General features: G+C 61.2%; 51 protein-coding genes (2 of these 51 only partly in view). 30 read left to right on the top strand and 21 right to left on the bottom strand.

The annotated features are described in order from the left end of the window. The 7 genes from atpD to PSH86_RS30375 all read left to right on the top strand — a co-directional run. Positions 1-529, top strand: the end of a protein-coding gene (gene atpD, locus PSH86_RS30405) for a F0F1 ATP synthase subunit beta (RefSeq protein ID WP_003187186.1). 848 nt of this gene lie to the left of the window's left edge; only the last 529 of its 1377 coding nucleotides appear in the window; its start codon lies off the left edge, out of view; the stop codon is at positions 527-529. Positions 530-574: 45 nt separating this feature from the next. Then, a complete protein-coding gene (locus PSH86_RS30400; RefSeq protein ID WP_058438442.1) occupies positions 575-1000 on the top strand; it encodes a F0F1 ATP synthase subunit epsilon in 426 nt (141 codons plus the stop codon). Between the two features lie 116 nt (positions 1001-1116). Continuing rightward, on the top strand, positions 1117-2484 hold the full coding sequence (gene glmU, locus PSH86_RS30395; RefSeq protein ID WP_109752825.1) for a bifunctional UDP-N-acetylglucosamine diphosphorylase/glucosamine-1-phosphate N-acetyltransferase GlmU: 1368 nt from the start codon (positions 1117-1119) through the stop codon (positions 2482-2484). A 206-nt stretch (positions 2485-2690) separates the two neighbouring features. Next, positions 2691-3467, top strand: coding sequence for a DeoR/GlpR family DNA-binding transcription regulator (locus PSH86_RS30390; RefSeq protein ID WP_106274775.1), 777 nt, complete (start codon positions 2691-2693; stop codon positions 3465-3467). Between the two features lies 1 nt (position 3468). Beyond that, the gene (gene glmS, locus PSH86_RS30385; protein WP_109752824.1) at positions 3469-5301 is read left to right on the top strand and encodes a glutamine--fructose-6-phosphate transaminase (isomerizing); all 1833 of its coding nucleotides are present in this window, start codon (positions 3469-3471) and stop codon (positions 5299-5301) included. 320 nt (positions 5302-5621) lie between these two features. Further along, a complete protein-coding gene (locus PSH86_RS30380; RefSeq protein ID WP_109752823.1) occupies positions 5622-6083 on the top strand; it encodes a helix-turn-helix domain-containing protein in 462 nt (153 codons plus the stop codon). After that, on the top strand, positions 6076-7332 hold the full coding sequence (locus tag PSH86_RS30375) for a type II toxin-antitoxin system HipA family toxin (protein ID WP_305486946.1): 1257 nt from the start codon (positions 6076-6078) through the stop codon (positions 7330-7332). Before PSH86_RS30380 ends, PSH86_RS30375 begins: the two co-directional genes overlap by 8 nt. 3 nt (positions 7333-7335) lie before the next feature. Here the strand turns inward: PSH86_RS30375 and PSH86_RS30370 are convergent, their stop codons facing one another. Together PSH86_RS30370 and PSH86_RS30365 are read right to left on the bottom strand one after the other, a co-directional pair. Further along, complete coding sequence (locus PSH86_RS30370) at positions 7336-8043, bottom strand: NUDIX hydrolase (RefSeq protein WP_116833801.1); 708 nt, start codon at positions 8041-8043, stop codon at positions 7336-7338. Next, positions 8033-8590: an adenylyltransferase/cytidyltransferase family protein gene (locus PSH86_RS30365; protein WP_116833800.1), complete on the bottom strand. Its 558-nt coding sequence runs from the start codon at positions 8588-8590 to the stop codon at positions 8033-8035. Before PSH86_RS30365 ends, PSH86_RS30370 begins: the two co-directional genes overlap by 11 nt. Positions 8591-8773: 183 nt before the next feature. Between PSH86_RS30365 and PSH86_RS30360 the strand changes: the two genes are divergently transcribed. From PSH86_RS30360 to nadE, 3 genes are read left to right on the top strand one after another with little or no spacing between them, the layout of a single operon-like run. After that, the gene (locus PSH86_RS30360) at positions 8774-9421 is read left to right on the top strand and encodes a nicotinamidase (RefSeq protein ID WP_116833799.1); all 648 of its coding nucleotides are present in this window, start codon (positions 8774-8776) and stop codon (positions 9419-9421) included. Positions 9422-9430: 9 nt separating this feature from the next. Beyond that, entirely contained in the window at positions 9431-10660 is a 1230-nt protein-coding gene (gene pncB / locus PSH86_RS30355; RefSeq protein WP_109752818.1) for a nicotinate phosphoribosyltransferase, read from the top strand. A 1-nt stretch (position 10661) separates the two neighbouring features. Then, positions 10662-11501, top strand: a complete 840-nt coding sequence (gene nadE / locus PSH86_RS30350) for an ammonia-dependent NAD(+) synthetase (RefSeq protein ID WP_116833797.1) — start codon at positions 10662-10664, stop codon at positions 11499-11501. A gap of 3 nt (positions 11502-11504) precedes the next feature. Here the strand turns inward: nadE and PSH86_RS30345 are convergent, their stop codons facing one another. After that, positions 11505-13394, bottom strand: a complete 1890-nt coding sequence (locus PSH86_RS30345) for a methyl-accepting chemotaxis protein (protein WP_305486938.1) — start codon at positions 13392-13394, stop codon at positions 11505-11507. Between the two features lie 193 nt (positions 13395-13587). On the opposite strand from PSH86_RS30345, the gene nudK reads away from it, so the two are divergent. Continuing rightward, positions 13588-14184 (top strand): GDP-mannose pyrophosphatase NudK, encoded by a 597-nt coding sequence (gene nudK, locus PSH86_RS30340; protein WP_109752815.1) that lies wholly within the window; start codon positions 13588-13590, stop codon positions 14182-14184. A gap of 62 nt (positions 14185-14246) precedes the next feature. Here the strand turns inward: nudK and PSH86_RS30335 are convergent, their stop codons facing one another. Continuing rightward, positions 14247-16460, bottom strand: a complete 2214-nt coding sequence (locus tag PSH86_RS30335) for an LTA synthase family protein (RefSeq protein WP_305486934.1) — start codon at positions 16458-16460, stop codon at positions 14247-14249. Between the two features lie 346 nt (positions 16461-16806). Between PSH86_RS30335 and PSH86_RS30330 the strand changes: the two genes are divergently transcribed. Together PSH86_RS30330 and PSH86_RS30325 are read left to right on the top strand one after the other, a co-directional pair. After that, the gene (locus PSH86_RS30330; RefSeq protein WP_109752813.1) at positions 16807-17709 is read left to right on the top strand and encodes a LysR family transcriptional regulator; all 903 of its coding nucleotides are present in this window, start codon (positions 16807-16809) and stop codon (positions 17707-17709) included. A gap of 125 nt (positions 17710-17834) precedes the next feature. After that, positions 17835-18461, top strand: coding sequence for a glutathione S-transferase family protein (locus PSH86_RS30325; RefSeq protein WP_163856045.1), 627 nt, complete (start codon positions 17835-17837; stop codon positions 18459-18461). A 195-nt stretch (positions 18462-18656) separates the two neighbouring features. Here the strand turns inward: PSH86_RS30325 and PSH86_RS30320 are convergent, their stop codons facing one another. From PSH86_RS30320 to PSH86_RS30285, 8 genes are read right to left on the bottom strand one after another with little or no spacing between them, the layout of a single operon-like run. Next, positions 18657-19787, bottom strand: a complete 1131-nt coding sequence (locus tag PSH86_RS30320) for a glycosyltransferase family 4 protein (protein WP_109752811.1) — start codon at positions 19785-19787, stop codon at positions 18657-18659. Beyond that, complete coding sequence (locus tag PSH86_RS30315; protein ID WP_305486930.1) at positions 19788-20918, bottom strand: glycosyltransferase family 1 protein; 1131 nt, start codon at positions 20916-20918, stop codon at positions 19788-19790. Then, entirely contained in the window at positions 20909-22276 is a 1368-nt protein-coding gene (locus PSH86_RS30310; protein ID WP_305486927.1) for a glycosyltransferase family 1 protein, read from the bottom strand. Before PSH86_RS30310 ends, PSH86_RS30315 begins: the two co-directional genes overlap by 10 nt. Further along, positions 22273-23538 (bottom strand): ABC transporter ATP-binding protein, encoded by a 1266-nt coding sequence (locus tag PSH86_RS30305; RefSeq protein WP_109752808.1) that lies wholly within the window; start codon positions 23536-23538, stop codon positions 22273-22275. Before PSH86_RS30305 ends, PSH86_RS30310 begins: the two co-directional genes overlap by 4 nt. Beyond that, complete coding sequence (locus PSH86_RS30300; RefSeq protein ID WP_109752807.1) at positions 23538-24335, bottom strand: ABC transporter permease; 798 nt, start codon at positions 24333-24335, stop codon at positions 23538-23540. Before PSH86_RS30300 ends, PSH86_RS30305 begins: the two co-directional genes overlap by 1 nt. Continuing rightward, positions 24335-25777, bottom strand: coding sequence for a mannose-1-phosphate guanylyltransferase/mannose-6-phosphate isomerase (locus PSH86_RS30295; RefSeq protein ID WP_305486922.1), 1443 nt, complete (start codon positions 25775-25777; stop codon positions 24335-24337). The genes PSH86_RS30300 and PSH86_RS30295 overlap by 1 nt, the downstream gene beginning before the upstream one ends. 3 nt (positions 25778-25780) lie before the next feature. Then, complete coding sequence (gmd, locus tag PSH86_RS30290; protein WP_109752805.1) at positions 25781-26749, bottom strand: GDP-mannose 4,6-dehydratase; 969 nt, start codon at positions 26747-26749, stop codon at positions 25781-25783. Beyond that, entirely contained in the window at positions 26746-27660 is a 915-nt protein-coding gene (locus PSH86_RS30285; RefSeq protein ID WP_305486918.1) for a GDP-mannose 4,6-dehydratase, read from the bottom strand. The genes gmd and PSH86_RS30285 overlap by 4 nt, the downstream gene beginning before the upstream one ends. Positions 27661-28086: 426 nt before the next feature. Here PSH86_RS30285 and PSH86_RS30280 point away from each other — a divergent pair, with 426 nt between their 5' ends. From PSH86_RS30280 to PSH86_RS30250, 7 genes are all read left to right on the top strand, one after another. Next, positions 28087-29697, top strand: a complete 1611-nt coding sequence (locus tag PSH86_RS30280; RefSeq protein WP_305486915.1) for a glycosyltransferase — start codon at positions 28087-28089, stop codon at positions 29695-29697. After that, a complete protein-coding gene (locus PSH86_RS30275) occupies positions 29691-30983 on the top strand; it encodes a glycosyltransferase (RefSeq protein ID WP_305486914.1) in 1293 nt (430 codons plus the stop codon). Before PSH86_RS30280 ends, PSH86_RS30275 begins: the two co-directional genes overlap by 7 nt. Continuing rightward, complete coding sequence (locus tag PSH86_RS30270; RefSeq protein ID WP_305486912.1) at positions 30980-31852, top strand: bifunctional 2-polyprenyl-6-hydroxyphenol methylase/3-demethylubiquinol 3-O-methyltransferase UbiG; 873 nt, start codon at positions 30980-30982, stop codon at positions 31850-31852. Before PSH86_RS30275 ends, PSH86_RS30270 begins: the two co-directional genes overlap by 4 nt. Then, a complete protein-coding gene (locus PSH86_RS30265) occupies positions 31849-33003 on the top strand; it encodes an acyltransferase (protein WP_116833787.1) in 1155 nt (384 codons plus the stop codon). The genes PSH86_RS30270 and PSH86_RS30265 overlap by 4 nt, the downstream gene beginning before the upstream one ends. After that, a complete protein-coding gene (locus tag PSH86_RS30260) occupies positions 32997-33821 on the top strand; it encodes a class I SAM-dependent methyltransferase (RefSeq protein WP_232201314.1) in 825 nt (274 codons plus the stop codon). The genes PSH86_RS30265 and PSH86_RS30260 overlap by 7 nt, the downstream gene beginning before the upstream one ends. A gap of 175 nt (positions 33822-33996) precedes the next feature. Further along, positions 33997-35190, top strand: coding sequence for a DUF3142 domain-containing protein (locus PSH86_RS30255; RefSeq protein WP_305486908.1), 1194 nt, complete (start codon positions 33997-33999; stop codon positions 35188-35190). Beyond that, positions 35177-37327: a hypothetical protein gene (locus tag PSH86_RS30250; protein WP_305486905.1), complete on the top strand. Its 2151-nt coding sequence runs from the start codon at positions 35177-35179 to the stop codon at positions 37325-37327. The genes PSH86_RS30255 and PSH86_RS30250 overlap by 14 nt, the downstream gene beginning before the upstream one ends. 182 nt (positions 37328-37509) lie before the next feature. Here PSH86_RS30250 and lpdA read toward each other — a convergent pair whose 3' ends face one another. Then, entirely contained in the window at positions 37510-38910 is a 1401-nt protein-coding gene (gene lpdA, locus PSH86_RS30245) for a dihydrolipoyl dehydrogenase (RefSeq protein ID WP_305486902.1), read from the bottom strand. A 219-nt stretch (positions 38911-39129) separates the two neighbouring features. Here lpdA and PSH86_RS30240 point away from each other — a divergent pair, with 219 nt between their 5' ends. The 5 genes from PSH86_RS30240 to cfaB all read left to right on the top strand — a co-directional run bounded on the left by PSH86_RS30240 (position 39130) and on the right by cfaB (position 46465). Then, complete coding sequence (locus PSH86_RS30240; RefSeq protein WP_305486899.1) at positions 39130-41091, top strand: protease modulator HflK; 1962 nt, start codon at positions 39130-39132, stop codon at positions 41089-41091. After that, positions 41088-42128, top strand: coding sequence for a protease modulator HflC (gene hflC, locus PSH86_RS30235; protein ID WP_232201309.1), 1041 nt, complete (start codon positions 41088-41090; stop codon positions 42126-42128). The genes PSH86_RS30240 and hflC overlap by 4 nt, the downstream gene beginning before the upstream one ends. Further along, on the top strand, positions 42125-43177 hold the full coding sequence (gene hflK / locus PSH86_RS30230) for a protease modulator HflK (RefSeq protein WP_134926526.1): 1053 nt from the start codon (positions 42125-42127) through the stop codon (positions 43175-43177). The genes hflC and hflK overlap by 4 nt, the downstream gene beginning before the upstream one ends. Further along, positions 43174-45093, top strand: coding sequence for a heavy metal translocating P-type ATPase (locus PSH86_RS30225; RefSeq protein WP_305486892.1), 1920 nt, complete (start codon positions 43174-43176; stop codon positions 45091-45093). Before hflK ends, PSH86_RS30225 begins: the two co-directional genes overlap by 4 nt. A 184-nt stretch (positions 45094-45277) precedes the next feature. Beyond that, positions 45278-46465 carry a C17 cyclopropane fatty acid synthase CfaB gene (gene cfaB / locus PSH86_RS30220; protein ID WP_109752790.1) on the top strand — a complete coding sequence of 396 codons (1188 nt, stop codon included), beginning with the start codon at positions 45278-45280 and terminating at the stop codon, positions 46463-46465. On the opposite strand, the gene cls is transcribed toward cfaB, so the two are convergent. Continuing rightward, positions 46462-47901 (bottom strand): cardiolipin synthase, encoded by a 1440-nt coding sequence (gene cls, locus PSH86_RS30215; protein ID WP_305486889.1) that lies wholly within the window; start codon positions 47899-47901, stop codon positions 46462-46464. The genes cfaB and cls overlap by 4 nt on opposite strands. 141 nt (positions 47902-48042) lie before the next feature. Here cls and PSH86_RS30210 point away from each other — a divergent pair, with 141 nt between their 5' ends. Then, positions 48043-48564, top strand: coding sequence for a DUF3617 domain-containing protein (locus tag PSH86_RS30210; RefSeq protein WP_176688894.1), 522 nt, complete (start codon positions 48043-48045; stop codon positions 48562-48564). A 65-nt stretch (positions 48565-48629) separates the two neighbouring features. Here the strand turns inward: PSH86_RS30210 and PSH86_RS30205 are convergent, their stop codons facing one another. The 5 genes from PSH86_RS30205 to PSH86_RS30185 all read right to left on the bottom strand — a co-directional run bounded on the left by PSH86_RS30205 (position 48630) and on the right by PSH86_RS30185 (position 52453). Then, positions 48630-49505 (bottom strand): metal ABC transporter substrate-binding protein, encoded by an 876-nt coding sequence (locus PSH86_RS30205; protein WP_305486886.1) that lies wholly within the window; start codon positions 49503-49505, stop codon positions 48630-48632. An 11-nt stretch (positions 49506-49516) separates the two neighbouring features. Further along, on the bottom strand, positions 49517-50383 hold the full coding sequence (locus PSH86_RS30200; protein WP_109752787.1) for a metal ABC transporter permease: 867 nt from the start codon (positions 50381-50383) through the stop codon (positions 49517-49519). Continuing rightward, positions 50383-51051 (bottom strand): metal ABC transporter ATP-binding protein, encoded by a 669-nt coding sequence (locus PSH86_RS30195; RefSeq protein ID WP_163856072.1) that lies wholly within the window; start codon positions 51049-51051, stop codon positions 50383-50385. The genes PSH86_RS30200 and PSH86_RS30195 overlap by 1 nt, the downstream gene beginning before the upstream one ends. Next, positions 51048-51944 carry a GTP cyclohydrolase FolE2 gene (folE2, locus tag PSH86_RS30190; RefSeq protein ID WP_305486880.1) on the bottom strand — a complete coding sequence of 299 codons (897 nt, stop codon included), beginning with the start codon at positions 51942-51944 and terminating at the stop codon, positions 51048-51050. Before folE2 ends, PSH86_RS30195 begins: the two co-directional genes overlap by 4 nt. Positions 51945-52060: 116 nt before the next feature. After that, positions 52061-52453, bottom strand: a complete 393-nt coding sequence (locus tag PSH86_RS30185) for a glutamine synthetase (RefSeq protein WP_163856076.1) — start codon at positions 52451-52453, stop codon at positions 52061-52063. A gap of 143 nt (positions 52454-52596) precedes the next feature. Between PSH86_RS30185 and zigA the strand changes: the two genes are divergently transcribed. Both zigA and PSH86_RS30175 read left to right on the top strand, forming a co-directional pair. Further along, positions 52597-53805, top strand: coding sequence for a zinc metallochaperone GTPase ZigA (gene zigA / locus PSH86_RS30180; RefSeq protein WP_163856078.1), 1209 nt, complete (start codon positions 52597-52599; stop codon positions 53803-53805). Beyond that, positions 53805-54455 (top strand): DUF1826 domain-containing protein, encoded by a 651-nt coding sequence (locus PSH86_RS30175; RefSeq protein ID WP_109752962.1) that lies wholly within the window; start codon positions 53805-53807, stop codon positions 54453-54455. Before zigA ends, PSH86_RS30175 begins: the two co-directional genes overlap by 1 nt. Here PSH86_RS30175 and PSH86_RS30170 read toward each other — a convergent pair. Next, a complete protein-coding gene (locus PSH86_RS30170) occupies positions 54452-54805 on the bottom strand; it encodes an NADH:ubiquinone oxidoreductase (RefSeq protein WP_109752782.1) in 354 nt (117 codons plus the stop codon). The two genes, PSH86_RS30175 and PSH86_RS30170, sit on opposite strands and share 4 nt — an antisense overlap. 27 nt (positions 54806-54832) lie before the next feature. Between PSH86_RS30170 and PSH86_RS30165 the strand changes: the two genes are divergently transcribed. After that, a complete protein-coding gene (locus PSH86_RS30165; RefSeq protein ID WP_305486874.1) occupies positions 54833-55798 on the top strand; it encodes a GTP-binding protein in 966 nt (321 codons plus the stop codon). 12 nt (positions 55799-55810) lie between these two features. Here PSH86_RS30165 and PSH86_RS30160 read toward each other — a convergent pair whose 3' ends face one another. Continuing rightward, a complete protein-coding gene (locus tag PSH86_RS30160) occupies positions 55811-56233 on the bottom strand; it encodes a DUF3301 domain-containing protein (RefSeq protein WP_116833775.1) in 423 nt (140 codons plus the stop codon). A 119-nt stretch (positions 56234-56352) separates the two neighbouring features. Here PSH86_RS30160 and pdxY point away from each other — a divergent pair, with 119 nt between their 5' ends. Further along, a protein-coding gene (gene pdxY / locus PSH86_RS30155) for a pyridoxal kinase PdxY (protein ID WP_134926504.1) crosses the window boundary here: on the top strand, positions 56353-56987 show its 5' portion. 238 nt of this gene lie beyond the right edge of the window; the window shows 635 of its 873 coding nt (coding positions 1-635); its start codon is at positions 56353-56355; the stop codon falls past the right edge of the window.

Below are 56987 nucleotides of genomic sequence, written 5' to 3'. Positions count from 1 at the left end.
GACCAAGCAAGGCTCGATCACCTCGATCCAAGCGGTATACGTACCAGCGGACGACTTGACCGACCCGTCGCCAGCGACCACCTTCGCCCACTTGGACGCCACCGTCGTTCTGTCCCGTGACATCGCTTCCCTGGGTATCTACCCAGCGGTTGACCCACTGGACTCGACTTCGCGCCAGCTGGACCCGAACGTGATCGGCCAGGAGCACTACGACACCGCTCGCGGCGTTCAGTACGTGCTGCAGCGTTACAAGGAACTGAAGGACATCATCGCGATCCTGGGTATGGACGAGCTCTCGGAAGCCGACAAGCAGTTGGTAAACCGTGCTCGTAAGATCCAGCGCTTCTTGTCGCAGCCGTTCTTCGTGGCTGAAGTCTTCACCGGTGCCTCGGGTAAATACGTTTCCCTGAAAGACACCATTGCTGGCTTCAAAGGCATCCTCAACGGTGACTACGACCACCTGCCAGAACAAGCGTTCTACATGGTCGGCGGCATCGAAGAAGCGATCGAGAAAGCCAAGAAACTGTAATCCCGGCGCCCGGCAACGGGCGCTAATTTAGGTTGAGGCAATCAGATGGCTATGACAGTCCATTGCGATATCGTCAGTGCGGAAGGGGAAATCTTCTCCGGTCTGGTCGAGATGGTGGTTGCGCATGGTGAGCTAGGTGATCTTGGTATCGCTCTGGGTCACGCACCGCTGATCACTAATCTGAAACCGGGTCCGATCCGCTTGATCAAGCAGGGCGGGGAAACGGAGGTGTTCTATATCTCCGGTGGTTTCCTCGAGGTTCAGCCGAACATGGTCAAGGTCCTTGCCGACACCGTGCAACGTGCTGCCGACCTGGACGAAGCCTCCGCTCAGGAAGCCGTCAAGGCTGCCGAGAAGGCCCTGAACGAAAAAGGCGCAGACTTCGACTACGGTTCTGCTGCTGCACGTCTGGCCGAGGCCGCAGCCCAGCTGCGCACCGTCCAGCAGATCCGCAAGAAGTTCGGCGGCTAAGCCGTCTGCTTTCTGTGCGATTGATTAAAAAGGGTAGCCTCGGCTACCCTTTTTTCTTTTTCCCGACACTCATCATCTGGTCGCAGCCGCTGACCACCCAGGATTGGTAGCCAGTCATGTCTCTCGAAATCGTTATCCTCGCGGCCGGTCAAGGCACCCGCATGCGTTCGGCGCTGCCCAAGGTATTGCACCCGGTAGCCGGCAATTCCATGCTCGGCCATGTTATCCACAGCGCGCGGCAACTTGATCCACAGCGCATCCACGTGGTGATCGGCCATGGTGCCGACGCGGTACGCGAACGCCTGGCGGCGGATGACCTGAATTTCGTCCTGCAGGACAAACAACTCGGTACCGGCCATGCCGTGGCCCAGGCCGTGCCGTTCATCACGGCCGATACGGTGCTGATTCTCTACGGCGATGTGCCGCTGATCGAAGTCGAGACCTTGCAGCGCCTGCTCAAGCATGTCGCGCCACAGCAGCTGGGCCTGCTGACTGTCGAGTTGGATGACCCCACCGGTTACGGCCGCATTGTGCGTAACGCCGACGGCCAGGTGACGGCGATTGTCGAGCAAAAGGACGCCAACGAAGCCCAGCGCGCGATCACCGAGGGCAATACCGGGATTCTTGCCGTGCCGGCCGAGCGCCTGGGTGACTGGATGAGTCGTCTGTCGAACAACAACGCCCAGGGCGAGTACTACCTGACCGATGTGATCGCCATGGCCGTTGCTGACGGCCTGGTCGTCGCCACCGAGCAGCCGCTGGACGCCATGGAAGTGCAGGGCGCCAACGATCGCCGGCAACTGGCCGAGCTGGAGCGCCACTATCAATTGCGCGCCGCCCGCCGGCTGATGGCCCAAGGAGTGACCCTGCGCGATCCGTCCCGCTTCGATGTGCGCGGTGACGTCAGCGTGGGTCGCGACGTGGTCATCGATATCAACGTCATCCTCGAAGGCAAGGTTGTCATCGAAGACGATGTGGTGATCGGCCCGAACTGTGTGATCAAGGACAGCACCTTGCGCAAAGGCGTGGTGATCAAGGCCAACAGTCATATCGACGGTGCGATCATGGGCGAAGGCAGCGACGCCGGCCCGTTTGCCCGCCTGCGGCCAGGCTCTGTGCTGGAGGCCCGTGCCCATGTGGGTAACTTCGTCGAACTCAAGAATGCTCACCTGGGCGAAGGCGCCAAGGCCGGGCACCTGACCTACCTCGGTGACGCTGAAGTCGGCGCCCGCACCAACATTGGCGCCGGCACCATCACCTGCAATTACGATGGCGCCAACAAGTGGAAAACCGTATTGGGCGAAGACGTATTCATCGGCTCGAACAACTCCTTGGTCGCGCCTGTGGATATCTCCAGCGGTGCGACCACGGCGGCCGGTTCGACCATCACGCAGAATGTGGATAACGCTCAATTGGCGGTTGGACGCGCTCGCCAGCGCAATATCGATGGTTGGAAGCGACCAGAAAAAATCAAGAAACCCTGAAGTTATCCACATTCCCCTGTGGGAGCGAGGCTGCTCGCGAAGCGGTGGGGCAGAAGAGCAGTATTGGCTGACTCACCGCTTCGCGAGCAGGCTCGCTCCCACATTTCATTAGGGGATTTCTGAATTTTTCTTGTTGCGCCTTGACGATATCGCTCCAATAGGTTTTGATTGCTTACGTTATCTTTCGAATCGAAACTTATCCCGCCATGTCGAAACGCAACACGCCACAACGCCGGCACAACATCCTTGCCTTGCTCCAGGAGCAGGGTGAGGTCAGTGTGGATGAACTGGCCAAGCGCTTCGAAACCTCGGAAGTTACGATTCGCAAGGACCTCGCCGCCCTGGAAACCAACGGCCTGCTGCTGCGGCGCTACGGTGGCGCGGTGCCAATGCCGCAGGAATTGGTGGCCGATAACGGGCAGACCGTCTCCAAGTACAAACTCGCCATTGCCCGGGCCGCTGTGAAGCGGATTCGCGAACATGCGCGCATCATCATCGACAGCGGCAGCACTACGGCGGCCATGATTCCTCAACTCGGCCAACAGCCAGGCTTGGTGGTGATGACCAATTCCCTGCATGTCGCCAATGCCTTGAGCGAATTGGAGCATGAGCCGGTGCTGTTGATGACCGGCGGCACTTGGGACCCTCACTCCGAGTCGTTCCAGGGCCAAGTGGCCGAGCAGGTCCTGCGTTCCTACGATTTCGACCAGCTGTTCATCGGCGCCGACGGCATCGATCTGGTTCGAGGTACCACCACCTTCAACGAACTGCTGGGCCTGAGCCGCGTGATGGCTGAGGTGGCCCGCGAAGTGATCGTGATGGTGGAGGCCGACAAGATCGGCCGCAAGATTCCCAACCTGGAGCTGCCGTGGAGCAGCGTCCATACCCTTATTACCGATGATCGCCTGCCCGTAGAGGCCCGCGATCAGATTCAGGCCCGCGGCATCACCTTGATCTGCGCGCCTGTCAGCCAGGAGAAATAGCATGTGTGGAATTGTCGGCGCCGTTGCTGAACGCAACATCACTGCAATCTTGCTCGAGGGCCTCAAGCGCCTGGAATACCGCGGCTACGACAGCGCCGGTGTAGCGGTGTTCACCAACGACGAGAAGCTCGAGCGCATGCGTCGCCCAGGCAAGGTCAGCGAGCTGGAACAGGCCCTGGAGGCCGAACCGCTGATCGGTCGCCTTGGCGTTGCCCACACTCGCTGGGCCACCCATGGCGCGCCATGCGAGCGTAACGCTCACCCGCACTTTTCCGGCGACCTGGCGGTGGTGCACAACGGCATCATCGAAAACCACGAAGCTTTGCGTGAACAGCTCAAGGCGCTCGGCTATGTGTTCAGCTCGGACACCGACACTGAAGTCATCGCTCACTTGCTCAATCACAAGCTCAAGGATCTGGTGGACCTGACTGTGGCCCTCAAGGCCACCGTCAAGGAACTGCACGGTGCCTATGGCCTGGCGGTCATCAGCGCGAAACAACCCGATCGCCTGGTGGCGGCCCGCAGCGGCAGCCCTTTGGTTATCGGCCTGGGCCTGGGGGAAAACTTCCTGGCCTCCGATCAGTTGGCGCTGCGCCAGGTCACCGATCGCTTCATGTACCTGGAAGAAGGCGACATCGCCGAAATACGCCGCGACAGCGTGCAGATCTGGGATCTGGCCGGCAAAAGCGTGGAACGTGAGACCGTCCAATACCGCGACGGTGCCGAAGCTGCCGACAAAGGCGAGTTCCGCCACTTCATGCTCAAGGAAATCCACGAACAACCGGCTGTGGTGCAACGCACCCTGGAAGGCCGCATGAGCCAGAGCCAGGTCCTGGTCCAGGCATTCGGTCCACAGGCGGCGGAGTTGTTCGCCAAGGTCCGCAACGTGCAGATCGTGGCCTGCGGCACCAGTTATCACGCCGGTATGGTTGCCCGTTACTGGTTGGAAGAACTGGCGGGTATCCCGTGCCAGGTCGAAGTCGCCAGCGAGTTCCGCTATCGCAAAGTGGTGGTGCAGCCCGATTCGCTGTTCGTCACCATTTCCCAGTCCGGCGAAACCGCCGACACCCTGGCCGCCCTGCGCAATGCCAAGGAACTGGGGTTCCTCGCCAGCCTGGCGATCTGCAACGTCGGCATCAGCTCGCTGGTGCGCGAGTCCGACCTGACCCTGCTGACCCAGGCCGGTCGTGAAATCGGTGTGGCGTCGACCAAGGCGTTCACCACGCAACTGGTGGGCCTGCTGTTGCTGACCCTGTCCCTGGGCCAGGTTCGCGGCACCCTGGGTGAAGGCGTCGAGGCCAAGCTGGTGGAAGAACTGCGTCGCCTGCCTGCCCGCCTGGGCGAAGCCTTGGCCATGGACAGCACCGTGGAAAAAATCGCCGAGCTGTTCGCCGAGAAGAACCACACCCTGTTCCTCGGCCGTGGCGCGCAATTCCCGGTGGCGATGGAAGGGGCCTTGAAGCTCAAGGAAATCTCCTACATTCACGCCGAGGCCTACCCGGCCGGCGAGCTCAAGCACGGTCCGCTGGCGCTTGTGGATAACGACATGCCCGTCGTCACCGTCGCGCCGAATAACGAGCTGCTGGAAAAGCTCAAGTCCAACCTGCAGGAAGTCCGCGCCCGCGGCGGCCAGTTGATTGTCTTTGCTGACGAAAAGGCCGGCATGACCAATGGCGAAGGTACCCACGTGGTGCACATGCCACACATCCACGACATCCTGTCGCCAATCCTCTACACCATCCCGCTGCAACTGCTGTCGTACTACGTCGCTGTGCTCAAGGGCACGGATGTGGACCAGCCGCGGAATTTGGCGAAGTCTGTGACGGTGGAGTGAGTCGTCCCTGCTGATTCCAAGTAATAAGTCCTTTCGGGTTTAGCGCTGCTAAACCCGATCATCAAACCAGACACTCCGTACTGTCGAGCCTGGGGTAACCACGCCGCTGCGTGTTACTCCTGCCGTCGCCTTAGCCGTCAGGCCAGTAACGTCTGGGCTGATCCATTCGATTTAGCAAGCATAGTCTCTATACAAAGTATTTTTTTATTTAGCGCGATTTTTTGAAGAAATACTTTCATAAGTTGCCCTTCAGAGCAGATGTTGGGGAGATGTATGCTAGTATTTTTTCAAATTCCTGCAGAAATTGAAAAAATACAGCCATGCCTAAAAAAACCGCACCCCTCATGCCGTCAGCCGAGCGGCTCCTGCGCCAGTTTGGTGAACGCATTGAGCTGGCTCGTAAGCGCCGTAAGATAACGGCGGCGCAAATGGCGGCGCGGGCAGGCATGAGCGCCCCCACGTTGAGAGCGCTGGAGAGTGGCAGCCCCGCTGTGACCATCGGCGCCTACGTTTCAGTGCTAGTAGCCTTGGGGTTGGAGAAGGACCTCGAATTGCTCGCACGCACAGATGAGTTAGGCCGTGATCTGCAAGATGCTGAGTTGAAAGGGCGCTCTGCGGTCGAGCACATCAAGCCAAAAGTACGGCTGCCCAGTGAGTTTCATTGGAACAACCTGGTCAGCGTTTCAGCGAAAGAGAATATTTCTACATCGCCAGCCGCTGACAGTCGGAGCCAGACAAGCTCTGAACTGGCCAAGAAACTTTTAGGGGACGACGATGCCTGAAAGGATTTTCGTCTACGCAGACTGGGATGAAACAGCACCGGTACTGCTTGGGACCCTTCATTCCCGCAGATTGGCAGGATCCGAGCGTATGGAATTTGAATACGCGCGGGCTGTTCTTCAAACCATCCACACTCAAATCGCCATCGACCCTCGGATTCAGCCTTACGAAGGACGGCAATATCCAGCGAGAAATTGCTTTGGGTGCGTATCGGACTCCTCACCTGATCGATGGGGGCGACTGCTGATGGATCGTCGCTTGGAGCGGGATAAAAGAGCAGGAGTTGTACCGCAGGACGCACGGCTATTTGACTCGGACTACCTCATCGGTGTCCACGACGTCTACCGGGTAGGGGGACTGCGTTTCAAAGTCGAGGAAGAGGGAGAGTTCCTTGATGACCATGTGGAGCAAGCCGCCCCACCCATGGCCCGCATGCGTGAGCTTGAAGAGGCTTCGCGCCGATTTGAAGCTGGAGAGGATCGGGGGGCTCAGGGTCAGGACTGGATTCGAATGCTTATTGCTCCAGGTGGCTCCCTGGGTGGAGCGAGGCCCAAGGCAAGCGTAGTAGATGACGATCACGCTCTCTGGATAGGAAAGTTCCCCAGTAATAGAGATACCCACGACGTAGGCGCTTGGGAGATGGTCGTCAACACATTGGCCCAAGGCTGTGAGCTGCATGTTGCTGAGGGAAGAGCGCAACGATACGCAAGTGATCACCACTGTTTCATGGTTAAGCGCTTTGACAGAACAGCAGAGGGTGGGCGGCTTCACTTTGCTTCAGCGATGACCCTGACGGAGCACCAGGATGGTGATGGGCATGAGACAGGGGCGAGTTATCTGGAGATTGCAGAGGTATTGATAAGGGCGGGTGCCGCTCCCGAAGCAGATCTTCGCGAGCTTTGGCGAAGAATAGTCTTCAACATGCTGGTTTCGAATACTGACGATCATCTACGAAACCATGGCTTCCTATTAGTGCCAGGGCGCGGTTGGCGTCTTTCGCCTGCATATGACATGAACCCTGTCCCTGGCGACACTGGCTTGAGGCTCAACGTTTCAGAGGCAGATAACGCCATAGACCTTGATTTGGCAATGAGCGTGGCCGGCTACTTCCGCGTGTCTGCTGACGATGCCAGACAAACCATCGAGCGATTCCAGGGGGTCGTCAGAAAATGGCCCAGGGTCGCGCGCTATCTGGGAATTTCCTCTAATGAGCAGGAGCGGATGGCGCCAGCATTTGCGCTTGCCCGCTAAGCGCTACTCCAGAAAACACCGATCAAACAGATATACGCTACCCGGTCTGAGATTTTCCACCGTGCGTTGCGGGCGGCCGCCTTCGCCGCTTTTCTTGCGACCGGTTTCCTGCAGGTAACCGGCCTCGGTCATCTTCAGCAAACGCTGGCGCATGCTGGTCTTGAGCACCGGGCGGTCGAGCACCACGGAGAAAATATTCACCGCTTCCGGCGCGCTGAATTCCGGGCCCAGGAACATCAGCGGCAGGCTGCTGTAGAGGGCTTTGGACAACAATCGCTCCTGGACCGCCGCCACCAGGCTGTTGTGATCGAAAGGAAGTTTGATCGAGGCGTCAGCGACGTCCTTGAGGGGGAAAAACCCCTGGTGTTCGGCGAGCTGGACCGCATCGCTGACAATCGCCAGGTAGAACGTCGAGGACGACCAGCAGCGTGGATCGCGGAATGCGTCGCCGACGGTGCCCACCTGTTCGATCCAGGCCAGCGGCATGCCGACCTTGTTTGAATGACGCAGGCGCTCCACGGCGTCGTTCAGTGTGAGGTCTTCGACACCACCATTGACCACGATCCCGGGCAGGGCCCAATGACCGGTGAACGGCTCGGCTTCCCGTCGGTTCAGGAGGATTTCCAGCGCCTGGGTCTCCCGGCAGAAGCGCAGCACACAGAGGTCGATGGTGTGCAGATAATCGCGCGCGGGGGCTGTGTTAGTGGGCATGTCGATTTCCGTGGGTAGCGTAAAGGTCATAGTTTAACGGGTTCATGCCGGGTGCCATCCAGTCGATGGGAAGCGGCTTGCCCAAGGCCAGTCGTTCGCGAACCCCTGTGCTGCGCACGTGGATCTTTTCCTCCACGCAAAGGATGGAAAAACGCTCCAGCAATTCCTGGCCGCGATAGAAGGTCGGCAGCTGATCCGCGACATCCCGACCCACCACCAACGCGATCCGCTTGCCGTCCAGGGCCAGGCTGTCGGCGAGGTGGGCGAGCAGGGTGTAGCTGTAGATTGCGCCTTCAACGCCACGGGCCACGACCTGTTCCACCCGGCTTGCCCGCACTTCGGCGCGGCACAGCGGCTGAACCTTCTCGACGATCGATTCCAGCCAGCTCAGGCGCACCTCATAGTCAACCATTTGCTTGCCGTAGGGATGCCGCAAGCTGGGGACCACCAGCACGCGTCTGGCCTGGCATGAGGCCTCGATCATCACCTGGGCGTGACCGGCGTGAGGAGGGTTGAAGGCACCGCCATAAAGGGCTATCTCGAACATGGCTTATCCTCTATTGGTACATTACATGTACTCTATCAGTAAAATCTTTCTGGTGAAAATCAACTGTTAGCTAAGCCATATGCACTGAATTAGAGAAGGATAAGCAGAAATATTTTCTGCGAGTGGCTTGTTATGAAAGTACACCTTATGTACTCTCGTGACCATGAAGAGGAGAAACCCAGCATGAACAGCCTGACCCGGAAAACCGCTTCCTTCGATGTCGATGCGCAAAAGAGCTTCACGCCGCTATGCCCCGATGAGCTTCCAGTGCCGGGTGGTGATCAGATTGCCGGTGAGCTGAATTTCATCGCGTCCCTGGCCAGCCTCCGTATCGGCAGCAAGGACGCCCATACGCCCCTGGCCCCATGGGTGGTCGCCGATCACGCACAAATGTTCGTGCCCACCGGGCTCGAGCACGCCGACATCACCTGGGTCAGCCACTGTGTCCCTGGTACCGAAGGTTTCGCCTTGCTGGATCAACTGCCGACCCCCTACGACTACGACTATTTCGTCTGGAAGGGTGTCGAGCCGGATTTGCACCCGTACGGCGCCTGCTACCACGACCTGCACGGCAAGCTGTCCACCGGGGTGATCGAGTACCTCAAAAGTCTGGGTGTGGAGCAGGTCATTGTCGGTGGGCTGGCGCTGGATTTCTGCGTCAAGACCACCGCGCTGCAACTGGCCGCCGCCGGCTTCGAAGTGATCATTCACCTTCCGGCCTGCCGGGCCATCAGTGAGGAGGGGGCTCTTCAAGCCATTCACGACATGCAGCAAGCAGGCATTTCGGTTGCCGCGACTCGCGAAGAAACCATCCGCCTGGCAAACGCATAAGGACGAACCATGGACAGTGCATACGATTCAAGCAACGGCGTCATCCAGAGCCTTCTGGATACCGACTACTACACCTTCACCATGATGCAGGCGGTCTTGCACCAGCACCCGAATGTCGAGGTGGAATACCAGTTCATCGTGCGTTCCAAAGAGCGGCTCGGTCACCTGATCCCGGACATTCGTGTGGAGCTGGAGAAGCTCGCCGGGCTGCAGCTGCGCGAGGGGGAGCAGCGGTTTCTGTTCAACAAGCGTTTCCGTGAGTACCTGACACCGGACTTCGAACAGTTTCTCGGCCTGTTTCGCTTCAATTTGCGCTACATACATGTTTCGGAAGTCGACGGCCAACTGCACATCCGCGTCCGTGGGCCGATGCTGCACTGCATCATGTTCGAGCAACCGGTGTTGGCAATGGTCAGCGAACTGCGCAACCGCGAGAAATACCCCGAAGTCGAGTTGGCCGACGTCACCCGCAAGCTGTACCAGAAGTTCGAATGGCTGGAGAAAAATGCCAGTCGTGAAGAGCTCGCCGAGTTTCGCGTTTCAGACTTCTCCACCCGGCGGCGCCTGTCGTTCAGGGCCCAGCGTGAAGTGGTGAATGTGATGCGCAGCGATTTTCCTGGGGTCTTTGTCGGCACCAGTAACGCTCACTTGGCCTACGAGTTCGATCTGCCCCTGATCGGCACCATGGCTCACCAATGGTTGATGGTGCACCAGCAACTGGGGCGGTTACGCGAGAGCCAGAACGCAGCGTTGGAAAACTGGGTGCACGAGTATCGCGGCCGGCTCGGTATCGCCCTGACGGACTGCATCAGCACTGACTTCTTCCTCAAGGATTTCGACCTGTACTTCGCCAAGCTTTATGACGGCCTGCGCCAGGATTCCGGTGACCCGATCGTCTGGGCTGACAAGGTGCTGGGGCGCTACCAGGAACTGGGCATCGATCCACGTACCAAGGACCTGATGTTCTCCGATGGCCTCAATTTCGAAAAGTGCCTGCCGATCCTGCGTCATGTTCGCGGCAAGGCCAAATTCGGTTTTGGCATGGGCACCAGCCTGGCCTGCGATGTTGACGGTGTCGAACCGCTGAGCATCGTCATGAAACTGGTGCGGGTCCACGGCGAGCCGGTGGTGAAGTTCTCCGACGATCCGATCAAGAACGTCTGCGAGGATGCCTCGTTTCTGCGGTACGCCGCCCAAGTGTTCAACGTTGCCCTGATCAATCCACAGTTGGGAGCCTGATATGACTACGCTTGCGCAAGACCGCATTGCCCGGGAACTGGGTATCGACCGCCAACTCACCCGGGGCGACGAAGCAACCGAGATTGCCCGCCGCATCGAATTCATAAAGCAGATATTGCGCGAGTCGGGTTGCAAGTCCCTGGTCCTGGGTATCAGTGGCGGCGTCGATTCGCTCACCGCCGGCCGTCTATGCCAGCTCGCGGTGGAGCAACTGCGGGGTGAAGACTACGCGGCGCGATTTATCGCCGTCCGGCTGCCGTACAAGGCCCAGGCGGACGAACAAGACGCCCAGGCTTCCCTGGACTTCATCCGCCCGGACTCGATCACCACCAGCAACATCGCTGCGTGTGTCGACGGGCTGATGGGCAGTATCGAAATCGATGGCTTGCAGCCTTCGGCCGAGCTCACCGACTTTGCCAAAGGCAACGCCAAGGCCCGGGCACGGATGCTGGCGCAATACGCTATTGCCAATCTGAGCAACGGGTTGGTGGTTGGCACCGATCATGGGGCAGAGGCGGTGATGGGGTTTTTCACCAAGTTCGGCGACGGCGCGTGCGACCTGGCACCGTTGTCCGGGCTGACGAAGACTCAGGTGAGAGGGTTGGCCGACGCGATGGGTGCCCCCGCGTACCTGGTGCGCAAGGCGCCGACCGCGGACTTGGAAGACCTGGCACCCGGCAAGTTGGATGAAGTGGCGTATGGCTGCAGCTACGAGGAAATCGATGCGTATCTGATGGGTGAAGAGGTACCGCCTCAGGCGCGACAGATCATCGAACGTGCCTATCTCAAAACGGCCCACAAACGAGCATTGCCACGGGTCCCGCCAACCCGATTCCAATGATGTTCAGATTCTGAAGGTGTTGACCATTTGTTGCAGGCGGCGCGACTTGTTTTCCAGTTCGGTGCAGGCCCGCAAGGTGGATTGCAAATTGCCGACCATTTCCTGGTTCAGGTCATTGATGTGGCTGATGTCGCGATCCAGATTGTCCACCACTGAGGTCTGTTCTTCGGTGGCGGTGGCGACGGACAAGTTGATCTCGTCGATCTCGCCGATGCCCAGCAGCACGCGATTGAGTCGCTCGCCCGCGAGCTTGGCGGCACTGACGTTGTCGTCGCTGTGACGCTGGCTTTCGAGCATGGCGCTCACGGCGCTGCCAGCACCTGCTTGCAGCTCCTCGATCATGCTGTGGATTTCCTGAGCTGATTGTTGGGTGCGATGGGCGAGCGTACGTACTTCGTCCGAGACCACCGCAAAACCGCGTCCGGCATCCCCGGCGCGGGCGGCCTCGATGGCGGCGTTAAGGGCCAGCAAGTTGGTCTGGTCGGAGATGCCTTTGATGACGTCGAGGATACGTCCGATCTTCAGCGTTTTTTCATTAAGGCTTTCGATGTCCCGGCGGGTATTGACCACTTGCGACGAGAGCTGCGACATGGCGCTGATATTGCGCTGCACCACAGACTGGCCTTCCTGGGTCTGATCCCGGGTATCCGAGGCGCGGCTTGACGCATGGGCGGCGCTGCGGGCGATTTCCTGGGCCGCGGCCCCCAGCTCATTGATTGCCGTGGCGACGTTATGGGTCAGGGCCGATTGAGTGTCAGAGCTTTTCAGGGAGGCGTTTGACGCCTGGCTGACCTGTGCCGCCAATTGGGTGAGCTGGATACTGGACGCCAGGACTTCCCGGATCGATTGCTGGATACGTTCGACGAAGCGATTGAACCCTCCCGCCATCATGCCGAACTCATCCAGGGACAGGCTGTGCAGGCGCTGGGTCAGGTCGCCTTCTCCATCGGCGATGGATTGCATGGCCAAGCCCATGCTGCGCAATGGTCGCATCAGGGCGTTGATCAACAGGCCTAGCAAACCGACCGTGACCAGCATGGCGATCAATGTGGCGACCAGCGCCGAGGTGCGGAATTCGTGGAGTGCGGCGTAGGCTTTGTCTTTATCCACCGAAAGACCGATGGACCAGTGCAGCGAGGGTAGGCCATTGATCGGCGTAAACGTGACAATCCGTGTTCGGCCGTTTTCCTGCACTTCATTCAAGGCGTTGTTGATGCTCGGCGGGCCTTCGGGGAACGCTTGTGTGAGAGTCTTGGTCACCAGTGTGTTGTCCGGGTGCACCAGGATCTTGCCGTCGTCGCTGACCAGGAAGGCATAGCCTATGCCGTTGAGGTCCACGGCATTGATGATTTTCGCGAGCTGCTCCAGGCTCAGGCTCGCACCCAGCACACCGACGGCCTTGCCATTGACCTTGATCGGAGCTGCCTGGGTCATGATCAGATAATCAATACCGGCACCGATGTAGGGTTCGGTCAGCACCGGTTCAAGGGTCCGCGCCGCGTCTTTGTACCAGGCGCGCTGGCGAACGTCGTACCCGTCGGGCATTACCCGGTCGGGATGAATAAAGAAACGACTGTCTTCAAGGCCGGCGTAGCTGGCGATGAAGGTCTTTGTAATGATGTCCTGGGAGAGAATCGCGCCAATGGTCTGCGGGGTGGGATTGGCGGCGATGGTTTGGGCGGCACCTTCGATCAATAGGATCCGACCGGCCAGCCAGCTGTCGAGGTTCGCGCCTAGCAACTGGCCGGTGGCTTGTAAGTTGCGGTGCAGTGCTTCGCGGGTGCTGGCTTGCTGGCGATGGTCGTTGAACAACGAGAAAGACAGGAATACCGCCATCACGATGACGCAGGCACCCAGAAGAATCTTGTGCCCGAATTTCAGATTGATGCCCATGAGGAATTCTCGTCTGGTTTGTTTTTTTATGGATGGAACCCCCGCAGGCTCAGGGCTGGTCGAAGATTTAATGAGCGGGCAGATTTTGTCGAACTAGAAAAAACGATGGGTCATCGTGAGTTTTTTTGTGGGTATGAAAGAGGTGCGAATGGAGTTTTCAAAGTGGACCTCGGGTCCCGAACGGAGTGGGCAAATGACACAGGCAACCAGCACCAAAGATCGCGTACGCATCAAGCACGTCGAAGTCCTCTCGGACAATTGGTACGTGCTGCGCAAGACCACCTATGACTACCTCGGTCGCAACGGCCAATGGCGCGAGCTGACGCGCGAGACCTACGACCGTGGCAACGGCGCCACCATCCTGCTGTACAGCAAGGCCAAGCAGACCGTGGTACTGACCCGGCAATTCCGCTTCCCGGCCTTCGTCAATGGCCACGATGACCTGTTGATCGAAACCTGCGCCGGCCTGTTGGACAACGACGACCCGCACACCTGTATCCGCAAGGAAACCCAGGAAGAAACCGGCTATATCATCCAGGACGTGCGCAAGGTGTTCGAAGCCTTCATGAGCCCGGGTTCGGTGACTGAGCGGTTGCATTTTTTCGTCGGCGAGTACTTTGACGAAGACAAGCAGCACGAAGGCGGTGGCCTGGAAGAAGAAGGTGAAGAAATCGAAGTGCTGGAGCTGTCCCTCGACCAGGCCCTGGGCATGATCGAGACCGGAGAGATTTGCGACGGCAAGACCATCATGCTGTTGCAGTACGCCAAGCTGCATCGGTTGCTGGATTAGCCCCAGGCCTTCTGTGGGCGGACCTCAGCGCAGCCGTGTTCAAGGGCTGCGCGTTTTTTTGTTCAGCTGGATTGGGCCTCGCTGTCTTCCTGCATATCGTCCAGGTATTGCGGCTGGCCCGTCTGCTCCGGCAGTTCGGTCACGACGCTGAAGTCGCTGATTTCGATGGCGCCGACGCCATGACCGAGCAAATGAAAGGAAAACGCCTTGCGCTGCTGCGGGTTGTCGAAACTGATGTTCATCACCAGCGGCTGGTCGGGTGTCACCGCGACGTCGGTGGGCAGGTCCATCAGCACTTCCTTCTCGAACTCCTTGGCCTTGAGGGAGATGTAGGCGGCATGGTCAGCCTCCACGGTGCGGATGGTCAGGCTGACGCGGGTCTGTGAACCCTTGGGCATTTCCAGGTATTGGGCGCCGATCAGGTTGTCGGTCCAATCGTTGGTGACCTGGGCCGGCAGCGGGATTTTATCCGTGCTGCCGAATTGATAATGCTGGTTCAAGGGTGTGCGCATCAGGGTCTGGCCCAAGGCCATGGCCTGGGCTCCAATCAGCCTGGCGCGCTGGCCGCTGTATTGCCCGCCGTAGGTGGCGCGGTCGGCGATGAAGCCTTCGCTGGTGTAGTAACGGCAATGCTGGAGGAAGTCGCACTCGGTAAACGTGCCCTTGCCGTCGTGATAGCGCAGCTTGCCGTTGGTGAACGACATGATCTCCCGGCCCGTCGGGTAGTCCCTGAACAGCGAGCGGCCGGACAACGACGTGGGCACCGCAAAGCCGAAGTAATCGAGGATCGAGGCGGTCAGGTCGACGTGGCCGTAGGTCCCTGACTTGATCCGGGGCAACGGTTCCGGGGCCAGGGTCAGGTTGAATCCCCAGGACGACGCCAGGCGTACGTCGTCGATGCCGTGGGATTCGTCCGAGGTGATGACCACCAGGGTGTTCTCCAGGATGCCTTGGCGTTCCAGGCCCGCCAGGAAGCTCGCCAGTGCGTCATCCAGATAACCCACCGCCGCCTGCTTGGCGGTGTCGTAGCGTTGCAGGTATTCATCCGGCGCCGAGTAGGGCTGGTGCGTGCCCACGGTCAGCAGGGTCAGCATCCAGGGCTTGTCCGTTTGTTGCAGTTGCCCGACGTAGTCCAGCGCGCCTTCGAAGAAGGTCCTGTCGTCCTTGCCCCACGGGAATTCCAGGTAGGCGGGACGAGTGAACCACTCCATGCCCAGGGTCGTGTCGAAGCCGATGTGCGGCATGATCCGATCCTTGGCCATGAACCGCAGGCCCGCGCCCTGGAGGAAATGCGTGGAAAAGCCGTTCTGGCGCAACTGGGCCGGTAGACAGGCCTGGTTGCGCTGGGTCTGGTTGAGCATTTCGACGCCTTTGGGCGTACCGTCGTCGAGTTTGTCGTAGTCGCCACACAGCATCGCGTACAAGCCACGAATGGTCTGATGGCTGTGCAGGACGTAATCGGGGGTGTTCATGCCGCGCTCGGCCCAGGCACTGAGGTGCGGCATCAGGTTCTCCTGATAGCTGCTTTTCAGGGCCTGACGGTTGGCGCTGACGTAGGCCCCGGGAATGCCCTCCAGGGCGATGACCAGGACGTTGCGTGCACGCCCCGGTTCGGCCAGCAACCTGTTGCCATCGAGGTCCAGGCGGGTCAGCCCTGCCATGGCCGGGGCTGGGTCCACTGTATCGCCGTCGAGCCATTGCCGGGCTTGATCCTGCCCGGCGGCGATACCCGCCGTGACGAGTTGGTGAGGCAGGTTGAACACATTCCATTGGTCCGCCTCGCTGGGGTGCCAGGACTGCAACGCGCCGTGGCCCATCAGAAGCAAAACGGGCACGGCCCAGGCGTGGCGAGGCAAGCGTGGCGCCTGGCGTGGGCGGTGGGTCCATTGGATCGCCAGCCAGAACGCCAGCGCGGCCAACTGGAGCGCGGCCAGCCACGGATGAGCGAAGCCGCCGCTGGTGGAATTTTCAACGAACTGCGGGTCGGTCAGATAATGAATGTCCGAAGGATTGGGCATTCGCCCGACCGCGCTGACCAACTCGATGCTGGCCAGGGTCAACGCACTCCAGGCCAGCAATACCGGCAATGCCAGCCACCAGGGGCGACGGTAAAGCAACGCGATCAGTAGCCCACCGATGCCCAGGTCCGACAGATAACCCAGCGGGTCGGACCAGCCCAGGGCCAGGCGCAGGCCCATGGGGACGAGTAATACGCAGCCAATCAGGGCGATGAGGGAGGCGAGGGGATGGGTTAAGTGGCGGTAAAAAACTTTCACAGCAGGTCTTCCAGTTGAAGCCAATCCATTAAACAGCACGCGATGACCCTGTGGGAGCGAGCCTGCTCGCGATAGCGTTGTGTCAGTCGATAAGAATTTGTGCTGATCGACGCTATCGCGAGCAGGCTCGCTCCCACAAAGGGGGTTCACCCACAGGGTGGTCTTACAGTCATTAAACTGTCACAAAAATGGATGGTACCAAGCACAGTCGCCAGCGGTCGGGCCAATGTCCCAGTGTCCGGCGGCGTTACGCTGTGGTTCACTGGCCCAGGTCTCTACAATGGCCGTGTAGCGCGGCTTCGGGCCGGGTAAAAAACTTGTATCAGGATTTCTCATCGGGGGATGGATGGACAGGTTCCAGGAAATGCAGGTTTTCCTTGCCGTGGCCCAGGAATCGGGGTTTTCGGCGGCGGCGCGGCGCCTGGGGCTGTCGGCGGCCAGCGTCACGCGGGCGGTGGCGGCGTTGGAGCAACGCATCGGCACGCCCTTGCTGGTGCGCACCACGCGCAATGTGTACCTGAGCGAAGCTGGCCAGCGTTTTCTCGAGGACTGTCGCCGGATCTTGAGCGATTTGCAGGAAGCCGAGGATTCGGCGGCCGGTAGCCACGTCCAGCCCCGTGGGCAGTTGACGATTACCGCTCCGGTGCTGTTCGGTCAGTCGTTCGTCACGCCGTTACTGGTGGATTACCTGCAGCGGTTTCCCGAGGTCTGCATCAATGCCTTGCTATTGGACCGCACGGTCAGCCTGGCCGAGGAGGGCATCGACGTTGCCCTGCGTATTGGCGAGCTGCCGGATAGCAACCTGCACGCCGTGCGTGTCGGTGAAGTGCGGCGGGTGGTGTGCGGCTCCCCTGATTTCTTCGCGCGCCATGGGCGGCCCCGGCATCCGGATGACTTGGAACGAATGCCCGTGGTGGCGTCATCGGCCATTGGCCAGGTCAAAAGCTGGACCTTCGTCGACTCCGGCCAACCGTTGGCCGTCCGGCCCGTGCCTAGGCTGGTGGTGACGGCCAACCAGGCCGCGATCACCGCCGCCTGCCAGGGACTGGGGATGACGCGAGTGCTGTCTTATCAGGTGGCGGGCAACGTGGCCGCTGGTGAACTGGAAATCGTCCTGGCCGATTTCGAATTGCCGCCTCTGCCGATCCATGTGGTGTACCAGGGCGGACGCAATGCGCCCGCGCGGGTCCGTAGCTTTGTCGACTTCGTCGTCAGTGCGTTGCGCGAACATCCGGCTTTGAATGGCTGAAGCATTATTTCTTTGGGCGAAACAATGGATTGCGTTTCTGGGTGATTCTCTTGTTTTTGCCTGGAGCGGAAGATGACTCCATCGACGCCGTTGTGCTGATGGCGTCACTTGCAGCGGAGTCGACCATGAACCCTATCAAGCACTATCACTTCCCGCTTTCCGGCCATTCCCATCGCGTTCAACTGATGCTTTCGTTGCTCGGGCTACCTGTCGAGGAGATCTTCGTCGACTTGGCCAAAGGGGCGCACAAACAGGCGGATTTCCTGGCGCTCAATGCGTTTGGCCAGGTCCCGGTCATTGACGATGACGGTGTGGTATTGGCGGATTCCAATGCGATCCTGGTGTACCTGGCGCTCAAATATGGCGAGGGCCGTTGGTTGCCGAGCGATCCAATCGGCGCCGCCCGGGTGCAGCGCTGGTTGTCGGCGGCGGCCGGGCCGATTCATGCGGGGCCGGCCACGGCGCGGCTGATCACGGTGTTTGGCGCGCCCTACAACGCCGAGGACGTGATTGCCCGTTCCCACAACGTGCTGAAAGTCATTGATCAGGAATTGAGCAGCCGCGCTTATCTGGCGGGTGATACGGTGACCATCGCGGACATCGCCGGCTACAGCTACATCGCCCATGCACCGGAAGGTAATGTGTCGTTGGAGGACTATGCCAATGTACGGGCCTGGCTGGCGCGGATCGAAGCCTTGCCCGGGTTCGTGGGCATGCCGCGTACGATTGCCGGGTTGCAAAAGCAGGCCTGAGCATTTGAATGGGGGGCTGTGTGGCGAGGGAGCTTGCTCCCGCTGGGTTGCGAAGCAACCCCCTGAAAAGGGCGCGCGGTGTGCCTGGCATGGCTGCGGTGTCGGCTTTGGGGCTGCTGCGCAGCCCAGCGGGAGCAAGCTCCCTCGCCACAGGGTGAGCTATGTCCCGGTACAAACACGGAACCAGTTGGGGGATCAGGCGTAGGAAAGCGCCTTTTCCTCCAGCAGTTCCTCGTACAGTCGCACCCACTTGTGGCCCATCTCCTCGGAAGTGAACAACTGCCGGTAACGGGCTTCGGCCCTGGCGCCCATTGCCTGTGCCTGTGCCGGGTTTTCCCACAGGGTGCGCATCGCTTCGCGGAACGCCTCGGGATCGCTCGGTGGCACCACCAGGCCGGTTTCGTCGTGGATATTGATGTAGCTGGTACCGGTGCCGATTTCGCTGGAGATCATCGGCTTGCCGAACATCGCGCCTTCGAGCAGGGAGATACCAAAGGCTTCGGAGCGCAGGTGCGAAGGAAACACGATGGCATAACTCAATTCCAGCAGCGCGACCTTGTCTTCGTCCCCCAGGCGTCCGAGGAAATGCAGGTTGCGCAGGCCCAAGGCTTTCGCCTGGGCGTGCAGTTGTTTTTCCAGGGGACCGGCGCCCACGATGACCACGGGGTACTCCACGCCTTTGAGGGCGTCGAGCAGAATGTGCAGGCCTTTGTAGTAACGCATCACCCCCACGAACAAAAAGAACCGCTCCCCTAGTTTTGCCTTCCATTCCGCCATGCGCTCGGGGTCAGGCTGTGGATAACTCGCCTTGTTCAGGCCGTAGGTGATGATCCGGGTCTTGGCGCGATATTCCCTGAGCACATCACTGGTGTGCACATAGTTCGGCGACGCCGCGACGATGCGTTCGGCGCCGTCCAGAAAGCGCCGCATCAATGGGCGATAGAGCTTGAGCAGGTGCCGCTGACGAACGATGTCTGAATGGTAGGTCACGACATAGGGTTTTTTCACGGCGCTGCAAAAGTGCACCAGGTCCATGAATGGCCAGGGGAAGTGGTAATTGATCACGTCTGCTTCAGCGGCCAGCTCACGGAATTTCTTGAATACGCTGTAGGAGAAGCCGGTGGACGCCAGTTGGAAGTTCATTCGGGCCTGATGAACGACATGCTGGCGGATCTTGATCGGCTCGGGGGCCGGCTGGCCGCTCAGGGCCAATACGGTGTTATCGATACCCAACCGGTCAGTGCTGTCGCACAGCTGGAAGATGACCTGTTCTATGCCGCCCATGGAGTCAGGCAAATAGGTTTTGTAAAAGTGCAGGACTCGCATTCAACCTCCCAATACCTGGCGATACGCTTGGGCGGTACCCTTTGCACAGCGTTCCCAGGAAAACAGCGCCGCTTGTTGCAACCCCGCCTCGCGACACGCTTGCCAGTGCGGGTGATCTTCCATCAACCGGCTCATGGCGTCGCGCATGCCTTGCGGATCGTCCGGCTCGCAGTAATTGCCAGCGGGTCCCGCCACCTCGGGCATCGCCGAGTGACGGGTGGTAATCACCGGTGTGCCACTGGCCATGGCTTCAAGCACCGGTAGGCCAAAGCCTTCGTAGTAAGACGGGAAAATCAGTGCCCGTGCTCCCGCCAATAGCTGGGCGACCTGTTCGTCAGGCAGGTAACCCGCCAGGCAAACATGACCGTCAGCCAGGGCGCGTTTCAACTCATCATTGAGCTGTGCCTGTTGCCATCCGCTCATTCCTACGATGAACAGGGGAAAGGTCTGACGCACTGATTCCGGGAGCCCGGCATGGGCGCGCAGGGCCAACGACAGGTTCTTGCGGGGTTCCAGGGTGCCGACACAGAGAAAATAACGGCGGTGCTCCAGGCCATGGGCCTTGAGCACGGCGTCGATCGCTTCCGGTTCGCGTGGGTGGAAACGTGCCGCCACCCCCAGCGGCGCGACCCTCAGGCGCTCGGCAGGCAGGCCAAAATGCTGCTGGGCTTCATCGGCGATGAACTGCGAATCGGTCAGGATCAGTTGCGCCTGTTCCACCGCGCGACCGAGCCGTCGCTCGATTTCCTTCAGGCGTGCCGGCGGTTGTGTTTCGGGGTAGCGCAGGTGCGTGAGGTCATGGAGGGTGATCACCATCGGCCCTTCGAAATCCAACGGCCAGAGGCTGGGTTCGTGATACAGGTCGATGGCCTTTGAACGGCCTTGATCGAAACGTTTCTGCTCCAGCCAGCGCCGTGCCTGATAGGCGCCCGGAACCCGTCGCAGCAAGGGGCTTAGCTTTGAATAACCAGGCTTGGCTGTTTGCGGCAATTGCGGGCTCCAGCCCCAGCCGTGGAACAGTGACAGCTGTACATCCGGTTCCCGGGTCAAGGCAGTCGCCAGCTCGGCTACGTAGTGGCCGATGCCGGTGCGTGGTGCCTGGAGAATGCGCGCGTTGAGGGCTATCCGCATGCTGTTTCCCTGTCGGGGACCACTTCACTGATGTGGCACTCGATCCGCTCCACCAATTGCGCACTGGCCTGGCGCCAGCTCAGCCATTGCCATTGATCCAGGTTACGAGTGGCCGGGAATACTCCGGTACGTTCCATCTCGATGACCAGGTTCGCCAGGCTTTGCGGATCGTCGAGATCGAAATAGGTCATGAACTCGCCGCCGATTTCCCGAAACACCGCGATATCGCTGCCCATTGCCGGCAAGCCGCGCTGCATGGCTTCCACCAGCGGCAGGCCGAAACCTTCCACGTAGGATGGGAACACCAGCGCAGTGGAGTGTCGATAGGCATGTTCCAGGCTTTGGTCCGTCAGGTTGTTGAACATGAACAGGCGGCTGTCGAGTTGTGGATGACGTTGGATACGCTCGATCAGGGTTTCGCATTTCCAGCCGATTTTTCCGACGATGCATAACCGTGCCTGTGAACCGGCGGCCCAGGCCCGCTCGAATGCGTCGATCAGGTAGGCGTGGTTTTTCCGCGGTTCGATGGTGCTGACCATCAGGAACACCGGCTCAGGGCGCTTGAATAGCCGCAGCAAGGTCGGATCGACGGCGTGAGTGGCGTCGATCAGGTCCAGTTCGCTGCCCAGGTGGAAATAGTCGAACCAGCGCTTGCGCACTTCTTGCTCGCCGATGCGCCGGACCATTTCCTGGCGAAGCTGGTCACGAATGGTGGTGGAGATAGCGATATAGCCGTCGGCGGTGCGGGCGATCCAGTCGAACCAATAGTTGAACACCTTGACCAGTCCGGCGTCGCAGAATTGTGGATGGGTCAGGGGAATCAGGTCGTAGATCACCGAGATGATCCCGACGCCATCGCGCTTGAGCTGTTCGGCCAGGGGGAAGAAGCCTGAGTGCCAGGAAGAGTCCAGCAATACCAGTTGATCGCCGGCCCGATGTGCCAGCGGTACGCTGCGCGCCGGCGCTGGCTTGCGCTTGAGGAGGCGATCGAGGATTCGAATGGGCAGGCTCAGGCACCCCAGGGCGAACAGTCGGCAGGCAACGTACAAGAAGCGGCGCGCCCAGATCGACTGGCTGAAGGGTCGCCGCCGTTCGAGGGTCCGCTGCCTGAGCCAGAACAGATTGGCGAACTGTACCAAGCGTGCTCGCAGGCCGGCCAGATCCCACCCATTCGTAGGCAGGGGGGCCAGGCTTTTCACTTCGTACAGCTTGCCCTGCAGCATCGCCACGGGGATGCATTCGCGATCCTGGTCCTTGGCCGGCAATTCGCGAATGACATTGCGCACCACTCGCTGAATGCCGGAGTTGTCATTCGGGTGGTCGTATACATAGGTGCAATCCACCAACAGACGGCTCATGGCAACTCCTTTTGCGGCACCGCTTCGACGGCAGTCTGGCTCGAACGCCGGATGCTGGTTTCGGCCTGGAGCCAGGAACAGCCGACGAAATCCTCCTGGCGATTATTGATGACGTGAAACACCAACCCGTAGTCGCGCCATTCGAAATTACGGTCCAGGTGCGAGTCCAGCCGCGACAGGCTGAGCGCGACGGAGTAATTGCCCTTGCCCAGGCGCATGTCGAAACTGAAGCGGAAGGTGATCTGTTCGCCGGCCTTGAGGTCGGTCACGGCTTTGTCCTGGCGATGGGTGTTGATCCCGTACATGGGTTGGCCAAGTCGGTCCTTGATCAAGAAGCCCAGCACCAGCCGCTCGATGTCCTGGCGGATTTCAACCCGCACTTGCAACACCATGGGCTGGCCGATCTCGGCCACTTCCACCGACTGCCCCTGGCTGTTGAGCAGTTGTACATCGATGATGCCCGCCTCGCCGGTGCCGGAAATGGTGCGCACCTGGCCGTTGGCAAGCATCTCCTGGCGGACCACCTGGCCCTCGCGCTGGGCCAGCATCGCGTTGTAGTAATCCATCACTTCTTCCGGCTTGCCGCGCATGGCCATGCGCCCGTGTTCGAGCAGGATGGCGGTGTCGCAGATCGACTGGATCGCCGAGCGATCGTGAGACACGATCAGCAGCGTGGTGCCGGCCTTGCGGAAGCTGCGGATGCGTTCGAAGCTCTTGTGCTGGAAATAGGCATCGCCCACCGACAGCGCCTCGTCGACGATCAGGATATCCGGGCGCCGGGCGGTGGCGACGCTGAACGCCAGACGCATCTGCATGCCGCTGGAATAGGTGCGCACCGGCTGGTCGATGGCTTCACCGATTTCGGCAAACCCTTCGATCTCGGGCATCAAGGCTTCGATTTCCTCCACCTGCATGCCCAGCAACTGACCGGCCATGAACGCGTTCTGGCGGCCGGTGAAGTCCGGATGAAAGCCCATGCCCAACTCCAGCAACGCGGCGACGCGGCCTTGCAACTGGATGTGGCCGCAGGTCGGTTGGGTGGTGCCGGTGATCATTTTGAGCAAAGTGCTTTTGCCGGCACCGTTGACCCCGACGATGCCGACGGCTTCCCCCGGCTGGATCTCGAAATCCACACCTTGCAGGATCCAGTGCAGTTGATGGCGCGGGCGGGAAAAGGGGATCAGCCATTCGAACAGCCGGCTCCAGCGGTTCGGATACTGCTTGTAGGCTTTGCCCAGGCCGGTGACGCGCAAGTGTCCCATCAGAGTTCATCCACCATTTCACCGCCGCGTCGACGAAACATGCGCAGGCCCAAGGTGCATAACAGCAGGCCGGCCACCAGCAACGGCACCAGCGAGCTCCAGACCGGCCACTGGTTGTAGAGAAACAGGTTCTGGTAGCTCTGCATCAGGGCGGTCATGGGGTTGAAGGCGAGCAGTTGCTGGATCGACGGCGGCAGGATGGTCATCGGGTAAACGATCGGCGTGAGCCAGAACCAGAATTGCAGGCAAATGCCGAACAACTGCCCGACATCGCGGAAAAACACATTGAGAATCCCCAGCAGCATGCCCAGCCCGGCGGCGAACAGCACTTGCAGGGCCAGCAACGGCACCAATGCCAGCAAGGTCATGCCCGGCCAGCGCCCGGTGATCAGCAGGAAACCGAGAAACAGCCCGAGGATGATCGCGAAGTTGATCCCGGCGTTGAACAGTACGATCACCGGCAGGCAGATCCGGGGGAAGCTGATTTTCTTCAGCAGGTTGGCGTTTTCCAGGAACATGCCCTGGCTGCGCGTGGTGATTTCCGCGAACAAACCCCAGGTCAGTAGCCCGGCACAGAGGTAGACGCTGTAGGCCATGCCGTCTTCCACCCCGGGCAGACGGGCACGCATGATGTGGGAAAAAATCACCGTGTAGACGAGGATCATCGACAACGGGTTGAGCACTGTCCACAACGCGCCGAACAACGAATTGCGATAGCGTGCCTGGAACTCGCGCTTGACGCTGCCAAGGACGAAGCCGCGGTAGCTCCACAGTGTGCGTTGCAAGGCCAGCAGCATCAGACGGCCCTGCCATAGTGATCTTCGAAGCGAACGATGTCGTCTTCCCCCAGGTATTCACCGCTCTGGACCTCGATGATGACCAGGTCGATGACACCAGGATTCTCCAGGCGATGCTTGTGGCCGGCGGGGATGAAGGTCGATTCGTTCTTGGCGACCAGGTGCGAGCCCGAGCCGTTGTTGGTGACCTTGGCCATGCCCTCGACCACCACCCAGTGTTCGTTGCGATGGTGGTGCATTTGCAACGACAGCGACGCGCCAGGCTTGACCACGATGCGCTTGATCTTGAAGCGTGGCCCCTCTTCGAGCACGGTATAGCTGCCCCATGGCCGGCTGACCGTGCGGTGCAGGCGATAGGCTTCGTGTTCCTTGTCCTTGAGCTGCCGGGCGACGCGGCGAACATCCTGGGCGCGGTCGGCATGGGCCACCAGCACGGCATCGGCGGTGTCGATGATGATCAGGTTTTCCACGCCCAGGGCGGCCACCAGACGGCCTTCGCTCTGGACGAAGTTGTTCTGGCTGTCGATAAACAGGGCCTCGCCGGTGGCGCGGTTGTTTTGTGCGTCGGCGGGTACCAGGTCGGCGACGGCGCTCCAGGAACCGATATCGCTCCAGTCGAAGGCGGCCGGAATCACCACGACATTGGCGGAGCGCTCCATCAGGGCATAGTCGATGGAGATGTCTGGCATTTCGGTGAAGTGCGCCGCGGATAATTCCTGCTGCACACAACCTGAGGTTTCCACCGCGGTACTGGCCGTGACACAGGCGCGCGCCTGTTCCAGCAGCTCGGGGGCGTGGGCTTGCAGCTCCGCCAGCAGGGTCTTGACCGAGAAGCAGAACATTCCCGAGTTCCACAGGAAGCGACCGCTTTCCAGATATTGCGTGGCGGTCTGCAAGTCGGGTTTCTCAACGAAACGCACGACCTTGGCAGCGCCCTTGGTATCCAGGGGCTTGCCTCGTTCGATATAGCCGAAGCCGGTTTCCGGCGCCGAGGGCAGCACGCCGAAGGTCACCAGGTGGCCGTTTTTAGCCAGTTCCACCGCGTGTTCCACGGAGGCCTTGAAGGCGGCCTCGTCCTGGATCAAGTGATCGGCTGGCATGACCACCAGGATCACGTCGTCACCGTGCTGGGCCTGCACCGCGAGGGTGGCCGTGGCAATGGCCGGCGCGGTGTTGCGGCCCGTGGGTTCAAGTACGAAGTGACCGCGATAACGCTCCAGATGGGCGCTTTGATAGTGGTCGCGGCTCTGGAAGTAGTACTCGCGATTGGTGACGGTGACGATGTCGCCGCGGCCATCGAACAACCCCGCGGCGCGCCGATAGGTCTTGCCCAGCAGCGACTGGCCATCGGGCAAGATCATGAAGGGCTTGGGATGACCCTCGCGGGACACCGGCCACAATCTCGTCCCGGCACCGCCGGAGAGAATCACGGGAATGAGCATGGCCTACTCCTTGGCGACGCGTTTCATGTCCGCATCCATCATCATGCGGATCAGGGTGTCGAGGTCGGTCCGGGGTTTCCAGCCCAGGACGCGTTGTGCCTTGGCCGGGTTGCCGAGCAACACCTCGACTTCGGCCGGGCGGAAAAACGCCGGGTCGATCTTGACGAAGTCACGGTAGTCGAGGCCCACGTGGTCGAAGGCAATCCTGCACATCTCGCGCACGGTGGTGGTGACGCCGGTGGCTACCACGTAATCGTCGGGCTTGTCTTGTTGCAGCATCAGCCACATGGCCTCGACGTAATCGCCGGCAAAGCCCCAGTCGCGCTTGGCGTCGATATTGCCCAGGCGCAATTCCTGCTGTTTGCCCTGCTTGATGCGCGCAGCGGCGTCGGTGACTTTGCGGGTCACGAACTCGATGCCGCGCAGCGGTGATTCGTGGTTGAACAGGATCCCGCTGCTGGCATGCAGGCCGAAGCTTTCCCGGTAGTTGACGGTGATCCAGTGGCCATACAGTTTCGCCACGCCATAGGGGCTGCGCGGGTAAAACGGGGTGTGTTCGTCCTGTTGCTCGGCCTGGATCAGGCCGAACATTTCGCTGGTGGAGGCTTGGTAGAAACGGGTATGCACACTGAACTGGCGAATGGCTTCGAGCAGGTGGGTGACCCCCAGCCCGTCGACGATTCCGGTGGTCACCGGCTGGTCCCAGGAGGCCGCGACGAAACTTTGCGCCGCCAGGTTATACACCTCGTCTGGCGCTGACTTGATCACGGCCCGTTGTACCGAGCAGGCATCGGCCATGTCACCGTCCAGGTAAACGATGTCCTGTTCGATGCCCATCTCTCGCAGCCGCCAGCGCGAGTCACTGCTTCGTCGCGCCACCAGGCCGTGGACCTTGTAACCCTTGTCGAGCAGCAACTTGGCCAGATACGCGCCGTCCTGGCCGGTGATCCCTGTGATCAATGCACTTTTCATTCTTGTTGTACCCGTATCTCCCAGTCGGACAGGATCGCCCGCAAGGATTGTTGTGTTGTTGTTTCAGGCGTCCATCCGGTGGCCTGTCGTAGCTTGGCTGGGCTACCACAGACACGACGCTGTTCTGCGCGACGAAGACGCGCAGGGTCCTGGATCAGTTGCACATCGACCTGGGCGATATCGCCCAGTTGTTCGATCAGGCTGCGAATGCTCTGCTCGCGGCCCGAGCAGATGTTGTAGATCTGCCCCGGGACGCCTTTGTCCAGGAGGGTCAGGTAGGCCGAAATCACATCGCCGACATCGAGGAAGTCGCGTGTCACGTCGATATCGCCCACCTGTAGCCGAGCCGGTTGCAGGCCCAGCTTGATCCGGCTGATTTGCCGGGCGGCGCTGGCAATGACGAAGCTGTCCTTCTGACCGGGACCGATGTGATTGAACGGGCGGGCCACCAGCACCGGCCAGCCTTCGCTCATGCCCCATTGCAGGCTCAGCAGTTCGGCCGACAGCTTGCTTACGGCATACGGGTTGCGTGGGGCGGGCGGTTGCAGTTCGGTGATTGGCAGTTGCTCTTCGCTGACCTGGCCATAGACATCACCGGAGCTGACATACAGGAACGTTCCGGTGAAACCCCGGGCCTTGAGGGCCTGGAGCAGGTTCAAGGTGCCCAGTAGGTTGATGTGCAGGGTGCGCGCCGGATCGCGGAAGGCTTCCGGGACAAATGTCTGGCCCGCCAGGTGGATCACGGCGTCGGGAACCTCGGGCCAGAGGCCTTCCAGGGTCTTGGCATCCGTCAGGTCGTAGCGGGCAGCGACAGGCATGACCTGCCACGCCGAATCATGACCGTTCAGTCGAGATTTGATGTGACGTCCCACGAAACCGCTGAGGCCCGTAACGAACAGACGTTTTTTCAAGCACCAGCTCCCTTGACGGTTGCTTCGTCTATTGCGAACTGAGTGGGAAATTTCCGTAAGATCGGGGAAAAATCACTCAACGTTCAGCCTAGAGAAGCATTTGTTGTAGTTGTTTGGTTGCCAATCTGTGCCAATTTTGTCGCAATTTCAACAGGGCAAACCGTGACCGGTCAGTTCTCATATTTATAGACGGTTTATTCTCGCCAAGCGGTTCACGAACCCTTGGCGGATGTGTTTAGAATGCCCCTCGTCACGCTGCCCCTGGCGCCGATCTTCGGATCGCCCCCCGGGGGCCTGACCACAAAAAAACAAGAACGAGACGGGTAGCAAGACGAACGACGAGCGGCGGCCTCCGGACCGGTTCGATGCGTGACTCGACCGTCATGAAGTGGGGCTGCCGGGATGGCGGCGCCATGATGGGATGCCATGAATTTCATTCTTTACTCGGACGTAAACGATCACTCCATCAGCCAGAGCCTCGGTCGCCCTGAGTACAGCTATTACTTCGTGCTCAAGGCCTATCGTCCCGTGCTGGAAAGCCTGGGGCCGGTGCATGTGGTGTCGTCGGTCGCCGAGGTCGATCCGCTTTATCAAACATTGCAGCAGGCTGGGCAGGACTGCTTGTTCCTGTCGTTTTCCCCTCCGCACAAGACGCCGCTCGACCTGCTTTGCCCGATGGTCTGCGTGGTGGCCTGGGAGTTCGATTCGATCCCGGCCGAGCACTGGGACGACGACCTGCGGCATGACTGGAGCCGCATGCTGGCTCGTCATGGCCGGGTAATTACCCTGTCCAGCCACACAGCCGAGGCGATCCGTCGGACCTTGGGCGAGGATTTCCCGGTACTGGTATTGCCCACGCCGCTGTGGGAGCGTTTCGCGGCGGTTCGTGAGCAACACCCGAGCTTGCCGATCAACCCGGGAACGACCTTGCAGATCAAGGGCTGCATCATCGACAGCCGGCCGCTCGGGCTGTCGGCTGACGGCTTGATCGCGCCAATCATCGAAGAGACGCCTGAGCCAGAACCGGAACCAGAACCGATCATCGAGCCGCCGCCCCTGACTTGGCGGCGGCGGGCATTCGTTTCCCGCCATTACCTGCGTGAAGTCATCCGTGCTTTTACCGGCAAGACCGAGCAGGGCCCCGTGTGGCTGTTCAAGCACAACCTGTTGTGCTGGTATCGCGAGGCGGTCCGCGACCTGATACCGGTGCCGGTACGCGTTGCGATCAGCAGGATCCTGAGAGGGCCGGCCCCGCCGCCGGTGTTCGTCGAGGAGCCCACTCCCGAGCCCGCGCCACCGGAACATCCCCAGGCCATCCTGCCGGACACCAGCCAGGTGGTGGAGACCGACGTCAGCGGGGTGGTGTACGTCAGCGTGTTCAACCCCGATGACGGTCGCAAGAACTGGCATCACTTGATCACCGCCTTTTGTTGGGCCCTGCGCGACGTCGAGGACGCCACGCTGGTGCTGAAAATGACCCAGAACGACCTGTCGACCTACTACGTCGAGCTGCTGACGCTGCTGTCCCAACTGTCGCCGTTCAGTTGCCGGGTGGTGGTGATGCACGGTTACCTGGAAGACGAACAATTCGCGCGGCTGTATGGCGCCGCGAGTTTCTACGTCAATGCGTCCCGCTGCGAAGGCCTGTGCCTGCCGTTGATGGAGTTCATGTCCTGCGCCCGCCCGGTCATCGCACCGGACCACACGGCGATGCGCGATTACATCGACGCCGAGGTGGCCTTCATCGTCAAGTCCAGCCGCGAGCCGACCATCTGGCCGGAAGACTCGCGCATCTTGTATCGCACCCTGCGCCATCGGCCTGACTGGGGTTCATTGAAGCTCGCCTACCAGCAGAGCTACGCCATGGCCAAGCGCCAACCGCAGGCCTATCAGGCCATGGCGGTTGCCGCGAACGAGCGGATGCGTCGCTATTGTGCGTTCACCCCGGTACAGCAGCGCCTGGCGGATTTCCTGGCTGCGCCGGGCTGTGACGAAAGGTTGCCGCTGGTGGTCCAGGCAGGTACCGCCTCATGCTGATCATCATTTATTCGGAAACCAACCAGAGCAACATCCTGGAAAACCTCGGCAAGCCCGAGTACAGCTATTACTTCGTGCTCAAGGAGTTTCGCCCGGTGCTGGAGCGGTTCGGGCGGGTCGTCGAAGTGACTCGGCCTGACGAAGAGGTCGATCAGCTGTACGCCGATTGCCTGGGGCGGGGCGAGGATTGCGTATTCCTGTCGTTTTCACCTCCTCATCGCACCGCCGCCCACTACGCCTGCCCGACGATTCCAGTGTTCGCCTGGGAGTTCAGCACCATTCCCACCGAAAGCTGGCAGGGCGAGCCCCGGCACGATTGGCGGGTGGTTTTGGGCGCAACCGGCATGGCGATTACCCATTCCAGTTTCACCGTCACGTCCGTTCGTAAGGTGATGGGCGTGGACTTCCCCATCGCCGCCATCGCGGCGCCGGTATGGGACCGCTTTGCCGCTCGCGGCGCGATGCTGGCCCAGCGGCCGACGGTGGATCACATGCGCCTGCAATTGCGTGGCCTGTTGATCGACAGCCGCACCACGGATCTGCGGCCTTATGGCCCGCCGGCGCACCAGGCCGGTACGCCGTTGGTGCTGGACGGTCCGGCCCAGGATTGCGAGTTGCTCCTGGACGGCGTGATCTATACCTCGGTGTTCAACCCTTACGATGGGCGCAAGAACTGGAAGGACATGATCAGCGCGTTTTGCACGACGTTCCGCGACGTTGCCGACGCAACCCTGGTGCTCAAGCTGACGCATCACGACGTCACAGCCGCGCTCGCCGACATGCTCCATCACGTCTACAAGAACCAGTCGTACCGCTGCCGCATCGTGCTGATACATGGCTACCTGGCGGATGCGGACTACGAGCGGCTGGTGGAAGCCACCCGGTATGTGGTCAACAGTTCCTATGGCGAAGGACAGTGCTTGCCGTTGATGGAGTTCATGTCTTGCGGCCGTCCGGCGATCGCGCCGCTGAACACGGCCATGGCCGACTACATCGACCACGATAACGCCTTCGTGGTGGATTCCACCGAGGAACTGACTGCCTGGCCCCACGACCCGCGTGCGGCGTACCGGACCCTGCGTTATGTCACCGATTGGGACTCGCTGTGTTCGGCCTACCGCGCCAGTTATGACGTGGCCAAAAACGACCCCGAGCGTTATCGCCGCATGTCGGCCCACGCCGTGCGCAGCCTGGAGAGGTTCTGCAGCCAGGCCAACGCCGAGCAGCGTTTGCGGGCGTTTTTCGAAGACCTGACTGAGCGGCACCGGAACGCGCAGCAGCCATGATCCGGCGATGGCTGGCCGGGTTCAGACCCGCGGTGGAGCCTTCACCACCGCCGGCGGTGGCCGTTTCGCCCCGGGATGTTGGCCTCTACGACGCGATGCTTGATGGCTGGTTTCGCAGTGAAACCGGCGAATTGCTCAAGGGTTTTGCCATCACGGCCGCCGATACCTTGCTGGATGTCGGTTGCGGCGAAGGTGTGGCGACGCTGTTTGCGATGCGCCAGGGCGCGTCCGTGATCTTTACCGACAGCGAACAGGACAAGGTGCGTGACCTGGCCCGCCAGGTCGAGACCCAGGCCGTCGCGCCGTTCCTGGGCCTGGTCAGTAACAGCCTGCCGCTGCCCTTGGCCGATGGCTGCGCGAACAAGATCGTCTGCATGGAGGTGCTCGAGCATATCCATGAGCCAGAGCCGTTCATGGCCGAACTGGTGCGCATGGGCCGGCCAGGGGCGCAGTATTTGCTCAGCGTGCCGGCATCGGTGGGCGAACATTTGCAGCAAGGCATCGCACCGCCGGGCTACTTTCGAGCGCCCAACCATGTGCAGATTTTCAGCGCCGAACGATTCGCTGCGCTGGTGGAGGAGGCCGGGCTGGTGATCGAGCATCGCCAGGCCAGCGGATTTTTCTGGGTCATGGGCATGATTTTCTTCTGGGCCAGCGAACAGGCGGCTGACCGGGACCTCGAGGGTGCCGTGCGCGACCGTATCCAGGCACCGTATCCCGCGTTGATGGAGCGCTGGGCGAGCCTCTGGCAGGGCTTGTTGGCGCAGCCCGACGGCCTGGCGATCAAGCAGGTGCTGGACCGGTTCATGCCCAAGAGCCAGGTCATCATCGCGCGTAAACCCGATCCTTTCTCCGGGAGTACTTCATGAGCAGCAAGCGGATCATGGACATCGAGTTGCTGCGCGCCGTCGCGGTGATCGGCGTGTTGTTCCATCACCTGCAAGGCATGCCGTTTCCTGGTGGATGGCCGCGTCTGGCAGCCCTGGCCGAGAGTTTCCAGCTGTGGTGGGGCGTGGATCTGTTCTTCGCGATATCCGGGTTCGTCATCGGTCGCAGCCTGATCCCGCAATTGCGTCGCTGCGACAGCCCTCGGCAATTCTGGGCCGTCACCCGGGAGTTCTGGATTCGCCGGGCGTTTCGCCTGTTGCCATCGGCCTGGCTCTGGTTGCTGCTGGTGCTGTTGGCGGTGTTCTTCCTGAATCGATCCGGCGCGTTTGGCAGCGTGCAGGCCAACCTGCAGGCGACCCTGGCCGGTTTCCTGCAATTCGCCAACCTGCGTTTTGCCGATGCGTTCATGCGGTATGAATACGGCGCGAGCTTCGTGTACTGGACGCTGTCGTTGGAAGAGCAGTTCTATTTGATCCTGCCGCTGCTGGTGTTCGTCTCGCGCCGCTATCTGGTGTGGGTGCTGCTGGCTGTGGTGCTGGTGCAGTTTTTCACCTGGCGGGCGCTGTGGTTGTCGGTGATTCGTACCGATGCCTTGGCGTTGGGGGTGTTGTTGTCGATCTGGAGCCTGCGGTCCAGCTATTGGCGCTTCGAGCCCACATGGTTGCGCCGCCCGCCCTTGGGGGTGTTGTTGGTACTGGCCCTGGGCAGCGTGATGGCCTGGATCGCGACCGAGCACTTCAATTTGTCGTTCTACCGGCTCGGGGTCATTGCTGTGCTCAGCGCCGTGCTGGTCTGGGTGGCCTCTTACGATCGGGATTACCTGTTGCCCCGCAGCCGATTGAAAACCGCGCTGACCTGGGTGGGCAGTCGTTCCTATGGGATCTACCTGATCCACATCCCGGTATTTTTCCTGCTGCGCGAGTTGTGGTTTCGTTTCGCGCCCTTGGGTTCGCCGGACCCGGCCAGCCATCCCTGGCTGGCCCTGGCTTGCGCCCTGTCGCTGATCGGGCTGTTGAGCGAACTCAACTACCGCTGGGTCGAAATGCCCATGCGCAATCGTGGCGCCCAACTGGTTGAACGCCTGTCCGCCGCCCGAACTGTCCTTCCTGTCTCTGGAGCCCCGTCATGCTGAGCCTTTTGAAGAAACTCACCACGGGCACGCCCGCGCCTGCCGAGCCGGTGGCCGACAAGGTCGATCCGTACATGCTCGGGCTGCACGATGCGATGCTCAGCGGCTGGTTCAACCAGCAAACCGGCGAACTGTTCACCGGTTTCCCGGTGACGCCTGAAGACACGCTGCTGGACGTGGGCTGCGGCGATGGCGGCAACGTGCATTTTTGTGGGATGCGCGGGGCGAAGATCATCATCGCCGACATCGATGCGGCCAAGGTCGAAGCCACTCGCCAGCGCTTGAGCGACACACCTGCACGCGAAGTCGAGTGTCATGTGACCGACTGCAACCCGCTGCCGATTGCCGACGCCACGGCCACCCGGGTGGTGTCCACCGAAGTCATCGAGCATGTCGACGACCCGGCGCAGTTCCTCGCTGAACTGGTACGGGTCGGCCAGCCCGGCGCGCTGTACCTGCTGAGCGTGCCGCACCCCAGTTCCGAAGACCTGCAAAAAGACATCGCCGCGCCGGAGTATTTCCGCAAGCCCAACCACATCCGCATCATCAGCGAAGAGCAGTTCAAGGCGATGGTCAGCGACGCTGGACTGGAGGTGTTGAGCCACAGCCAATACGGTTTCTACTGGTCGATGTGGATGCTGTTGTTCTGGGAGGCCAAGGTGGATTTCAGCAACGCCGACCACCCGTTGCTCAATCATTGGGCCGACACCTGGCAAGCCGTGCTGAACTCGCCCCGTGGCGCGCAGATCAAGCAGGCGTTGGACGCGGTGGTGGCCAAGAGTCAGGTGATTATTGCGCGTAAGCCTGGTGGCCTTTCATAACACTCATTGTGGCAAGGGCGCTTACTGTGGCGAGGGAGCTTGCTCCCGCTGGGTTGCGAAGCGACCCCTTTTGGTGGGTGCTGCGCACCCAAGCGGGAGCAAGCTCCCTCGCCACAGAGTTTCTCTTCGACGCGGGTGGCGGTAATCTGCCGGGCTTTATGGGTGGTAAGGCTTCATGACGTTTCTTTTCCGGCTCTCCCTGGCCCTCGCCATGTTGCTTTTGGGGGGCTGCGAAAAGCCTCCAACCCCGGCCCTCGATCAACAGGTCTATATCTGGCAACGCCAATGGACGCCTGCCCATGAGTTGGCGCTGCGCCAAAGCCAGGGCGATTTTTCCGCGCTGCGGGTGCTGGCGTTGCAGGCTTTTCCCAGCGCGGGCTGGAGCCGTGCGCGGATCGATCCGGCGCTGCTCAAGGCTGACGGCCGTCCGCTGATCGCCGTGATTCGCCTGGACGGCCAGCTCAAGGCCTTGGATCAGGACGAGGTGATCGCGCAAATCCAGCAAGTGCTGAGTGATTGGCAAGCCCAGGGCTTGGCGCCGATAGGGATAGAGATCGACCACGATGCCGGCAATGCACGGTTGCCGGCCTATGGAAAGTTTCTCGGGCAACTGCGGCAAGTCCTGCCCGCCAATCTGCGGCTAAGCATCACGGCGCTGCCGGCCTGGCTCGACAGTCCAGCATTGCCGGGGCTGTTGGAAGCGGTGGACAGCAGTGTGTTGCAGGTCCACGCGGTGAGCGACCCACGGCAAGGACTGTTCGATCCGAAACAGGCCCGGCACTGGGCGCAACGCTGGGGCAAGGTCACCCAGAGGCCGTTTTATCTGGCCCTGCCGGCCTACGGCGTGGCGCTGCTGACCCAGGAGAGTGGCGTGCCGGTGGTGGAAAGCGAAGTGCCGATCGATCGCGGTGGCGAGCGGCGGGAGCTGCTGGCCGATCCGCAGCAAGTGGCCGGGCTTGCGGCGGATTTGCGGGCTGATCCGCCGCCACATCTCGCCGGGCTGATCTGGTTTCGCCTGCCCTTGGCCGGCGACCGACGGGCGTGGAGCCTGACCACACTCGGTGCCGTCGCCCGGGGCGATCATCTGGACAGTCGCCTGGCATTGCAGTGGGGAGAGCAAGGTGGTTTGTACGATATTCGTCTGGTCAACCAGGGCAATCTCGACAGCCCCTGGCCCCAGCGCCTGACGCTCGCCGTGGGCGCGTGTGACGGCGTCGATGCCTTGGCCGGTTATACGTTGCAACAAACCCCCGGACTGCTTACCTTCACCCGCATTCAGGAAGGCCGCTTGGCTGCCGGCAGCCAACGAGCCATCGGCTGGGCGCGCTGTACGAAAATCGACCAAGGAGGTTTCAATGTTTACCCGTAAGTGGCCTCGTCACCTGCTGTGCCTGAGCCTTTGCCTGCCGCTGGGCCCGGTGCTGGCCTGCGGGCCGGATTTCCCGATGCGCCTGCTGGATAACCGCGCCCAATCGCTGGCCGAATTGCCCGAAGGCAGCTTTCGCTTCGAGGTCAGTCGACTCGGCCAGGCGATTGCCGGGCTCAAGCCAGCCACCGAGGCGACGCGCAACCCGGATTACAGCTATGACGATCAGTCTTCCTACGTTGAACAACGCACCAAGGCCGAGCAGATTGGCCTGACCCCGCCGCAGCAAGCGGTGGTGGAGCGCCTGCGGGCCCTGACCGATGTCGACCAGGTGGCAGCCGAAGCGGCCAACCTGCCCGGTGAGCTGCGTCTGTATGCCATTGGCGCGGCGGCTTTTAACATCGGTGAGCATCAGCGCGCCGTGGAAGCGTTCCAGCAGTTGCTGGCATTACCGGCCGACCAACGTCGGTTGCGTAGCACCTGGGCCGCGTACTCCCTGGGCCGGGCATTGTTCGCCGTGAGCACCGAGGCCGGCAGCGGTGACCCTGTGGTCTTGCAGGACCAGGCGCGAGCTGCGTTTCGCCAGGCCCGGGAAATGAGCATTGCCGGCTTCAGCGATCCGCTGGAGCTGGGCATCGCCAGCCTTGGCGAAGAAGCCCGGGTGGCCTACACCGCTGACGACTGGGACAGTGCCATCGGCCTGTACGCGATCCAGAACCTGCAAGGATCTGCGGTCGGCTACAGCTCGTTGCTGCAATTGGCCGGTGATTTGAGCGTCCAGCCCGATGAGCGCTTGAGCGAATTGCTCAAGACTAAGGCAGTGCAGCGGCTGGTCACCGCCTACTTGCTCAGCCGCGTCGGCTGGTGGGACGGAGAAGAACCCTCGGGCGAGAAAAGGCTCTTCGAACTGTTGCAGGCCAACGCCCGGGACAACCTGGACGACGCCGACCGTTTGGCGGCGGTGAGTTACCAGCACGGCGATTACGCCAGCGCCCAGGCTTTTGTGCAAAAAGCCGCCGACACTGGCCTGGCCTGGTGGGTGCGGGCCAAGCTGGCATTGCGCGATGGCGACAAGGTGGCCGCGGCGGCGGCTTATGCCAAGGCGGCCCAGGCCTTTCCGAACGATGAATCCTGGGGCCCGCGGCGCACAGCGGATTGGAATTTCGAGTCGGTGCAGCCCAAGTGCCGGGTCGAAGGGGAAAGCGCGATCCTGGCCTTGCAGCGGGGTGATTATCTGCAAGCCTTCGATCAGCTCTATCGCGGCCAGAGCAACTATTGGTACGACGCGGCCGCGGTGGCCGAGCGTGTGCTCACGGTGGATGAGCTCAAGCAGTACGTCGACGCCCAAGTCCCGGCGCCACCGGCGTTGAGCCAGGAGGATCGGGACAACTACGTGCCGCTGCCGGTGGCCGCGAGCCTGCGCAATCTGCTGGGCCGTCGCTTGCTGAGGGAAGGGCGCTTCGATGAGGCGCCGGCTTATTTCGATAACGCGGACCTGCAGAACAAGGCCCGTGCCTATGGGCAATTGCGCCAGGATGCCGAGTCCAAATGGTGGCCAACCCGGCGGGCCGAGGCGTATTTCCATGCGTCCCGGATGGCTCGCGAGTGGGGCATGGAACTGCTTGGCTATGAGATGGCGCCGGATTACGCCAGCCTGGGAGGCAACTACAGCCTGGAACCGGTCGAGCTGAGCGTCGGACCGCTGGTGGCCGAAGGCGAAGTGCAACGCCAGCAAGCCAGCGCGGCGCAGCCGGATGTGCGTTATCACTATCGCTTTGTCGCCACGGCGCTGGCCAGCCAGGCTGCGGATCATTTGCCGCATACCAGCCAGGCGTTTGCGGCGGTGCTGTGCAAAGCGGTGGGGTACAACTCCAGCCTTGAAGAGCAAAGCGCGTTGTATCAACGCTATGTGAAGGAAGGTCCGTATGTGGATTGGGCCGGGGATTTCGGTCATCAATGCCAGGAGCCGGACTTCGGCAAAGCGAACAAACGCTACGTGACCCAGGCCCTGGACCCGATTCGTTCGGCGCTGCGACCTTACAAGGTTTGGCTGGAAGTGGGCGGGGCCGTGCTGGTGGTGGCAGTGGCGTTGGGATTGATCAGTCGGCGCCGGCGCAAGGCGCGGATGTCGGCCAGCTAAGCTAACGGCCAGCCGAACACAGCCTGTGGCGAGGGAGCTTGCTCCCGCTGGGTGGCGCAGCCGCCCCAAATGGGCTGACGCGATTTTCAGGCAAATCGCATCAGCCGGTTCTACGACGGCTTCGCCGCCGAGCGGGAGCAAGCTCCCTCGCCACAGGTGTTCATTCCCGCTTTGCGTCGTCCCTACATCTGCGTCGCCATCCCCTCCACATTCATCGCCGCCTGGCGCAATGCCTCCGAGCGGGTCGGGTGTGGGTGGCAGGTCAGGGCAATGTCCTCGGCCGAGGCACTGAACTCCATGGCCACGCAGTATTCACCGATCATCTCACTGACGCTCGGACCCACCAGGTGCACGCCCAGGACTTCATCGGTACGTTCATCGGCCAGGACTTTGGCGAACCCTTCGGTCTCGTGGTTGATCTTGGCCCGGCTGTTGGCCGTGAATGGAAACTTGCCGACCTTGTAGGCGCGGCCTTCGGCTTTGAGCTGTTCCTCGGTCTTGCCGACGCTGGCCAGTTCCGGACGGGTATAGATGACGCTGGGAATCAGCGCGTAGTTGACCTCGGCGGCCTTGCCGGCGATCTGTTCGATGCAGGCCATGGCTTCGTCTTCGGCCTTGTGGGCCAGCATCGGTCCGGACGTCACATCGCCGATCACCCAGACGCCCGGTGCTTCGGTACGGTGATGCTGGTTGGCGAGCATGCCGCGCTGGTCAGGGCTCAGCCCGACGTTCTCCAGCCCCAGCCCTTGCGTGTAAGGCCGTCGACCGATGGCGACCAGCACGTAATCGGCGTCCAGGGTCTGTGATTCGCCGCCCGCCGCCGGTTCAATGTGCAATTGCACGCCGTCGGCCGAAGCAGCGGCGCCCGTGACCTTGGAACTCAGCTTGAACTGGATGCCTTGTTTACCCAAGGCGCGCTGCAAGGTCTTGCCGGCCTCGCCATCCACCCCCGGGCAGATGCGGTCGAGATATTCCACCACGGTGACCTGGGCACCCAGGCGTCGCCAGACCGAGCCCAGTTCGAGGCCGATGACGCCGGCGCCGATCACCACCAGATGCCGGGGCACCTCACTCAGGGACAAGGCGCCGGTGGAGTCGAGGATGCGCTGGTTATCGATTGTCACGCCTGGCAGGGGCATGGGCTCCGAGCCGGTGGCGATGACGATGTCCTTGGCGCTGAGTTCGGTCTTGGTGCCGTCGTCGCCGGTGACGGTCACTTTGCCCGGCCCATCGATGTGGCCCCAACCTTTGATCCAGTCGACCTTGTTCTTGCGAAACAGAAATTCGATGCCCTTGGTCAGGCCCGCCACGCTTTCGTCCTTCTGCTTCATCATTTGCGCAAGGTTGAGGGTGGGGCTGACTTCAATGCCCAGGTTGGCGAACTCCGCTCCTGTGGCGGCCTCGTACAGTTCCGAGGCGTGCAGCAATGCCTTGGAGGGCATGCAGCCGACGTTCAGGCAGGTGCCGCCGAGGGTGGCTCGGCCTTCGACACAGGCGGCTTTCAACCCTAGCTGCCCGGCCCGAATTGCCGCGTTATACCCTCCGGGTCCGCCACCCAGAATGACCACATCGTAATTGCCCATCGCTGTTCTCCCGCTTGGCCTGATAAAAAATTATGCTCGTAATATGAGCGTTTCCAGAGATTTCGGTCAAGGCTTAAGTCAAGAGGTCGGCGCGGACCTTGTCATGAAGAATTCAAAACGGAAATTTCACAGGAACCGTTATAAGGTAACGGCATATAACGGCGTGTCGGTGGCATCTGTCACGGGCCGGATTTTGATCGCCACGAGTGCTGGGGTGGTATGCAAGTCGATCTTGATGTCGAAGGGACACAGGTGGCCGAATGGCCGCGTTTTCAGCGAGCGTCGTTCCAAGGGCGCCGCTTGAAGCAAATCGCCTTCGCCCTGGGAAGCGTGGCGGGTTTGGGCCTGGTGCTGGCATTTTTTATCGGGGTGTTTTCACCGCAATCGCTATGGCCGGCTCTGCTGGTCAGCCAAGCTGCGGGACTCTTGGTGTTGGTAGCGGGTTTGCAGTCGGCCTGGTGGGTGACGCAATGGCGTAGCAGGGCGCTGTTGCCGGTTGTGGATAACTTGCCTGCGCAAAGCGAGCCTGTTGATAACCTGGGTTGGTATGAGCGGCTGCTGGAGCGAATCGGCGCACGCTGGGTCGGCCTGCTCAAGCAAATCGGTGCGCCTGCGTTGTGGCTGGCCGGTTGGGCAGTGCTGGTGTTGCTGAGCCTGGAGCAAGCCTGGAACTTGACGCTGCCCGCTGCCGCCCTCGGTGTCTCGGCCAGTGTGGGGGCGGTGCTGTCGTTGCTGTTGGCGTTCGGATTACTGGTGTTCGAGCGGCAATTGGCCCAGCAATCCCCCGTGGAATGGCCGGAAGCGCCGCCGTTGGCGCAACTGACGCGAGTGGCGATCATCGTGCTGGTGCTTGGCGCCTTGTGCCTTTTGTTCGCCGCAGAAACGTCCATCTGGCCGATGCGCCTGGCGGTGTCGATGGGGCTGTTGCCGGGGCTGGTGGCGGCAGAGTTGTTGCTGCGCGCCGTGCTGTCGTTATTCATCCCGCGCCGGGACGCCCTGGAACCGTCGCTGTTGGGCCGAAGTGTCATCGCCGATCTGCTGCGTTGGCCGCCGCAACCGTTGCTCGCTTTGCAACATGAACTGCACAACCGTTTTGGCATCGACCTGCGCCAGATCTGGGCCTTCAGTTATATGCGCCGGGCTTTTTTTCCAGTGTTGGCGCTGGTGGCGTTGGTGGGCTGGTTGTTGACGGGCGTGCACGAAGTGCCACTGCAGGGGCGTGGCATCTATGAGCGTTTTGGTAAACCGGTGGAGGTCTTCGGCCCGGGTTTGCATGTTGCGTTGCCTTGGCCGTGGGGCAGGGTGCTCAACGTCGAGAATGGTGTTGTGCATGAACTGGCGACCAGTGTCGTCGATAGTCGGGCGGTTGCCGAGGCTGAACCGGCGGAGGGGCCGGCTCCGGCAATTGCCAATCGGCTGTGGGACGCCAGCCATGTGAACGACAAGTCCCAGGTCATTGCCAGCCGTCGTGCCGACCAGCAGAGCTTCCAGATCGTCAACATGGATGTGCGCTTTGTCTATCGCATCGGCCTGACTGACGCCGCGGCACTGGCGGCGACCTACAACAGCGCCGATGTGCCGACGCTGATCCGCAGTACCGCCAGCCGCATCCTGGTGCATGAGTTTGCTTCGCGCACGCTGGACGGTTTGCTGGGCGCGGACCGTGTCAGCCTGGCCGACGAAATCGGTCGCGCCGTCCAGGCGGACTTGCAAACGCTCGATAGCGGTGTGGAAATCCTCGCGACGGTCGTGGAGGCGATTCATCCGCCGGCCGGCGCGGCCAATGCCTACCACGGCGTGCAGGCGGCGCAGATCGGCGCTCAGGCGCTGATCGCCCGCGAGCGTGGTGCGGCGGCGGAACAGACCAACCAGGCACAACTACAAGCCAGCATCGCCCATGACCAGGCTAATGCCACTGCTCGGGAAATCAACGCGACCGCCCAGGCTGCCGATTTGCGTTTCAACGCCGATCGCAAAGCCTACGCCACGGCAGGGCACGCTTTTGTGCTGGAACATTATTTGAGCCAACTGAGCCAGGGCCTTGGCAAAGCCCAGTTGCTGATTCTCGATCACCGCCTGGGCGGCAGCGGCAACGCGCCGACTATCGACTTGCGAACCTTCACGCTGCCGGCAGACCCCGCGTCGCCGCGTAACCCTGTCCAGCCAGGAGCTGCCCATTGAGCCAGTCCTCTTCACACGGTCACCACGACCACGCCGGTCACGATCACGGTCATGCCGGTCATCATCATGGACATCATCACCACCATCATGGCGATCCGCAGCAAACCGGTCCGTTCCCCTGGCGGCGGATGGGCTGGGCGGCGCTGCTGGTGGCGTTTGCCGTTGCAGCCGCGAGCCTGGTGCAGGTGCGTTCGGGAGAGGCTACCGTCATCACCCGTTTCGGCAACCCAGCACGGGTGCTGCTGCAACCCGGTCTCGGTTGGCGCTTGCCGGCGCCGTTCGAAGCGGCGATCCCGGTGGACCTGCGATTGCGTACCACATCCAGTGGCCTGCAGGATGTCGGTACCCGTGATGGGCTGCGGATCATCGTCCAGGCGTACGTGGCTTGGCAGGTGCAGGGCGACCCCGACAATGTGCAGCGTTTCATGCGCGCGGTGCAGAACCAACCGGACGAGGCTGCACGACAGATCCGTACGTTCGTCGGCTCGGCGTTGGAAACCACGGCTGCCAGTTTTGACCTGGCGAACCTGGTCAACACCGATGCCAGTCAGGTGCGTATCGCCGATTTCGAAGCACAGTTGCGTCAACAGATCGATCAACAGTTGCTCACCACTTACGGCGTACGGGTGCTGCAAGTGGGCATCGAGCGCCTGACCTTGCCCTCGGTAACGCTGACGGCGACGGTAGATCGCATGCGGGCCGAGCGCGAGACCATCGCCACCGAACGCACTGCCATCGGCAAGCGCGAAGCGGCGCAGATTCGCTCCGCCGCAGAACGTGATGCGCGAGTCGTGCAGGCTGACGCTACCGTGAAGGCTGCCGATATCGAAGCGCAGTCGCGGGTAGAAGCGGCCGAAATTTATGGCCGGGCCTACGCTGGCTCTCCACAGCTCTACAACCTGCTACGTTCGCTGGACACCTTGGGCACCGTTGTCAGCCCAGGCACGAAATTGATTTTGCGCACCGATGCCGCGCCATTCCGTGTCCTGGTGGATGGTCCTGTTTCCGTGGAAGGCAAAGGTGGAACACAACCATGAGTTTGGTTCCACGTGGAACAAACGAGTTATCCAGCCCGTGGATTCAAGCCGGGCGCCTGGCGTTTCTGGCGCTTTACGCCGTCACGGTGCTGGCCGCATTGGCCTGGGTCTTTTCCAACGTGCGGCAGATCGATCCGCAGAATCGCGCGGTGGTGCTGCACTTTGGTGCCTTGGATCGCATCCAGAATGCCGGCCTCTTGTTGGCGTGGCCGCGTCCTGTGGAACAGGTGATCCTGCTGCCAGCGGCGGATCGAGTGCTTGAGCGGCGAGTGGAAAATCTACTGCGCTCGGATGCGGCCCTGCAGGCCGATCGCGTGGCCAGTTTCGCCACGCCGGTCAGCGATGCGTTGGCCGGCTCTGGTTATTTATTGACCGGCGATGCCGGTGTGGTGCAGTTGGATGTGCGGGTGTTCTACAAGGTCACCGACCCTTACGCCTTCGTCTTGCAAGGTGAACATGTCCTGCCGGCCCTGGACCGGCTGGCGACCCGCAGTGCCGTGGCTCTGACCGCGGCCCGGGACCTGGACACCATCCTGGTGGCGCGCCCCGAACTGATGGGCAGCGACAACCAGGCTGCCGAGCGTCGCGAACGCTTGCGGGGTGATCTGGTGCAGGGTCTTAACCGACGCCTGGCTGACCTGGCGGCGACAGGGCAGGGGCTGGGCATCGAAGTGGTGCGGGTCGATGTGCAATCGAGTCTGCCCGGGCCGGCGGTGAGTGCTTTCAACGCGGTGCTGACCGCTAGCCAGCAGGCCGACAAAGCCGTGGCCAACGCCCGGACTGAAGCGGAAAAACTCACTCAGGCCGCCCGTCAGGACGCCGACCGCGCCGTGCAAGTCGCCCATGCCCAGGCCAGCGAGCGCCTCGCCAAGGCTTCGGCCGATACGGCCACGGTACTCGGCTTGGCGAAGACCCAAGGCAGCGATCCGCAAATGCTGCTGCGCCTGTATCGCGAACGCATGCCCGCCATCCTTCGCCAGGCCGGTTCCGTCACCACGGTCGACCCGAAAGACGATTCCCGCCTGATCATCCAGGGAGCCGGACAATGACCGCCCAAACCAACACCGTGCCGATGTTGTCCTCGGCTGAACAACGCGTCGCCGCTCGGCAACTGACCTTGGCGATGCTCGCCCTCGGCCTGCTCGCATTGGGCCTGGTATGGCGCGCCTGGTCGCCGGAGCAGAGCGGTGTCAGCCAACTGTTGTTGGGTTTTGCCTCGCTGCTGGTGGCGGTGCCGGTGATGCGTTCGGCCTGGTACAGCTTGCGTTACCCGAGCCTGCACGGGATCACTGACCAACTCATCGCCCTGGCGATGCTCGGTGCCTGGGCCACCGGCGATCTGCTGACGGCGGCATTGTTGCCGATCATCATGATCTTCGGCCATGTGCTGGAAGAGCGCAGTGTCATCGGTTCCCAGGAGGCGATCCATGCCCTGGGTCAACTGACCCGCAGCCAAGGTCGCAAGGTGCAAGCCGACGGTTCCATCATTGATGTCGACAACGCGACGCTTCGAGCCGGCGATATTGTGGAGGTGCGTGCCGGCGACCGGGTGCCGGCCGATGGCCGGGTGTTGTCCGGCCAGGCCAGCCTCGACACTGCGCCCATCACGGGTGAGTCGGTGCCGTTGGAGGCTGTGGTCGGCACTGAAGTCTTCGGTGGCGCGATCAACCTCGATGGCCTGCTGCGCCTGGAGGTGACCCGTACCGGTGAAGAATCCACCCTGGGCAAAGTCATCGCCCTGATGCAAAACGCTGAACGCTCCAAGCCACCCATCACACGCTTGTTGGAGCGTTACGCCGGCAGTTACCTGGTATTGGTGCTGCTGCTGGCGGCGGTGACCTGGTTCGTGACCAACGATGCCCAGGCGATGCTGGCGGTATTGGTAGCTGCCTGTCCTTGTGCGTTGGTGCTGTCGGCGCCGGCCACCGCCATTGCCGGAATCGCGGTGGCGGCGCGCCACGGGATCCTGATCCGCAGCTCGGCCTTCCTGGAAGAGCTGGCGGACCTGACCTCGTTGGTGGTCGACAAGACCGGTACCTTGACCTACGGCGTGCTGCGCCTGCAATCCATCGAACAGGCCCAGGATGCTCACGCACCGTTGCTGCTACCGTTGGCCGCCAGCCTCGGTTCGGCCAGCAGCCATCCGGTCAGTCGCGCGTTGGCAGGGTTGGTGGAACAGGAAAACTGCCTGCCGCTGACGGATATCCATGAGCGCCAAGGGCTGGGTGTGGTCGCCATGACCGCGCAGGGTGAAGCGGCGCTTGGTCGGCCAGAATTGTTTGCACAGCTGGGGATTCAAACATCAGCGGTCCCTGAACACGACGGTCCGATTGCCGGCCTGGCCCTGGACGGGCAATTTCTCGCCTGGCTGTTGTTGGCCGACAGCGTCAAGCCGGAGGCACGGGTTGCCATGGCCGAGCTGCGCGAGCTGGGTCTGGGGCGTCAGTTGCTGTTGACCGGCGACCGCCAGAGCGTGGCCACGACCCTGGCGCGGGATGTCGGTATCGGCGATCTGCAAGCCCAGGCTTTGCCGGAAGACAAACTCAAACGGGTCATGGCCGAAATCGACCATGGTTTCCGCCCTATGGTGGTGGGCGATGGCATCAACGATTCCCTGGCGCTCAAGGCCGGGGTGGTGGGCGTCGCAATGGGCGCGGGCGGTGCGGACATCGCCCTGGCATCGGCAGACATCGTACTGATCGGCAGCGACCTGCGGCGCCTCGGCACTTGCGTGCGATTGAGTCGCCAATGCCGGCGCACGTTGCAGGTCAACGTGATCATCGGCCTGGGCTGGACGCTGGCAATTGTCGCCTTTGCCGCCTTCGGCTGGCTCGGCGCGGCGGGGGCGATGATCGCTGCGTTGCTGCACAATCTCAGTACCCTGCTAGTGTTAGGTAATGCGGGGCGATTGTTGCGGTTCCAGGAGCCACTGCTGAAAATCCAGGCGAAGGGAACCGTTGGATAACGCTCGGCGAACTGTGCATCACCCTTGCAGTCTCTGTTGGAGAGGGCGTACCCATACTGGCCGTACCCGGCACAAGGAGTGAATTTGGGACAGTGATAGAGAAAGGCTATAAATTCGATAGCCTGCTATTTTTCTATGATGGTCTACCCTCATTTCAGACGTCTGAAAAAAGGGGGGATTACTCATGCTCGCGCAACTTCCACCGGCCTTACAGAATCTGCATTTGCCGCTTCGGCTGCGGCTCTGGGACGGCCATGAATTTACCCTGGGTGCCGATCCCAGTGTCACGATCGTGGTCAAGGACCCACAAATGGTCGCGCAATTTACTCATCCCAGCCTGGACGCGCTGGGAGCGGCGTTCGTTGAGGGCAAACTGGAGCTCGAAGGTCCGATCCACGAAGTCATTCGGGTCTGCGATGAGTTGAGCCAGGCATTGGTCGAGGACGATCCCGACAACCAGCCGGTGCGCTCGGTCCACGACAAGGAAGCCGACGCCAAGGCGATCTCCTACCACTACGATCTTTCCAACGCGTTTTATCAGCTATGGCTCGACAGCGACATGGCCTATTCCTGTGCCTATTTCGAGACGGGCAGCGAAACCCTCGAACAGGCCCAGCAAGCCAAGTTCCGCCACCTGTGTCGCAAGCTGCGACTGCAACCGGGTGACTACCTGCTGGATGTCGGTTGCGGATGGGGCGGCCTGGCGCGTTATGCCGCGCGGGAGTTCGGTGCCAAGGTGTTCGGCATTACCCTGAGCAAGGCGCAGCTGACGCTGGCCCGGGAACGGGTCAAGGCCGAAGGCCTGGAGGACCAGGTCGAGTTGCAACTGCTGGATTACCGCGATCTGCCCCAGGACGGCCGCTTCGACAAAGTGGTCAGCGTGGGTATGTTCGAACATGTCGGCCACGCCAACCTCGAGCAGTACTGCAAGACGCTGTTCGGCGCTGTGCGCGAGGGGGGACTGGTGATGAACCATGGCATCACCGCCAAGCACACCGACGGGCGTCCGGTCGGGCGCGGCGCGGGCGAGTTCATTGAGAAGTACGTATTCCCCAACGGCGAGCTGCCGCACCTGTCGATGATTTCCGCCCACATCAGCGAAGCGGGACTGGAGATCGTCGACGTGGAAAGCCTGCGCCTGCACTACGCGCGTACCCTCGATCACTGGAGTGAGCGCCTGGAAGACAACCTCGAAGCCGCGTCGAAGGAAGTACCGGAACAGGCACTGCGGATCTGGCGCTTGTACCTGGCCGGCTGTGCCTACGCGTTCGCCAAGGGCTGGATCAATCTGCACCAGATCCTGGCGGTGAAGGCCCACGCTGACGGTAGCCACGAATTACCCTGGACCCGCGACGACATCTACGCGCCTTAAAGTATCGGGGAAATAAGCCGGGCGACCCGCATGCCGACTTTCTGAAGGCGATGGGTTTCCCGGCTTTCCTGTATGTCGATTTCCTGGGCCTGGGCGAAGTCCTGCTCAAGCATTTGCTCGACCTCGGTGGCGAACGGAATGTCCACGGTGAGCAGCATGACTTCGAAGTTCAAGCGGAACGAACGGTTGTCCAGGTTCGCGCTGCCGATGGCGCTGATTTCCCGGTCGATCAGCACAACTTTCTGATGCAGGAAGCCCGGCGCATAACGGAACATCCGCACCCCGGCCCGCACCGCTTCAAACGCATACAGGCTGGACGCGGCGTAGACGACTTTGTGGTCGGGTCGCGAGGGCAGCAGGATGCGCACGTCGACCCCGCGCAGTACCGCCAGGCGTAAGGCCGCGAATACCGCCTCGTCAGGGATGAAGTAGGGCGTCGTGATCCACACGCGTTCGCTGGCCGCGTGAATGGCCTCGACGAAAAACAGTGAGCAGGTTTCGTAGGCATCGGCCGGGCCGCTGGCCAGCAACTGGCAAAGCACCCCGTCGTCTGGATAGCTGTCGGGCAGGATCAACGGTGGCAGCGAACGGGCCGCCCAGAACCAGTCTTCGGCGAAGGACTCTTGCATGCTGGCCACCACCGGCCCGCGCACTTGCACATGGGTGTCGCGCCACGGCGCCAGGGGCGGTTTCTGGCCCATGTATTCGTCGCCCACGTTGTGTCCGCCGACAAACCCCAGCACACCGTCCACTACCACGATCTTGCGGTGGTTGCGAAAGTTGACCTGGAACCGGTTGAGCCAGCCGCTGCGGGTGGCGAATGCTTTTACATGGACCCCACCGTCGCGCAAGGCCTGTACATAGCGGTGGGGCAGGGAGTGGCTGCCGATGCGGTCATAGAGCAAATACACAGCCACGCCTTCGGCGGCTTTCTTCAAGAGCAGGGTTTGCAGGCGTTGGCCGAGACGGTCGTCATGGATGATGAAAAACTGAATCAGCACGGCCTGTCGAGCCTGCTCGATGGCCTGGAAAATTGCCTCGAACGTGGCAGGGCCATTGATCAGCAAACGCAGCTGGTTATTCGCCAGGCACGGTGTGCGTCCCAGTTTTGGCATGGCCCGTAACGAGGCGTAGGCCTGGGAGGCGCGGGCGGTCAGGGCTTCTTCGACCCAGGGACGCCAGTTCAGCTCGGAGATTGCCCTGCGCATCTCTTCGTTGGCTTGGCGGCGAGCCTTGATGTAACCATCGAACGTGCTGCGGCCAAACACCAGATAAGGAATCAACGTCAGATAGGGAATGAACGTCAGCGACAGGGCCCAGGCAATCGAGCCTTGGGCCGTGCGCACCGTCAGGACGGCGTGGACGGCGGCGATGGAACCCAGGGTGTGAAGCAGCGCGATCAAGTAACCGAAAACATGCGGGCCAAAATAATCCATGGGGCAGCCTTGCTCCGGAAGTTTCAATGCTTAACAGACCATGTTCCATGGCGAATGTCGCTATTTAATTCACTCGTCCCAAGCCTGAACCGAAGCCTGTGGGCGGCGTCTAACGGCCACTTGTCCTCTGGAGTTTATGCAATGAATGTTCGTCTGCTGGGTGTGGCCTTGGCAATTGGTTTGTCGGTTCCGATGGCGGCTCAGGCGCAGATGCTCCAGCCGGGTTTGTGGGAACTGACCACCAGCAACATGAAGGTCGATAACCAGAACCTGCCGGATCTGCAACTGATCCTCGGCCAGCTGCAAACCCAGATGACCCCGGAGCAACGGGCGATGCTGGAAAAACAGGGCATCACCATGGGCGGTAAAGGCATTCGTGTCTGCCTGACCCCGGCGCAGGTACAAACCAATGACATCCCGCTGCAAGACCCGCAATCAGGTTGCAAGCAGCAGATCACCGAACGCAGCGGCAATCAGTGGAAGTTTCGTTTCAGTTGCCCGAAAGCCCAGGGTAACGGGGTAGCGACGTTCCAGAGCGATCGTGAATTCACCACCAAGGTCAACGGCACTTTCAATGCCACCGGCATCCAGCAGAACGGCAGCCTCGACACGCGCGCGGTGTGGCTGGGGCAGGATTGCGGGACGGTCAAGCCGAGGGCTTGAACCTCGTTTGAAGTAATCGCGTGGGGCAACCTGTGGGAGCAAATCTTGCTCCCACAAATGCCTGATCAAGGCCGACGCAATGCCTCATACAACGTGTTGAGGTTGTATTCGAACAGGCCGGTGAAGGTGCTGGCCGGTCCGCTGGCTGCGAGGGCGTCGGAGTACAGCGTACCGCCGATGTGGGCGCCGCTCTCGTCGGCAATCTGCTTGAGCAGGCGCGCATCCTTGATGTTTTCCATGAACACCGCTTTGACCTTCGCTTGACGGATCTGGGTAATCAGCGCCGCGACTTCTGCCGCCGAAGGTTCACGTTCCGTGGACAATCCCTGGGGGGCCATGAACTCGATGCCATAGGCCTGGCCCAGGTAACCGAAGGCATCGTGGGAGGTCACGATCTTGCGATTACCGGCCGGCAATGTGCCGAGCTTGGCCTTGGCTTCGGCGAGCAGGGCGTAGATTTTCTTCAGGTACGCCTGGCTGTTGCGCTCGTAGTCAGCCTTGTTGGCCGGGTCTGCAGCTTCCAATGCCTTGGTGATGTTGCTGACATACAGCTCGGCGTTCGCCAGGTTGTGCCACGCGTGCGGGTCGGGGATTGTCTCGCCATCCTCATCCAGTGACCGCGGGATTACGCCGCGGCTGGCGCTAATCACCGGCGCGCTGGTTTCGGTGCTGGTCACCAGGCGATCCAGCCACGGCTCGAAACCCAGTCCATTCTTGATGATCAGTCTTGCCTTGAGCAATGCCTTGGCGTCGTCTGGCGTCGGTTCGTAGGTGTGTGCATCGGCGTCCGGTCCGACCATGTTGGTGATTTGGATGTGCTCACCGCCGACCTGTCGGGTCATGTCGGCGAGGATGCTGAAGCTGGTCACCACCTGGAGCTTTTCGGCGGCGGACACGGACATGGACAGCATCAGGCTGATTAGCACGAGCAGAACGCGCATCGGGAAATACCTCATTGGGATGTGAGCAAAGGCGGGCGGCGCAGCAAGCCGTGCACCGGACCAAATACCACCGACAGCAGGTACAACGCACCCGCCACCAGTACGATGGACGGTCCGCTGGGCAGTGAGTAATAGAAGGACAACAACAGGCCAAGCCACACGGAGAGGCAGCCAGACAGCGCCGCTATCAACATCAGGAGCGGCAGGCGACGGCTCCAGAATCGCGACGCAGCAGCCGGCAGCATCATCAGGCCGACCACCATCAATGCGCCAATGGCCTGGAAGCCGATCACCAGGTTCAACACCACCAGGGTCAGGAACACGCCATGGGCCAACGGGCCGAGACGGCTGACGGTTTGCAGGAACAGTGGGTCGAGGGTATCGAGTAGCAACGGTCGATAGATCAACGCCATCGCCAACAGGCTGGCTCCTGAAACCCACAGCATGCCGGTGAGCGTCGGGCCGTCTACCGCCAATGCCGAGCCGAACAGCAGGTGAAGCAAGTCCAGGCGTTTTCCGGCCATGCCGAGGATCAACACGCCCGCCGCCAAGGAAATGGGATAAATCGCCGCGAGACTGGCGTCCTCCCTTAGACCGGTACGCCGGGTAATCCAGGCGGCGAGCCCGGCCATGCTCAAGCCCGCGCCCAGGCCGCCAACGGTCAAGGCAGGCAGGCTCAGCCCGGCAAACCAGAAACCGAGGGCGGCGCCAGGCAGAATGCCGTGCGCCACGGCGTCACCAATCAGGCTCATGCGTCGAAGAATCAGGAATACACCCAATGGAGCCGTGCTACACGCCAGTACAAGACCGCCAAGCAAAGCCCTGCGCATGAAGACAAACTCTTGAAACGGTTGCCAGAGATGAGAGGCCGCAAGCATCAGGCCACCCACGTCTGAGGTTGTTGGGCGATCAAGTCGACGCTGCGCCCCAGTACGCAGCCCGTGCTGCGAATCAGCAGCGTATGGGGGATGTGTTGGCGTACCGCTGCCAGATCATGACAGACCACCACGATGGTCCGGCCCGCGGCATGCCAGCGATGTATGTGCTTCCACAACAGCGCTTGGCCTTGTTCATCCAGGGCGGCGTGGGGTTCATCGAGCAACAGCAGCGGCGCTTCGGCCAGGCTCAAGCGAGCGAGCAGGGCACGTTGCAGCTCGCCTCCAGACAACGCCATTAACGGCCGATGTTCGAGGCCGGTTAGCGCCCAGTCGGTCAGTACGCTCTGGAGCAACTGCCTGCGTATTGCCGGTGTGTGTTGATTACCCCAAGAGCCGGCGGCCACCAACTCCTGCAAACTGATGGGGAATTGCCGATCCAGATGTTGCTGCTGCGGCATGAACGAAACCCCGCCGCGCCGCGGAACATCCAAGGTAACTTTACCGGATAGCGGTTTTTGCAGCCCTGCGAGCACCTTCAACAGACTGCTTTTTCCAGAGCCGTTGGCACCGATGATCGCCGTGAGGCTGCCGGCCGGTCGCTCCATGGCCAGTGGCGGCGTGAGAGGTTGTCCGGGAGCACCCCAGCGTAGCGCTTGGCAGTTGATCATGACGCGCCTCGGGTCCAGCGACTTTGCGCCACGGCGTCATGGGCGTGCAGGCTTTCGGCGTGAACGACGCGTACATCTAGGGCAACGATGTCGGGGGAGCGACTCAGGGCTGTACTTAATCGCCGTGCGGCGTCTTCGCAGAACATCAGGTTTTGTCCATTGGCCAGGGCGAATGCCTGTTCATCGGCGCGCTTTACTGCGGTCTGGACAGCGGTGCCGAGGGCTGCTTCGGCTTCATTGATGAGCGACAGCAGCGGCAATTCGTTTGCGTTGGCGTTCAGGCGTAGGGCCAGGGTCGCGGTACTGCGTTGGCTATGCGGGGTGGCGACAATACCGTTCGATGAGCCCAGCCACGATAGGATTTCGGCATGCTCAAGTTGCTTGTTAGCGAAGTCGTCGACGAACTGCTGCTGGATCAACTGTCGAGCAAGCGCGGCTGAACAAGGGCAAGTCGAGGAATAGGCGATCTGAATTTTCAGTTCCACGTGGAACATTCTGTTTTTCAGATGAGCTTCGATGCTCACTGGATAGCTTTTCCAACCCACCAGCGGGCTGATTAATGCCGGACGCTTGAGGAGCAGATCTGTATGCACACTGAGTGATGCCGCGTGGGACAAGCCCTCATGGCTATCGAGAAATTGCTGCAGTATTCGGCGCAACAACGCTGGCGAAAGTGCCGTCTCTTCAAGCAGTTCAAGCGCCAGGTATAAGCGCGACATGTGAATGCCTCGCGCCTCACCGTCATCGAGGCTGACACCCGCGTCGGCCAATGCACTCAGACGCTGGCCGTCAATCAACACCGGCGTTGCGATGCCACACATGCCCACCCAATCAAGAGGTAGGGTTTGACGTGAAGCCTGCGCAGCGACGTCGGGCAGGGTTAACGCGTTCATGGTCAAGGTCCATCGAAGGTTCAAAATTAGATGTTATAGTATAACGGTTAATTTTAAGAAACCTTTTCCATGAAAGGAGTTTCATCTCGCCAAGCGTTCGCGTTCCACGTGAAACATCAGCGAGCAGAGTCCTGGCAGCCGTTCATGCGTCCGCATACAAATGCGCCCGCGCTCCCGCCTGAGCTTGAGAAACGATTGAGGGTCGTCCAGCCCACACGCCGGCTGTACCCGACCCAACTTTCTCCATCCGATGCCAAGCCAGTAAAAAATGTGAGCTGACCATAACGGCTATTCGTTTGCGCCCAATAGCGGTGACTGGCTGCTTCAAAACCTCGCAAATAAATGGTGTTTCCAGCCGTCGCGACGCTATAGGCATTGCCTTGGCTATCCACGCACGCCAGCAAATTCGCACTGCGGGTGCAGTTCGCCAGGAGCGGGCTTTGGGCCGAAGCGCTTAACACCCACAGCAACAACGGGCTCGCCAATACCAATTTCAGAAGCTTGTGCATGGATGATCTCAGACCAATGGGGGACGGCGGGGCTGGTTGAATTGAGCTGTTATACTATAACATAAAAACACCTGGATCCTGAACCAAGCCACCCCCTGGAAACGAGCCGTAATCGAAGCGGCCGCCCGATGAGGATATACCTGATGCCCAATCGTCTTCCTGTAACCGTCCTTTCCGGATTCCTCGGTGCCGGTAAAAGCACGTTGCTCAACCACGTCCTGCGTAATCGCGACAATCTGCGAGTTGCCGTGATCGTCAACGATATGAGCGAGATCAACATCGATGGCAGCGAAGTCCAGCGCGATGTCACCCTGAGTCGTTCCGAAGAGAAACTGGTGGAAATGAGCAACGGCTGCATCTGCTGCACGTTGCGCGAAGACTTGCTCGAAGAAGTCGGCCAGCTCGCCAGAGAGGGGCGTTTCGATTATCTGCTCATCGAATCCACAGGCATATCCGAACCGCTGCCAGTGGCGGAAACCTTCACCTTTCGTGATGAAGAAGGCCGAAGCCTGGCCGATGTGGCGCGACTCGACACCATGGTGACGGTGGTCGACGGGGTGAATTTCCTGCTGGATTACCAAGCCGCCGACAGCCTTGCGTCACGGGGCGAAACCCTGGGTGAGGAGGATGAACGCTCGATCACCGACCTGCTGATCGAACAGATTGAGTTTGCCGACGTGATTCTGATCAGCAAAATCGACCTGATCAGCCAGCATGATCGGGAAGAATTGATCGCGATTTTGCAGCGCCTTAACGCCCAGGCGCAGATCATTCCCATGGTCATGGGGCAGGTGCCACTGGGCAGGATCCTCGACACGGGCCTTTTCGACTTCGAGCGCGCGGCCCAGGCGCCTGGCTGGCTACAGGAACTACGTGGTGAACACGTGCCAGAAACCGAGGAATATGGCATCGCCTCGACCGCCTATCGGGCACGTCGGCCGTTTCATCCCGAGCGGTTCTTCAACTTTATCGACCGTCCGTGGCCCAACGGCAAACTCCTGCGTTCCAAAGGTTTTTTCTGGCTGGCCAGCAAACCTGAGGAGGCGGGCAGTTGGTCCCAGGCCGGCGGCTTGATGCGGCATGGCTTCGCCGGGCGCTGGTGGCGGTTCGTGCCGAAAAACCAATGGCCGCAGGATGAGGAAAGTACAGCAGCGATCATGAAGCACTGGCTCGCCGCCACGGGCGATTGCCGGCAGGAGTTGGTGTTCATCGGCCAGGACATCGACTTCAGTCAACTCACCGCCGAACTGGACGCGTGCCTGCTCACCGACGCGGAAATGGCCCTCGGCGTTGAAAACTGGCGCTTGTTGCCGGATCCATTCGGCCCATGGCATGAAGAGGTCGCAGCATGATGCTGGCGCCCAGTCTTAAGAGGGCCACGCGAGCACGACAGGCCCACGGTGATACGCCAGGGATCTTCACGCAGATCCTGGAAGACGGCACCAACCTGGCGGTCTGGCAGCGTCAACTTCCCGCACACATCAGCGATTTTGCGGCCATGGTGTTGGCGATGGACCAGCCGCTGGCAGAATCACGCGTGCTCGACCTGCCGGAAGAAGATACCCCGCCGGCGCTACAGGGCCTGGCGGCAGGCTTCAGCGACCTGCAAGGCTACGAGGGCTTCATCGCCGATGTCACCTGGCTGGTCAGTGCGTTTGCCTGCCTGTTGGGTGCGCAACGTGTCGGCTTGCGCTTGCGCACGCTGGACAAGGCAATGTGCCCGCGCTTTCACGTTGACCACGTGCCGGTGCGGCTACTGACCACCTATGCCGGTGTCGGCAGCCAGTGGCTCAAGGAAGGCGCCATGGACCGCCGTCGCCTGGCACAGCCTGAGGCCGAACCCGTTGATCCGCAGGTCATCCAACAGTTTTGTTGCGGTGATGTCGGGTTGCTCAAGGGCGAAAAATGGCACGGTAACGAGGGGCTTGGCTTGATCCATCGCTCGCCGGAGCCCGCGCCGGGAGAGCGTCGGTTGATCCTCACGCTGGATTGGCTGGCCTAAGGTTTGAGCCAAGTGCCCTGGCTTTGCCCTTCGCAAAATGGCTGCAGATAAGCGGCATCGGTCGCTACGCCGTAATAGTGAATATCCTGGCGGTAAGGCATATTGGCGACCTGGGCGTTGCTGCAAACGCCGAACGCGCCGCCAGGGCACTGATCGACGTATTGCACCTCGACCTTCTGGCCGGCAAGGTTTGGCTGGCAGAAGCCCTCGGCAAACAGCTTCTGCGGAATGCTGCGGTTCTGCTGGCAGACTTTCACATCGAGCCGCTCTGCCTGGCTGTGAACCACACAGGCTTGCGCCAGTGCCTGGTTCGACGTCAGTGCCAGTAACAACCAGCCGATCATTCGCATTTTCACCTCCATCGAAAGCCGTCGATTATGTTGCAGCACATCCCCACCCATGTCATCGCCGGCCCCTTGGGTGCCGGCAAGACCAGCCTGATCAGGCACCTATTGGCCCAGCGCCCGGCCAATGAACGCTGGGCGGTGCTGATCAATGAGTTCGGTCAGATCGGCCTGGATGCCGCGTTGCTGACCCAGGCTGGCGATGGTATCGCACTGGGCGAAGTGGCCGGTGGCTGCTTGTGCTGCGTCAACGGCGCGCCGTTCCAGATCGGTCTTGGGCGTTTATTGCGCAAGGCCCGCCCGGATCGGCTGTTCATCGAACCCTCGGGCCTGGGTCACCCGGCACAATTGATGAGGCAATTAAGTGAAGCACCCTGGCTCAGCGTGCTGGCGGTGCAACCCTGCGTGCTGGTGTTGGATGCCCGGGCGATGGCCGACGGCAAGCCCCTGCCCGACGCGCAGCGACAGACCCTGGCGGATGCCGGGCTGCTGGTGCTGAACAAGTCCGAGAGCCTCACGCAAGCCGATCGCGACCAAGTGACGGCGCAACTCTCGGGGCGTGCGCTGTACTGGACACAACACGCCGCGCTGCCGATCGAGCGATTGCCAGGCCATGCGGCTCGGGGCAGCGGCGCTGTGGATAACTTGAATCTACCCAAGAGCCTGGGCCAGATACCCGCCATCTGGCTTGACCCGACGCAACCGATCTGCCTGTATCAGCAACAGGAAGGTGGCTGGAGCATTGGTTGGCGCTGGCACCCGAGCCAGTCATTCGACGCAGCGGCGCTGACGCGATGGCTACAAGGCCAAGACTGGAAACGGGCGAAGATGGTTATCCACAGCCTCGACGGTTGGGTTTCAGCCAATGCGTTGGAGGGGGCGGCACTGGACTGGCAAGCCAGTGAATGGCGTCAGGATTCTCGGATCGAGCTGATTTTCGATCAGGCGCAAGACGTTGATCGCCTGCAAGCCGGTCTGGCGAATTGTCGGCATCGCTGAGTCAGCGCTGTTTCAAGGCTTCCACTTGTTGTGTTCCTGGCGCCACTGGCTCAACTCGATGACCTCAGCCCTGGGCCGGGTCTGGACCGCTTCAATTGGCGGTGGCGGGGCTTCTTCGAAGGGCATCGGGTAAGGGGCCAGCTCGATGTGCGCGCTGTGGGCGCCAAACTGGGTAATGGTGCCCAAATGGCGGCTTTCACCGGTGACGGTGAATTCGAAGGTGTAGACGCGTGCCAGGCGTCGTCGTCCGCTGGCATCCTTCACGAAACCGATTTTTTTCAGCGCTACGTTGCCGTCCAGCAGCTCGATCTTGAGGTTGGCACAATGCTGCATGACCCTCGCCAAGGCCCGTTCGCGCAAGCCATGGTTGTGCCACAGCCAGGCGCCGCCGGTAGCCAGCAGCATCAGCACGAAAATATTTCCAAGGGTCAGCATGAACGAAGTGCTCCAACAAGTTGCGGTCAGCTTAACTGTGTCGCTGGTCTGTCGTACAGGCTGCGTTTAGTCGCATACTGCGCGGCTTGAATTTCAATCGTTTTACGGAAACTTCCCGCATGAAACGTACACCTCATCTGCTTGCCATCCAGTCTCACGTGGTATTCGGTCACGCTGGCAACAGCGCGGCCGTATTTCCGATGCAGCGGGTCGGGGTGAACGTATGGCCGCTCAACACCGTGCAGTTCTCCAACCACACCCAGTACGGGCAGTGGGCCGGCGAAGTGCTCGCGCCAGAGCAGATCCCGGCCTTGGTCGAAGGCATCGCGGCCATCGGTGAGCTGGGTCAATGCGATGCGGTGTTGTCCGGTTACTTGGGCAGCGCTGCCCAGGGGCGGGCGATTCTGACAGGCGTGGCGCGGATCAAGGCTGCCAATCCCAAGGCGCTGTACCTGTGCGACCCGGTCATGGGGCATCCGGAGAAGGGCTGCATCGTGGCGCCCGAGGTAAGCGAATTTCTCCTCGAAGAGGCCGCTGCCGTGGCAGACCTCATGTGCCCGAACCAACTGGAGCTCGACAGCTTTTCGGGGCGCAAGGCGCAGTCATTACTGGACTGCCTGGCCATGGCCCGGGCGTTGCTGGCCCGTGGGCCGAAGGCGGTCCTGGTCAAGCACCTGGCCTACCCCGGCAAACCCGATGACAGTTTCGAAATGCTGTTGGTGACCGCCGAGGGCAGTTGGCACCTGCGCCGTCC

Origin of the sequence: Pseudomonas sp. FP2300, assembly GCF_030687595.1 — a bacterium.
Taxonomy (GTDB): domain Bacteria; phylum Pseudomonadota; class Gammaproteobacteria; order Pseudomonadales; family Pseudomonadaceae; genus Aquipseudomonas; species Aquipseudomonas bijieensis.
Note: the sequence above shows the minus strand (reverse complement) of the source record. Positions and strands in the feature narration are given on the sequence as shown.

Bases quoted from the DNA above. Each gene is read 5' to 3' on its own strand.
- folE2 (WP_305486880.1), bottom strand. From the start codon at position 51,944: ATGAACGCGTTAACCCTGCCCGACGTCGCTGCGCAGGCTTCACGTCAA.
- PSH86_RS30300 (WP_109752807.1), bottom strand. From the start codon at position 24,335: ATGCTGCTGGCCTTGCAACGCACACTGTGGAGCTACCGCGGCTTCGTC.
- PSH86_RS30345 (WP_305486938.1), bottom strand. From the start codon at position 13,394: ATGGGCATCAATCTGAAATTCGGGCACAAGATTCTTCTGGGTGCCTGC.
- PSH86_RS30375 (WP_305486946.1), top strand. From the start codon at position 6,076: ATGCCTGAAAGGATTTTCGTCTACGCAGACTGGGATGAAACAGCACCG.
- PSH86_RS30275 (WP_305486914.1), top strand. From the start codon at position 29,691: ATGCTGATCATCATTTATTCGGAAACCAACCAGAGCAACATCCTGGAA.
- hflK (WP_134926526.1), top strand. From the start codon at position 42,125: ATGAGTTTGGTTCCACGTGGAACAAACGAGTTATCCAGCCCGTGGATT.
- glmS (WP_109752824.1), top strand. From the start codon at position 3,469: ATGTGTGGAATTGTCGGCGCCGTTGCTGAACGCAACATCACTGCAATC.
- pncB (WP_109752818.1), top strand. From the start codon at position 9,431: ATGGACAGTGCATACGATTCAAGCAACGGCGTCATCCAGAGCCTTCTG.
- PSH86_RS30265 (WP_116833787.1), top strand. From the start codon at position 31,849: ATGAGCAGCAAGCGGATCATGGACATCGAGTTGCTGCGCGCCGTCGCG.
- gmd (WP_109752805.1), bottom strand. From the start codon at position 26,749: ATGAAAAGTGCATTGATCACAGGGATCACCGGCCAGGACGGCGCGTAT.
- PSH86_RS30195 (WP_163856072.1), bottom strand. From the start codon at position 51,051: ATGATCAACTGCCAAGCGCTACGCTGGGGTGCTCCCGGACAACCTCTC.
- PSH86_RS30175 (WP_109752962.1), top strand. From the start codon at position 53,805: ATGCTGGCGCCCAGTCTTAAGAGGGCCACGCGAGCACGACAGGCCCAC.
- PSH86_RS30255 (WP_305486908.1), top strand. From the start codon at position 33,997: ATGACGTTTCTTTTCCGGCTCTCCCTGGCCCTCGCCATGTTGCTTTTG.
- PSH86_RS30240 (WP_305486899.1), top strand. From the start codon at position 39,130: ATGCAAGTCGATCTTGATGTCGAAGGGACACAGGTGGCCGAATGGCCG.
- PSH86_RS30325 (WP_163856045.1), top strand. From the start codon at position 17,835: ATGAACCCTATCAAGCACTATCACTTCCCGCTTTCCGGCCATTCCCAT.
- PSH86_RS30295 (WP_305486922.1), bottom strand. From the start codon at position 25,777: ATGCTCATTCCCGTGATTCTCTCCGGCGGTGCCGGGACGAGATTGTGG.
- PSH86_RS30185 (WP_163856076.1), bottom strand. From the start codon at position 52,453: ATGCACAAGCTTCTGAAATTGGTATTGGCGAGCCCGTTGTTGCTGTGG.
- PSH86_RS30370 (WP_116833801.1), bottom strand. From the start codon at position 8,043: ATGCCCACTAACACAGCCCCCGCGCGCGATTATCTGCACACCATCGAC.
- PSH86_RS30210 (WP_176688894.1), top strand. From the start codon at position 48,043: ATGAATGTTCGTCTGCTGGGTGTGGCCTTGGCAATTGGTTTGTCGGTT.
- PSH86_RS30205 (WP_305486886.1), bottom strand. From the start codon at position 49,505: ATGCGCGTTCTGCTCGTGCTAATCAGCCTGATGCTGTCCATGTCCGTG.
- PSH86_RS30360 (WP_116833799.1), top strand. From the start codon at position 8,774: ATGAACAGCCTGACCCGGAAAACCGCTTCCTTCGATGTCGATGCGCAA.
- PSH86_RS30250 (WP_305486905.1), top strand. From the start codon at position 35,177: ATGTTTACCCGTAAGTGGCCTCGTCACCTGCTGTGCCTGAGCCTTTGC.
- PSH86_RS30305 (WP_109752808.1), bottom strand. From the start codon at position 23,538: ATGGGACACTTGCGCGTCACCGGCCTGGGCAAAGCCTACAAGCAGTAT.
- cls (WP_305486889.1), bottom strand. From the start codon at position 47,901: ATGGATTATTTTGGCCCGCATGTTTTCGGTTACTTGATCGCGCTGCTT.
- PSH86_RS30365 (WP_116833800.1), bottom strand. From the start codon at position 8,590: ATGTTCGAGATAGCCCTTTATGGCGGTGCCTTCAACCCTCCTCACGCC.
- PSH86_RS30165 (WP_305486874.1), top strand. From the start codon at position 54,833: ATGTTGCAGCACATCCCCACCCATGTCATCGCCGGCCCCTTGGGTGCC.
- PSH86_RS30260 (WP_232201314.1), top strand. From the start codon at position 32,997: ATGCTGAGCCTTTTGAAGAAACTCACCACGGGCACGCCCGCGCCTGCC.
- PSH86_RS30310 (WP_305486927.1), bottom strand. From the start codon at position 22,276: ATGAGCCGTCTGTTGGTGGATTGCACCTATGTATACGACCACCCGAAT.
- PSH86_RS30400 (WP_058438442.1), top strand. From the start codon at position 575: ATGGCTATGACAGTCCATTGCGATATCGTCAGTGCGGAAGGGGAAATC.
- PSH86_RS30315 (WP_305486930.1), bottom strand. From the start codon at position 20,918: ATGCGGATAGCCCTCAACGCGCGCATTCTCCAGGCACCACGCACCGGC.
- PSH86_RS30380 (WP_109752823.1), top strand. From the start codon at position 5,622: ATGCCTAAAAAAACCGCACCCCTCATGCCGTCAGCCGAGCGGCTCCTG.
- cfaB (WP_109752790.1), top strand. From the start codon at position 45,278: ATGCTCGCGCAACTTCCACCGGCCTTACAGAATCTGCATTTGCCGCTT.
- PSH86_RS30330 (WP_109752813.1), top strand. From the start codon at position 16,807: ATGGACAGGTTCCAGGAAATGCAGGTTTTCCTTGCCGTGGCCCAGGAA.
- nadE (WP_116833797.1), top strand. From the start codon at position 10,662: ATGACTACGCTTGCGCAAGACCGCATTGCCCGGGAACTGGGTATCGAC.
- PSH86_RS30170 (WP_109752782.1), bottom strand. From the start codon at position 54,805: ATGCGAATGATCGGCTGGTTGTTACTGGCACTGACGTCGAACCAGGCA.
- zigA (WP_163856078.1), top strand. From the start codon at position 52,597: ATGCCCAATCGTCTTCCTGTAACCGTCCTTTCCGGATTCCTCGGTGCC.
- glmU (WP_109752825.1), top strand. From the start codon at position 1,117: ATGTCTCTCGAAATCGTTATCCTCGCGGCCGGTCAAGGCACCCGCATG.
- PSH86_RS30390 (WP_106274775.1), top strand. From the start codon at position 2,691: ATGTCGAAACGCAACACGCCACAACGCCGGCACAACATCCTTGCCTTG.
- PSH86_RS30280 (WP_305486915.1), top strand. From the start codon at position 28,087: ATGAATTTCATTCTTTACTCGGACGTAAACGATCACTCCATCAGCCAG.
- PSH86_RS30160 (WP_116833775.1), bottom strand. From the start codon at position 56,233: ATGCTGACCCTTGGAAATATTTTCGTGCTGATGCTGCTGGCTACCGGC.
- PSH86_RS30270 (WP_305486912.1), top strand. From the start codon at position 30,980: ATGATCCGGCGATGGCTGGCCGGGTTCAGACCCGCGGTGGAGCCTTCA.
- PSH86_RS30225 (WP_305486892.1), top strand. From the start codon at position 43,174: ATGACCGCCCAAACCAACACCGTGCCGATGTTGTCCTCGGCTGAACAA.
- lpdA (WP_305486902.1), bottom strand. From the start codon at position 38,910: ATGGGCAATTACGATGTGGTCATTCTGGGTGGCGGACCCGGAGGGTAT.
- PSH86_RS30320 (WP_109752811.1), bottom strand. From the start codon at position 19,787: ATGCGAGTCCTGCACTTTTACAAAACCTATTTGCCTGACTCCATGGGC.
- nudK (WP_109752815.1), top strand. From the start codon at position 13,588: ATGACACAGGCAACCAGCACCAAAGATCGCGTACGCATCAAGCACGTC.
- PSH86_RS30200 (WP_109752787.1), bottom strand. From the start codon at position 50,383: ATGCTTGCGGCCTCTCATCTCTGGCAACCGTTTCAAGAGTTTGTCTTC.